The organism is Tepidibacillus sp. HK-1 (assembly GCF_001748485.2).
In the GTDB taxonomy this organism is placed as follows: Bacteria; Bacillota; Bacilli; order Tepidibacillales; family Tepidibacillaceae; genus Tepidibacillus_B; species Tepidibacillus_B infernus.
In genome coordinates this window covers 1-57535 of the sequence record NZ_BDGM02000011.1, presented here as the reverse complement: position 1 = coordinate 57535, position 57535 = coordinate 1, and the positions used below count along the sequence as shown (strand labels likewise).

Genomic DNA, 57535 nt, shown 5'->3' with positions numbered 1-57535 from the left:
TGTAGGTGGCGATCTGGAATATGCAGATGAGGTTACCTTAACAAAGGCGCTTGAGGGAAGAAGAGAGTTGTGAATCTTTTAAGTCAAAATTAAAATATAAAAAGGCAGGTTTTTCCTGTCTTTTCTTTTGTATGTAAAATAATCAGGAGGTGAGCGAGTGACAGAATTATCTATAAATCCTATGATTGACCATCGTAAAGGAAAATTAGACAAAATAGAAAACTTTATGGCCATTTTATTGCTTTTGGGTTTTATTTTAGGGATTATTTTGCAATATTCCACTTTAGAGTTTATCCCAACTAATGATGATAACTGGCGTATAGAGATTTTAGCAGAGCAATATTACCAATCATTTCATCATATCCTATTATTGTTGTCTCTGATATTAACTATTTTACCTTCATTTTTCTTTATTCCTACCTCTCTCCGTATGCAATCCCAGTTCATGGGAAGCAGAATCTATAGAGGTAGGGATTTTTTAAGGTTTATTGGTTGGTCGCAATCCCTTCTGGGTATCTTTTATTTCGTTTCATTTTTTATACCGAGCTACATGTTAGAAAATCAAATATATTTATTATTTGAGCCTTTTATTGCCCATATATTTATGTTATTCGCATTTCTTTTGACTGTATTTCATAAAAGACAAGGGATTGGGTTGCAAACAGGCTTTTCTTGGTTTAAGGCACTTATTTTTATTATTGTTATCTATCTTTCTATTGGATTATTTATTGATCTTTTAGTTACAGAACCGATAGCTAAACTATTTGATTTGGAATTGGTATCATGGCGGGAAGAGCAAATTTCTCAAGAAATTTTAGGCGCTAGTCAAAATGGTTGGTTAGGTTCTATTTTTGAAATTTTAATGATTGGTTTATTGGTGCCGATTGCAGAAGAAATTATGTTCAGAGGTCTTATACAAACCATTATTCATCGAAAGCTGGGAAAATGGGTTGGGATGATCCTAACCGCATTATTGTTTGCTCTCATTCATGTTGATCTTTCATTATTAGCACCTTTATTTGTGATTGGGATGGTATTAAGTTGGCTAAAAGTTTATTTTAATAGTTTATGGCCTCCTATTATGTTTCATATTTTAATGAATAGCATTTCTACATTTATCTATTTAATTCAATAGCATATTCATCCTCTTTCTCATCTATATATGTAATAGGAGAAGGAGGGGCCGATATGGACATAGCTAAAAAAAACAAGGAACTGTTGGATGAAATACAAGAAGCAAAAGATGAATGGAAACGAGCACTCATGCAATTTGAATACGCAGAACATCCAGATGCAATTGATTTTTCAGCATTTTATATCCAAGCAGCCGAAAGAAGATATATGTACCTTTTAAACAAATATAAACAATGGATGAGTGAAAATGGCTTATAGGTTAGAAAAAGGGAAGCAGAGGAGGGGTCAAATATGGTTGGCTTAGGTTTAGGCTGGTGGTTTTTAATCCTAATTGTTGGCCTTACGATTGTCGTATTTTTTGGACAAACTTTGTTAAGATTACTCAAATGGGGATGGTTTGCCCTTATTCGGGTTGCGATTGGCGCTTTATTAATTTTTATTTTTAATCTAATCGGACAACTTATAGCTTTTCAAATCCCATTAAATCCAATCACGGCGGTCATAAGTGGGGTGTTAGGAATACCAGGCGTATTAGCTTTGGCAATCATCAAATGGCTTATCATTCTCTGATAAACAAACTTAAGGAGCTAACCCTTTGGTTAGCTCCTCACTGCTCTTACTTCTTTTATTTCTGATTCAATTTTTTTTTGTTCAATTATGAGATAATTCCTTTCATTCGGCTTTATTGTATTCAATCTGTTTTATATACGGAGATCCCAAAAGGCTCATACTTGATAAGGATATTACTATTTTTAAGTAGAGTTACTTTAATGAAAAGAAATAAGCGAAATATAAATAAGGATAATACAAAAATAATTGAAAATAATATAGAAAAACTAGGAAACCAAAGAATAAACCATATGGAAGAAAAGCAACCTATAAAAAGATAACTTAATTCAAATTGATAGTATTCATGTAACGTTAACATCTTAGCAGGGGTTAAGCCAAACCAAGGAAGATAAGGGAACCTTAATTTGATCCCTTTTTTAAAAAAACGTAGATACCATATACCCCAAAAAAGGTAGAGAAGATAGTAGATCATCAGCAAAAGAAACATCTCTGCCCATGCGATGTAGGTTACCATCAGAATTGTTGCCAGTAATCCCTCAAATAACATGGTTAAGTACAAGGTTAACCATATGGGTTTTCTACGAAAACGAAAGAGGAGCTGATAATTGAAAACAAATCGATCGTCCATTAACAATCTCCTTATCCTTTTTACTCTTTTTTATATTTTATCTTAAATTGAGTGGTTCGTTCACTCATTTTTTTTAAAGACACGATACAATATTTTCTTGACATCATAGAAAGGAGAAAAGAAGTTTCACCATGAATCAAGTCAAAGTGCCGATCGCAAACATGAAAAACGGTAAGAAAAAGCTATCGATAGGTATATTAGCTGAAGATGAAGACCATATCAATTTAGATGAAATGCTAAAGAATGATATTTTATCTCATTTGCAAATCAACCTGTTTAATATGAAGTATCAAAATACAGAAATAGTCAATCAAGAACTCCTTACACTTTTTTTAAAAGAATCTTCCATTTTAATGCTACATCTAACGGAGAAACAACAGCTTCTTTCCTATATAAAGAAATGGAGTGATCATCATACAAATGGTTTGCTTATTTTAAGTTCTCCTATAGAGATTGGGATGGCAAACCATATTTATCATTGGTTACAGAGGAAGGGGAAAAAAATTGAAGTGGCTGTATTGCCAATGCTCTCTTTTTTTTTCCAAAGCAATCAGAAACAACTCAATTTTTTCCTATTAGGGGGAAAATCCAATGGTTCGATGACGAGAAAATTTAGAAGGGAAATAGCTAAATTAAACATCCCCTTTTTGTTTACAAGTTGCAAGGAGACGGAGCTTATTTCTATTGCTTTAGATTTTTATTATGCATTCAGAAAAGCGTTTATCTTAGATTTAGAGCAGATAGCCGTAGAGCAAAAGGTAGATGTTGAAGTACTTAAAAAAGGTTTAAAAATGATCCCTGAATATGATTACTTTCCACCTTATCATGAAGAACAGACAAAAAAGTTGATCCAAACTTTAATCTTATTACAAAGAATAGAAAAAAAACCAAACTTGTTTGTACGTTTAATATATAAAAAGATAAAAGAGGATTTCATGTGGCCTATTCAACAAATTGTAGAATTAAAAAGAGTACATTCTATCAATAGGGTTACTGTATATGGATACAATGAGGATATATTAGTTAGGTTAACTCACTTGCCTTTTCAGCAGATTATGGTCTTTACTCCCATCTCTCATAAAATTCATAAGAGAATTGTATCTCCTAAAATTGAATACATCAGTGACCTTTATCAAGCTGCTCAACAAACAGATTTGATCTTATTTTTAAGTAGCTTAAATGTAATCTCCACCATTTCATTGCAACGTTTGGGAAACTATGTTTCTAAAAAAATAATCATTGACCCTTTGAACCTTTTCGAGATCGATGAAATGAAGGCGTTAAAATGGACGTATATTTCAAAAGGAAGGGTGAAATATGTATAATCTAAGATTTCATGGAAATAATTGTGCAAAAGAGAGTAGAGGAGGCATGCACTATTGGATACAAAAGTTAAAACAAGTACTTATATATGTATCATGTGTGGGCGAAGAAAAAAGAAAGGAATTAAGATTCATAGTGGATTTATTTGTAGTCATTGTGAAGAAGAGATTGTTCATACAGATGTAAGTGATGAGAAATATCCCTTTTTTATCCAACAAATGAAAAAAGTCTGGATAAATAATGGGTGATAGGCGGAGACTTGGTAATCAGTTTCTGCCTTTTTTATGATAAAATAATGACAAGAATAGATATTCACATTGATATCAAAGGAGTTAATATGAGCAAAGTAAAGGCTCCATTATTTGAAAAGTTGTTATCTCACTATCAGAGTAATCCGGTATCTTTTCATGTACCAGGTCATAAAACGGGACAAGGATTTCCTTCTTTTGGGAAAAAAGTTTTCCAAGACCTGTTAAAAATCGATATGACTGAAATTTCAGGGTTAGACGATCTGCACCAACCTAATGGGGTCATTTTAGAAGCAGAGAAAAAAGCAGCCTCATTATTTAAAGCAGATCAAACGTTTTTTCTCGTCAACGGAAGTACAGCTGGAAATCTAGCCATGATCCTTGCGACTTGCCAGCCGGGGGACAAAATCATTGTTCAAAGAAATGTTCATAAATCTGTTATTCATGGAATGATATTAGCAAGAGCAGTACCTGTTTATATTGACAGCGAAATGATTCCCTCATTAGGTATACCAGGAAGCATCTCACTTCATACTTTGAAAGAAGTTCTTAAGAACCATTCAGATGCAAAAGCGATCTTTTTAATGAATCCAAATTATTATGGGATTGGTATTGATTTGACAGAAATTATTAATCTAGCTCATCTTTATCAGATACCTGTTTTAGTTGATGAAGCTCATGGGGCACATTTTGGTTTTCATCCTGATTTCCCCAAGTCTGCTATACAAATGGGGGCAGATGTTGTTGTACAATCGACACATAAGATGTTGTCTGCGATGACAATGGGTTCTATGCTCCATGTTAAAGGGACATTGATAGAGATTGACCGTTTAAAATTTTTCCTTTCCATGGTTCAAAGTTCTAGTCCATCTTATCCAATTATGGCCTCTTTAGATTTGGCAAGACAAGGGATAGAAGAACATGGAGAAACATTATGGAAAGAAATTTTACTAGGATTAGATTGGTTTTTAGAACAGACTCATTCCTTTCAATCTATTAGGTTACATCATCGAATCGCTAGTTACTACTATCAGGATCCATTGAAATTGATTATCCATGGCATAGTAGGGAATATATCAGGCTTTGTTATTCAAGAATTGCTAGAGGAAAAGGGGATTTATCCAGAACTATCTGACTTATTCAATACATTGTTAATTACTAGTTATGGAACAACAATAGATGATTTAAAACGTTTATTGATCGTATTAAAAGAGATTGAACAACAACTCCCATTATTATCCAAAAAATGCAACGAGAAGGATTTTACAAAGACTTTCACTGATTATCCCAAAAATAAGTTTAATGAAAGTAAGGTTTCTTTAGAACAAATATTATATGGTAGATCTACCACTGTACCTTTAGAACAAGCTGCTGGGAAAATTGCTGCGGAAATGGTTATCCCTTACCCTCCTGGAATTCCAGTGGTACAATTAGGTGAAGAAATGACTCAAGAAATGATAAATTACCTGATTGCATTAAAAAATCAAGGGGCAAAATTTCAAGGTGTTTTAGACCATCAATTGAAAAATATCAAAGTATTAGAAGGAAAATGATTTGGAGGAAACCAATTTGAAAGGTATTTTCGTAAGCTTTGAAGGTCCTGATGGAGCAGGAAAAACGACCCAACTTCATCTTTTAGCTGATTATCTAATAAGTAAGGGTTATGATGTGGTGACAACGAGAGAGCCTGGTGGGACTTTTATCAGTGATCAGATTAGACATATTATTCTTCATCCTGAACATAAAGAATTAAAAGATCAGACAGAAGTATTACTGTATGCTGCGTCAAGAGCGCAATTAGTACAAGAAAAGATCATTCCAGCTTTGAACGAGGGGAAGATCGTTCTATGTGATCGGTATATCGATGCTAGTATTGCATATCAAGCATATGGCTTAGGAATTGAGCGTCAAACCGTTCAACTTATCAATCTTTTTGCTACCTCACATTTGTGGCCTGACCGGACTTATCTTTTAGATATTAAACCAGAGGTTTCAAAAAGTAGGTTAATGAACAGAGGAGTAGGGGAATTTGGAAATGGCTTAGATCGAATTGAACAGAAGCAACTTGAATATCATAGGCGTGTCTATCATGGATTTTTAACATTGGCAGATGAAGATCCAAAACGTATATTAAAAGTAGAAGCAGATCAAGCAAAAGAAGGAATATTTCAGGTGATTAAAGAAGATTTTATAAAAATACTTAAAAAGAAGGAGGAATAGAAATGAAATTGGTTATTGCGATTGTGCAGGATAAGGATAGCCACCGATTATCTAATGCGTTAGTAAAAGAAAATTTTAGAGCGACCAAATTAGCCAGTACAGGAGGGTTTTTAAAGGCAGGTAATACAACTTTTTTTATCGGTGTAGAAAATGAAAAGGTTGACCATGTATTAAAAATTATCAAAGAAAATTGTAAATCAAGGGAACAATTGGTTTCTCCGGTATCTCCATTAGGAGGGAATGCTGATTCCTATGTACCTTATCCTGTAGAAGTGCAAGTAGGTGGAGCTACAGTATTCGTCTTACCAATTGAAACATTCCATCAGTTTTAAAGGGAAAAGTCTATGAAAATCGATAAGGGGATACAAAAATCGACCACCTATAGAGCAAGTAACCGTCTAAATGTAGATGCGCAAGCCATGCAACAGAGTTTTTCTGATTTGATGCACTCACAAAATAAGCAATATTCTAAAGAAATGTTAACCAAATTGCTAGCGGAAATTGATGAAACAGGGAAAAAGATTGCCTTATCAAGAAATTTAAAAGATATAAAAGCATACAAACAATTAATTAAACGGTTTATGGATGAAATCATACATTCAGCTATTCATTTAGATGAACAATTAAGTTATGATTACCACGGGAGAAGTAGAAGATATAAAATCATTAGAGAGATCGACAAAAAATTATTAGAACTTACCAAAATGGCATTAGATAAAGAGGAAAAACAAATTGATATCTTAGATAAAATTGGTGATATTAAAGGATTATTAATTAACTTGTATTATTAAGGTGAAAGATTAAAAAGTTAGGATGAAGGAAATGTCCTTGTATGATGTATTAGGTCAAAACAGGATTGCTGAATTACTAAGCAATAGTATTAAAAAACAACGAGTTTCTCATGCTTATATTTTTACAGGGATAAAAGGTGTAGGGAAAAAAAAGATGGCCATAGAATTTGCCAAAGCATTGAATTGTACAGTTAATTCTTCAGATGCTTGCGGCCATTGTTCAAATTGTATTCGTATCGAACATGATAATCATCCTGATGTTGTAAGGATTAGTCCAGAAGGCCAATCAATCAAAATAGAGCAAATTCGTCAATTACAAAAAGAATATCATTATAAATCAATGGAATCAAAAGTTAAAGTTTACATGATCGAACAAGCAGAACAAATGACACCTCAGGCTGCGAATCGTTTATTGAAATTCTTAGAAGAACCTAATTCGCCAACAGTAGCGATACTCATAACGGAAAATATCCACCAACTGTTATCAACGATTCGTTCAAGATGCCAGATCGTTCAGTTTGCACAACTTGATCCAAATAGCATTGTCAAAATTCTAGAGCAAGAGGGATTTAGAAAAAGTGAAATCATACTTTCTACCCACCTTACTCAAAATTTAGATGAGGTAAGAACTCTTTTAAGCACAGAAGAGTTTGCGCAAATGAGAAATCTAGTGATACAATGGAGCGAGGATATGACTTCTAGGAAATATCAAGTATTACTATCAATCAATGACAAAATCATGCAAAGTGACTATATAAAAGAACATTTACCACAATTTCTTGATTTACTAATACTATGGTATCGCGATATCCTAAATATAAGACTTAAACGCAAGGATTTAATTATATACAGAGATTATTATGACCAGCTTAGGATGCAGGCATTACATGGTTCAGAAGATCAAATCATAGAGCACATTGAATTGATCTTAGCAACAAAAAGAACTCTGTCTTCACATGTAAACCCGCAACTTGCTTTAGAAAAGATGGTCTTGTCTTTATAGGAGGGATTTATTTTTGTATTCTGTAGTAGGTGTTCGATTTAAAAAGGCGGGAAAAATCTATTACTTTGATCCTGAGGATTTGTCAGTAGAAAAAGACCAGTTTGTGATTGTAGAAACTGCGCGGGGAATTGAATATGGTCAGGTTGTAATAGGAAGAAAAACCGTTGGAGACGAGGATGTTGTTCTACCCCTTAAGAAAGTGATGCGAATTGCTAATACCGAGGACGCACTACAAGTAGAGCAAAATAAAATAGATGCCAAAGAGGCTTTTCAAGTCTGTTATGATAAAATTGTAAAACATGAACTAGAGATGAAATTAGTCGATGTAGAATATACATTTGATCGGAATAAAATCATTTTTTATTTTACAGCTGACGGAAGAATAGATTTCCGAGAATTGGTCAAAGATTTAGCCGCTGTTTTCAGAACCCGGATTGAGTTAAGACAAATTGGAGTTAGGGATGAGGCTAAAATGCTAGGGGGAATTGGCCCATGTGGTCGAATTCTCTGTTGCTCATCTTTTTTGGGAGACTTTGAACCAGTATCTATAAAAATGGCCAAGGATCAAAACCTATCATTAAATCCGACTAAAATATCTGGATTATGTGGTCGATTGATGTGTTGTCTTAAGTATGAGAATGATAACTATGAGAGTGGCAAAGAAGAACTTCCTGATATAGGAAGTAAAGTAATGACCCCGCTAGGGCTAGGTCGAGTAGTTGGGCTTAATATTTTAGAACGCAAAGTACAAGTAGAGATTAGTGCAACACAGAATGTAGAAGTAATGGCTTTAGACGATGTTGTAGTGGGGGAATTTGAATTTTAAATTATTTGGGGTTGATATTGTGGAAAAAAAAGAGATTTTTTCACAGGTAGCAGACATTGAAGAAAAAGTCGGGGAATTATACCAAGAATTGGGATTTTTAAAACAAAAAATTGTCACCCTTTTAGAAGAAAATCATCATTTACACATCGAGAATGAGCAATTACGTCAGAGGTTGGAGGAAAAATATCCATCATCTGATCCATCAGAAAAGACTGTGAAAGAAAAGACTAGGATTGGCGAGGGATATGACAATTTAGCTCGTTTATATCATGAGGGGTTTCATGTTTGTAACCTTCATTATGGAAGCCTGAGAACTGAAGGAGATTGCCTCTTTTGCTTATCATTTTTAAGTAAATCTTAACGACTCTCATTATTAGAGAGTCTTTTTTGTAGGTGAAGGAAATGGAAAGGCTAGATGATTTGTTAAATAACAATTTAAAGATTATCCAAAGTAAAGATATATTTGCTTTCTCAATGGATGCAGTCCTATTAGCTCATTTTGCAACGATCCCAAAGAAAGGGAAGATCATTGATCTTTGCACTGGGACAGGTGTTATTCCTTTATTGATGTCTACAAAAACCAAAACAGAGATATATGGAGTGGAAATTCAAGAAAAGTTAGTCGATATGGCCAATAGGAGCGTACAAATCAATCATTTAGAGGGACAGATAAGAATACACCATGGAGATTTAAAAGAAGCTCCTAGGTATTTTGGAAAAGAAACCTTTGATTTAGTAACAGTCAATCCTCCTTATATGCCTATAAGTGGACAGGATCATAATATAAATGAACATTATGCGATCGCACGTCATGAAATTGCTACGAATTTAAAAACAGTGATAAATACAAGTGCTCAGTTATTAAAAACAGGGGGAAGGCTTGCGATGGTTCATCGACCAGCAAGATTAGGAGATATTATCACAACATTGCGAGAAGAAAAATTAGAACCAAAAAGGATACGATTTGTTCACCCTTCTTTGCAGAAAGAGGCTAATATGGTATTAGTTGAAGCAACAAAGTTCGGGGGAAAAGAATTGCACATTTTACCACCACTGATTGTTTATGCTGAAGATGGAAAATATGAAAAAGAAATTCAGCAGATTTATTTCGGTGATGGGAAATGAATGTGAAAAAGGATCATTATGTTTATATTCTTCAGTGCGGCGATCATAGTTTTTATACTGGCTATACGACTGACATTAAACGGAGATTAGCGCAGCATCAAGAAGGAAAAGCATCAAAATATACAAGGAGTCGGCTTCCTGTGCGTTTGATATACTATGAAAAAGGAGATAGTAAATCTTGGGGTTTAAAACGCGAATTAGAAATAAAAAAATTAAATCGAAAGCAAAAAGAAATGTTAATTAAAGAAGGGTTAATCAATGAATATCCAGAAAAGTTATAAGGTTGAACCTCAAAAGGGATGTCTCTATTTAGTAGGAACACCGATAGGTAATCTGCAAGATATGACCTATCGTGCTATTCAGATCTTATCCGAGGTAGACTTAATCGCTGCAGAAGATACAAGGCAAACGATAAAACTATTAAATCACTTTCAGATTCAAAAAAAGCTGTATAGTTATCATGAACATAATAAGGAATCCAGTGGTGCTGAACTTCTTCAATTATTGGAAAAGGGAAGAAATATTGCTTTAGTTAGTGATGCAGGTATGCCAGCTATTTCAGATCCAGGCTATGAGTTAGTTAGATCTAGTGTAGAAAGAGGGATACCGGTGATCCCGATTCCAGGGGCTAATGCAGCATTAACGGGGCTAATCGCCTCTGGGTTACCTACGCAGCGATTTATTTTTTTAGGTTTCCTATCTAAAGAAAAAAAGGTTTTATCCCAGCAGCTTGAACAAATAAAATCTTACCAGGAAACTTTGATTATCTATGAAGCACCACACCGAATTGAGAAGACCTTAAAAATGATTCTTGAGGGTTTAGGTGATCGAAATCTAGTACTTATTCGAGAATTAACAAAAAAGCACGAAGAATTTATAAGAGGAACTGTTTTCGAAGTGATGCAATATGTAGAAGAACATCCTCCAAAAGGAGAATTGACCCTTATTATTCAAGGTTCTAGTGGAAAGGAAATAGAGAGGGAAACTAATCAATGGTGGCAATCCTTATCCATTCTTGAGCATGTGGAACATTACATAAAACAAGATAAACAACCAAAGGAGGCGATCAAATTAACCGCAAAAGATCGTAATCTTAACAAGAGGGAAGTATACCAACAATACCATAAACTATAAAACATAAGCTAAAAAAAACAAAAGCTTCTTTTATGGTCGAAGCTTTTGTTTTCGCCTTCATTTAATTTTGTGCGTTTGGCATTTCGCTTAAGCATTCACTACATACAATTTTGTTTTTAAAATGGAATACATTCTCTGCATTTCCACAGAAGATGCAAGCTGGTTCGTATTTTTTTAGAATAATGCGTTCGCCATCTACGTAGATTTCTAAAGCGTCCTTTTCACTAATTCCTAATGTTCTACGTAATTCAATTGGAATAACTACACGACCTAACTCGTCTACCTTGCGGACAATACCTGTAGATTTTAACATTTTGTTACCCTCCTTTATCAATTTTTTAAATTAAGGATAATATCGTCATATTTCGACAAAATTTCTATAAACATAGAATACCAAGGATTGCCAAAACAGTCAATACATTTTTGCATTTTTTGTAAAATTTTTTGTTATTTTCTTAATCATGAATAAAGAGGTGATGGATTTGAGGATGGATGAAGAAAAAGTATTTAAAGATCCAGTCCACCAGTACATCTATGTTCAAGATCGTTTAATATGGAATTTAATTGATACAAAGGAATTTCAAAGATTACGTCGGATTCGCCAACTAGGGACTACTTACTTTACTTTTCATGGAGCTGAACATAGCCGGTTTTCGCATTCGTTAGGTGTCTACGAAATCACTCGGAAAATTATTTCTCGTTTTGAACGAAACCAATATATAGAGTGGCCAAAAGAGGAGAGACTTATTTCTTTAGTAGCGGCACTACTCCATGATGTAGGCCACGGTCCTTTTTCCCATTCAATAGAAAAGGTATTAAACACGAATCATGAGGAATGGTCCAAAAGTTTAATTTTAGGTGAAACTGAAATTAATTCTTTTCTTCGCCAAATTGATTCAACATTTCCCTCTCGTGTAGTTGATGTCATTAACAAAAAATACGAGAAACCTATTGTGATGGATTTAATCTCGAGTCAATTGGATGCGGATCGAATGGATTATTTATTAAGGGATGCCTATTATACAGGAGTTAATTACGGGTTTTATGATTTGGAGAGAATCTTAAGGGTACTTAGGCCATATCAAGGAAGACTTGTAGTAAAAGAAAGCGGAATGCATAGTGTTGAAGATTATTTGATGTCTAGATATCAGATGTACTGGCAAGTTTATTTTCATCCGGTAACGAGAAGCGGGGAAATTCTACTAAGAAAAATTTTCCTTAGGGCAAAAAACCTTTTTGAAGAGGGATATACCTTTTCAACTCTCTTTCCTCCCATCGTACGATTATTCCAAGGACAGCTTCATGTTGATGATTATCTTATTCTAGATGAACCTATGTTTTTTACTCTGTTTTATTTTTGGAGTCAAGAAAAGGATCAGATTCTAGCGGACTTGACAGAACGGTTTTTACATCGAAGATTATTTCAATACATAGATTTTAACCCTAATGATCAATCTAAACTAGAAGCTATCCTTGAATTTTTTCATAAAAATAACATTGATCCTACCTACTATTTAGAACTTGATTCACCATCTGACTTATCATATGACATTTATCGACCTGGCGATAAAAAAGAAATGTCGCCAATATATCTTTTAAATCGACAAGGAGAGACCATTGAGATTTCGACAAAATCAGATATTATTGCCGTCATTACAGGGAAAAGGAAAACAGAACATAAAATTTTTTTCCCGGAAGATTTGTTAAAAGAGAAGTCGATTTTATCCCAATTTCAACTATTGACACGATGAATGGAATTATGTATATTTTGGGAAAGAAAATGATATAATGAGCGATAATAACAAAAAAATAAGGAAAATCAATGAAGGGATGAGTAATTCATCACCACTTTCACAGAGAGCTGGGAAGGCTGAGAACCAGTATGTTGGGATGAATGAAGATGGTCCTGGAGAAATGATACTATGTCGAATGACACTTAAAAGAGCCTATGCTTAATGCATAGGAATTTGGGTGGTACCGCGTGAGTATAAACTCCCGTCCCAAGCTGGATAGGAGTTTTTTTATTTAAAGCAGTTTTTTCAAAAAAGGGGTTGAAGGACTTTGAGTAAAAAAACATTTTATATTACGACACCGATTTATTATCCAAGTAATAAATTACACATCGGTAATGCTTATACAACGATTGCTGCTGATGCGATGGCTAGATATAAAAGGCTCCGTGGCTATGATGTGTATTATTTAACTGGAACAGATGAACATGGGCAAAAATTACAAAAAAGAGCCGAGGAAGAAGGCTTAAAGCCAATTGAGTTTATCAATCCAATTGTAGAATGGATTCAAGATTTATGGCAAAAACTTGATATCTCATATGATGATTTTATTAGGACAACGGAAGAACGTCATGAAAAAGTGGTACAAAGGATTTTCAAAAAGCTTTTAGAAAATGGAGACATCTATCTTGGAGAATATGAAGGATATTATTGTGTACCTGATGAGGCATATTGGACTGAAAGGCAACTAGTTAAAACAGACGAAGGCTATTTATGCCCTGATTGTCATCGACCTGTGCAACTAGTGAAGGAGAAAAGCTATTTCTTTAAAATGTCAAAATATCAAGATCGGCTATTGCAATATATTGAAGAGCATCCAGAGTTTATTCAACCGGAATCACGGAAAAACGAAATGATTAACAATTTCCTAAAACCGGGTTTAGAGGACTTGTCGATATCTAGGACAACGTTTGATTGGGGAATAAAGGTACCGGACAATCCGGAACATGTGATCTATGTTTGGATAGATGCCTTAACCAACTATATTACTGCTATCGGCTATTTATCCGATGATCCGGAAGAACGAAAGACATTTGAACGCTACTGGCCAGCAGATGTTCATTTAATTGGGAAAGACATTCTACGATTTCACACCATTTATTGGCCAATTATTTTAATGGCATTAGACTTACCATTACCTAAAAAAGTATTTGGACATGGATGGATTTTAATGCCAGATGGGAAAATGTCAAAGTCAAAAGGGAATGTGATCGATCCAAAATTCCTAATTGACCGTTATGGTTCAGATAGTATTCGTTATTTTCTTTTACGAGAAATTGCTTTCGGTAGTGATGGAGTATTTACGCCAGAAATTTTCATTCAGCGTTTAAATGTGGATTTAGCTAATGATTTAGGTAACTTAGTCAGTAGGACAGTAGCGATGATAGAGAAATACTTTGATGGGTTTGTCCCAACTCCAGAAGCATTAACCTCTCTGGATGAAGATCTAAAACAAGCTGCGATGGAAACCTCACAAAAGGTAGAGGAATCATTAGATCAGATGCTCTTTAGCCAGGCTTTACAGCAGATATGGCAACTCATCAATCGGACGAACAAATATATAGATGAAACTTTGCCTTGGTCACTTGCAAAGGATGAGGCTAATAAAGGGCGGCTAGGGACGGTTTTATATCAACTGGTAGAAAGTATTCGTATTACTTCTATCTTGATTCAGCCTTTTATGACGAAAACGCCTCAAAAAATATGGGAGCAACTAGGTTTGGATGCTGTGTCAACCAATTGGGATTTAACTAAATCTTGGGGTATCGTTCATCCAGGAGCAAAAGTAGAGAAAAAAGAAGCGTTATTTCCACGCCTTGATATGGAAGAAGAAATCAAAGCAATTGATGAAACAACGGCTGCGGCACGAAAGCAAGCAGAAGAGAATGCAAAAAAATTAAACCAATCAGCGACCACAAATGGAGGAGATACCAAGATGGAAAATACGATAATAGATCAAATTACAATTGATGATTTCTCTAAAGTTGAATTACAAGTAGCAGAAGTGATTGAAGCAGAAAAAATACCAAATGCAGATAAATTGCTTAAAATTCAATTAGATCTTGGTTATGAAAAACGTCAAGTGGTGTCTGGTATCGCTAAGTATTACCAACCTGAAGATTTGGTTGGAAAGAAAGTTATCTGTGTAACCAACTTAAAGCCAGTAAAATTAAGAGGTGAAGAATCCAAAGGAATGATTTTGGCAGCATCGCAAGGGGATCAGTTGGTGCTTGCTACTGTTTCCGATGATATTCCAAATGGAGCCAAAGTCAAATAACGGTTAGGTGATTCTTATGTTAGTGGATACACATGCACATTTAAATGATGAAAAATTTAATGAAGATCGAGCTGAAGTGATCAAACGAGCGAAAGAAGTAGGTGTTGAAACGATTATTAACATCGGTTATAACCGAGAAACGATTCTTTCAACGATTGAATTAGTTGAACAATATGATTTTATTTTTGGAGCTGTTGGTTGGCATCCTAACGATGCACATGAAATGAAAGAAGAAGATTTTGACTGGTTAAAGGAAATCACCCAACATCCAAAAATATTAGCGATTGGTGAAATTGGTCTAGATTATTATTGGGATTTTGCTCCTAAAGAAGTGCAACAAGAAATTTTTCGAAAACAGATTCAATTAGCAAAACAAGTGAACTTACCGATTATTATTCATGACCGTGATGCTCATCAAGACATTTGTTCAATCCTTAGAGAAGAAGGTGCTAAGGATGTGGGAGGGATCATACATTCTTTCTCTGGTAGTATGGAAATGGCAAAGGAATGCATTGATTTAGGCTTTTATATTTCCTTTAGCGGACCAGTCACTTTTAAAAACGCAAAAAAACCTAAGGAAGTAGCAACCCATATACCTATTGACCGGATACTGCTTGAAACCGATTCTCCCTATTTAACCCCTGAACCATATCGTGGGAAAAGAAATGAGTCGGCATATGTCAAATTTGTTGCAACAAAAATCGCCGAATTACGAGGAATGGATGTCGAAGAAATTGCACAAATTACGACAAGAAATGCTAAACGGATTTTGAAATTCTAATGGATTTAAGGGATGGAAAATATTGGTTTGACATTTTAGCTATCATTGAATAAAATGTTGAACTGCTAAAGGGGGAGATGTAATGGGAAAACTGTCTTTAAAAGCAGGCAACCATTCTTCTTCTGTCATTCCTTCTTTTCCTAATACAAAATATAAAAAGACACTCTTTATCATTGTTTTTTTGGCTATTTTAGCATTCAGTTTCGTAACTTTTTACCAGTTGATGCAAAAAGAAGTTATTCTCGTTGTAAATGGAAAAGAAAAAGAAGTTTCTACTTTCAAAGGAACAGTGAAAGAATTGTTAGATCAGCAGCAAATAAAAATAGGCGCTCATGATCAACTTTCTGTTCCTCTTCAGTCACCGTTAAAGGATGGGCAGAAGGTAATTGTAAATACTGCTAAATTAGTAATTGTACAGGTAGATGGTAAACAAATTGATCATTGGACTACTGCAAAAACGATTGATCAGGTGATAAATCAACTAGGCATTCAACTTGGTCCATTAGATAAAGTTTACCCAAGCCTTAGCACAATAGTTCAATCAGAAATGGATATTAAAATTTCAAGAATCACAAAGAAAATCGTAACAGAAGAAGAGAATATTAAATATGGATTAGTTAAAAAGGCTGACCTGTCTTTAGAAAAGAACCAAGAGAAAGTATTGGTTAAAGGCCAAGATGGAAAAATTGCTAAGGTTTATGAAATTACCTATGAAGATGGAAAAGAAGTAAAGAGAGAACTGCTAAAACAGGATATTGTCAAAGAAAAGAAAGATCAAATCATTGCTTATGGAACAGCTTCTGCTACTGTTTCTAGAGGTGGTTATATTCTCAGGCCAATTAAAGTTCTTAAAAACATAAAAATGACCCATTATGGTTCCGGAGTTTATACCTATACAGGAACAACAGCAACTGTTGGGAGAACGATTGCTGTTGATCCAAAGATTATTCCACTAGGTTGGTGGGTTTGGATTGATGGAGTTGGATTAAGAAAAGCAGAAGATATAGGCAGTGCGATTAAAGGAAATAAAATTGACCTTTATGTAGGTAATGATCAAAAAGCAAGTCAGCTTGGGGTAAAAACTGGTGTAACCGTGTATGTTTTAGGACCGGAAAAGCCAACAAAATAGTGACCAACTAACAGGGGGAGTTTTCCCCTGTTTGTTTGTATGAGGAGCTATAGGAGGGAACAATGAAGATTAAGGAAGTAATCGTAGTTGAAGGAAGAGACGATACGGTAGCGATACAAAGAGCGGTTCAGGCCGATACCATTGAAACAGGAGGATCTGCAATATCTCCTCAAATCATTGACCAAATCAAAAAAGCCCATCAGAAGAGGGGAGTTATTGTTCTGACAGATCCAGACTATCCTGGAGAAAGAATAAGGAAAATCATTAGTCGGCAAGTTCCGGGAGTAAAACATGCATTTATAATAAGGGAAGAGGCCACTAAAAAAGGAGATATTGGGGTCGAGAATGCCTCTCCAAATGTGATTCGCAAAGCATTAAATGATGTAAAATCTGAATGGATAGATGCAAAAGAAACAATCCCATGGAATCGATTAGTTACAGAAGGATTAGTGGGTAATGACCTAGCAAAACAGAAAAGAATCGAACTAGGAAAAGTATTAGGAATTGGTTATGCAAATGCAAAACAGCTTCACAAAAGACTAAATATGTTTCAAATCTCAGAAATTGAATTCTCTAACGCATTAAAAATGATAAAAATGAAGGAATGAATCAATGATGGCGGTCAATATATCTAACCCAGCAGAAACGATGAATATTTTAAAAAAGTATGGTTTTACCTTAAAAAAAAGTTTAGGGCAAAACTTCCTCATTGAACCTAACATCTTAACAAAAATTGTTGAAAAGGCAGAAATTGACCTAAACACCGGAGTGATCGAAATTGGTCCGGGAATCGGAGCTTTAACGCAAAAAATTGCAGAGAAGGCTGGAAAGGTAGTTGCAATTGAAATTGACCAACGATTAATTCCGATTTTAAAGGAGACTTTATCTCCCTATGATCATATAAAGCTCATTCATGCTGATGTATTAAAAACTAATTTAAATCAACTTATTATAGAGGAATTGAAAGAATACTCTTCGAAAAAAATAGTGGCCAATTTACCCTATTATGTCACAACACCCATTTTAATTAAATTGTTAGAGGATAGATTAGGAATCGATTCGATTACGGTAATGGTACAAAAGGAGGTTGCAGAAAGAATCAATGCAAAACCTGGGGGTAAAGAGTATGGTAGTTTAACATTATTAATTGAATACTATGCTCAAGCAAGTATTGCTTTTTATGTTCCAAGCTCAGTCTTTATTCCTAAACCCAACGTTGATTCAGCCATTTTACATTTAAAAATGAGAAAAGAACCGCCAATTAAAGTAAAGGACGAAGATTTTCTCTTTAAATTGATACGAGCTAGCTTTTCCCAAAGAAGGAAGACACTATTTAACAATCTAATCCATAATCTTTTTGGGAAAGAAAGGAAAGCAGAAGTAGAGGAAATCTTAAATTCAGTAGGGATCGACCCAGTAAGAAGGGCAGAAACGTTAACTTTATCCGAGTTTGCTAAATTAAGCGATGAAATATATTTTCGAGAAATATATTGACAACATATTTGTCCCACTGCTATAATAATTTGTTTATTTGACATACTATTCTATATGTGTTATAATTCACATATAGAGAGGTGGTAGAACAAATGGCGAATAATACCTTAAATGCCATCAAACGTAGTTTAGATGATTACGTTGGCGAAAAAATTATGCTAAAAGCTAATGGAGGACGTAGAAAGACCATTGAGCGAACTGGCATTTTAGAAGAGACCTACCCTTCAGTTTTTATTATAAAATTAGATGAAGAACAACATTCCTTTAAAAGGGTATCATACAGTTATGCGGATATTCTTACCGAATCTATTGAATTAACTGTATGTAAAGATGATGGAGAAGTAAAGATTACTTATAGTCAAAGATAACAAAGTAGGGCACGAAGGTGTTCCTACTTTTAATTTTGATTAATTTACATATACTAAAAGTGTCCACAAACTAAAGGAGGTTATATGATGGGCCGAAGAAATCGCGGTGTGATGTCTGAACAGTTTAAAGAGGAACTCGCAAAAGAGCTTGGTTTTTATGACACTGTGCAAAGAAATGGTTGGGGTGGAATCACGACTCGTGATGCAGGAAATATGGTGAAAAGAGCCATAGAAATTGCTGAGCGTAGTTTAGCGGAGCAAGGTCGATCATAAAATGTGGATAAGGCTAGGGAAAGTTTTCCCTAGCTTTTTCTTTATACTCTTCATTGTAAATGTTACAATGGATTGATGAACAGGCTTAGATAAAGTAGGTGATGGTATGAAGATATGGGAGAAAGCTCCTGCAAAAATAAATTTAACCCTTGATGTATTAGGAAAAAGAGATGATGGTTATCATGAAGTTGAAATGATTATGACTATGGTTGATTTATCCGATAGAATTCTATTAGAAGATCTTGAAGATGATCAGATTATCTTAGAGACTAACTCAGGAATTATACCTAATGATGAACGGAACCTAATATATAAAGCAGCCCATTTATTAAAAAGCACCTATCAAATAAAAAAAGGAGTGCGAGTCTTTCTAGAAAAGAATATTCCTGTTGCCGCAGGTTTGGCAGGTGGAAGTAGTGATGCTGCTGCCACATTAAGAGGTTTAAACCGCTTATGGAATTTACATTTAACTTCTAATGAATTGATGGAACTGGGTGGAAAGATCGGTTCAGATGTACCTTTTTGTGTTGTTGGTGGTACGGCTCTTGTAAAGGGGAGAGGGGAAAAAGTCACCCCTATTGTTTCGCCTCCTCCTGGTTGGGCTATTTTAGCAAAATTACCAATTAGTGTATCGACCGCCGATATTTATGGAGCTCTAAATTGGCAAGATATTAAAGAACATCCAAATACAGATCAGATGATTATAGCATTAAAAGACCATAATTTTGATGGAATCACAAAAAACCTTTTTAATGTATTAGAAGAGGTTACTTTTCGACTTTACCCTTCTGTAAAGTATTTAAAAGAACAAATAGAAGGATTTGGGGCGGATGGCGTTTTAATGTCTGGGAGTGGACCAACTGTTTTTGCTTTAGTTAATAAGGAATCAAGGTTAAATCGGATCTATAATGGATTGAGGGGTTTTTGTAAAGAAGTGTATGTCGTTCGTTTACTAAGGTAAAAATAACTTGATGAATACCGTACAATAATATTATAATCTTCCTAAATTATTCGTTTTTTGGAGGTCTTTATGAAAAAACTAAGGCGAAGCGCTAGAATTGTTGACCTAACTCAACAGTTTTTACATCAACCTAACACCCTTATTTCCTTATCATACTTTGCTGAAAGATATCATTCAGCTAAATCTTCAATCAGTGAGGATATTGATATTATTGACGAAATATTTCAAGAGGAAGGCATTGGTCAACTCCTTACTTTAGCAGGGGCAGCAGGTGGGGTAAAGTTTATTCCGTCTATACCTAAGGAAGAAGCAAAGACGGAAATGCTAAGAATCTGCCAAGCATTATCTAGTGTGGAAAGACTTCTTCCGGGTGGTTATTTATATATGTCAGATATTTTAGGAAATCCGAAATTATTAAAACAATTGGGGAGGATGTTTGCTTCTGCATTCTCTAATCAAGAAATTGATACGATCATTACTGTCGAAACAAAGGGAATCCCCTTGGCCCATGCAACAGCTAGTTATTTAAATGTTCCTGTGGTTATTGTACGCAGGGACAGCAGGGTAACAGAGGGGTCGGTTGTAACCATCAATTACGTGTCAGGCTCTACTAAAAGAATTCAAACCATGTCATTGGCTAGAAGGGCTTTAAAAGAAGGATCTAATGTCCTTGTAATCGACGATTTTATGAAAGCTGGCGGGACAATTAAAGGTATGATTGGACTTTTGCAAGAGTTTAATGCCCATTTAAAAGGAATTGGTGTTTTTGTAGAATCAGGAGAAACGGAAGAAAGATTAATTAAAGATTATATATCATTGGCTAGATTAACAGAAGTGAATGAAAGAGAGAAACTAGTAAATGTTGAGCTAGGCAATTTTTTCTAGAATAAATGATAAAAATTTTTCCTCTTTTTTGTCATTTTCTAGAAGGAATTTTGTAATAGATAGCGAAATAATTATCAAGCTCGTTATTTATGGAAAAAGGTGGTGAAAAGACATGGAGGTTACTGACGTAAGACTTCGCCGCGTCAACACGGAAGGGCGTATGAGAGCGATTGCATCAATTACGATTGACAATGAATTTGTTGTTCATGATATTCGAGTGATTGATGGGAATAATGGAATGTTTGTAGCCATGCCAAGCAAAAGAACCCCGGATGGTGAGTTTCGTGATATCGCTCATCCAATCTCTTCTGCTACTAGAGAAAAAATTCAATCCGCCGTACTTGCTGAGTATGAACGTATTGGTGAAGAACAGGAAATGGTTGCCGGGGCATAATTTAATAATGAATGAAAAGAGTTCTTTTTTAAGAGCTCTTTTTTTTGGTTAAAAATTCAATCTTGTATTTTCCTTGAATTCAATCATCAATTAAGATATAGTCATATTGGAATAATTGTGCGTAAATGGGGGATAACCATGTCTGATTTGTATGCAGTGGTATTGGCCGCAGGCCAAGGCACAAGAATGAAATCAAATCTACCTAAAGTATTACATCAAGTCAGTGGTAAACCAATGGTTGGTCATGTTGTTGACCAGTTAAAAGAAATGGGTATTAAAGAAATTGTTGTAGTAATTGGACACAAATCAGAACAAGTAAAAACTTACTTGGGAGATCAGGTTCAATATGCGATTCAAGAGCAACAACTTGGAACAGCTCATGCAATTATACAGGCAAGTTCTATACTCAATGGTAAAAAAGGAACAACCTTAGTTATTATGGGGGACACTCCTTTAATCACCCAAGATACCTTAAAGACGCTTTACTCAGAACACGAAACGACTAATGCTGCAGCAACCATTTTAACTACCGAAATTGATCCACCAACTGGATATGGTCGGATTATCCGAGATCATGAGGGTCATGTATTAAGAATTGTTGAAGAAAAAGATACCTCTATAGAAGAAAAGGCCATAAAAGAAATCAATACAGGAACTTATGTCTTTGATAATGTAAAATTATTTAATGCCCTCTTAAAAGTGAACAATGATAATAAACAGGGGGAATATTATTTAACGGATGTTATTGAAATTTTACAATCAGAAGGAATGATTGTTTCTGCCTATAAAACGGATAATTCAGATGAAACGATCGGTATTAATGATCGTATCGCATTAGCAAAAGCAGAAAAAATATTAAGAAATCGAATTATCGAACACCATATGCGTGAGGGTGTAACTGTTATTGATCCTGATCGAACCTATATTGAAAAAGATGTAATGATTGATCCAGACACAATCATTTATCCTGATACGTATCTAAAAGGTAAAACGACGATAAAGGGAAATTGTATCATCGGGCCTGGTGCAGATTTGACAGATGTCATGGTTAGCCAAGATGTTGTCATTACCCATTCCGTTATTTTCTCATCAACGATAGAGGAAAAAGCTAAAATTGGGCCTTTTGCTTATATTCGCCCTGGTTCCCATATTGGGATTGGGGTGAAAGTAGGCGATTTTGTGGAAATAAAGAACTCCAAACTAGGTAAAGGGACAAAGGTGTCTCACCTTTCTTATATTGGCGATGCAACTTTGGGAGAAGATGTAAATATTGGCTGTGGAACGATAACGGTTAACTATGATGGATTTAAAAAGCATCGCACTGAAATAGGGGATCATTCATTTATTGGTTGTAATACGAACCTTGTTGCTCCTGTTTCTGTAGGTCATGATGCTTATGTAGCAGCTGGATCTACAATTACTGATCATGTACCAGACTTTTCATTAGCGATAGCGAGGGAAAGACAAACGAATAAAGAAGGATATGTTAAAAAAATAAGAGAAAAAAATCAGCAGGATACGAAATAGAACATTCTTGGGGGTATAAAAATGCCATATAGTGATTCTACATTAAAAGTGTTTACGTGTAACGCAAATCCGGATTTAGCACGTGAGATTGTTGAACATATTGGAATTCCATTAGGGGATGCTGAAGTTTTACGTTTTAGTGATGGAGAGATACGCGTTAAATTAAATGAAAGTGTTCGAGGTGCTGATGTATTTGTGATCCAGTCTACATCCTCTCCAGTGAATGAACATCTTATGGAACTTTTAATTATGGTAGATGCTTTAAAAAGAGCATCAGCTAAAAGCATTAACGTGGTAATCCCTTATTATGGATATGCAAGACAAGATCGAAAGGCAAGAGCAAGGGATCCAATTACAGCTAAGTTAGTTGCTAATTTGATTGAAACAGCAGGGGCTCACCGAATGATTTCAATGGATTTACATGCTACTCAAATTCAAGGATTCTTTGATATTCCTGTAGATCATTTATTAGGGGTGCCTATTTTAGCTGATTTCTTTGCCAAGAAAAATTTAAAAGATATTGTTGTAGTCTCCCCAGATCATGGGGGAGTAACGCGTGCAAGAAAAATGGCTGAACGATTAGGGGCGCCGATTGCAATTATAGATAAGCGTAGACCAGAACCAAATGTAGCAGAAATTATGAATATTGTTGGTAATGTAGATGGAAAAGTAGCCATTTTAATTGATGATATTATTGATACGGCCGGGACTATTGCTCTTGCAGCAAATGCTTTAAAAGAAGCCGGTGCAAAAGAAGTTTATGCTTCCTGTACACACCCTGTCCTATCAGGTCCAGCAATTGAGAGGATTCAAAATTCCCAAATAAAAGAATTGGTGGTTACGAATACGATTCCTTTATCAACGGAGAAAAAGAACGATAAAATTAAAACATTATCTGTCGCCCCTTTAATTGGTGAAGCTATTGTTCGGGTCCATGAAGAGTTATCCGTAAGCAAATTATTTGACTAAAAATGGTTTAGTTCCCTCTTGATTAGGAAATAATAGAAATTAGTTTATAAAAGTTTAGGAGGGGGAACATGGAACCAATCAATTTAGAAGTGATTGTAAGGGAAATAGGGGCAGATTCAATCTTGCACCATTTAAGAGAAAATGGCTATATACCAGGTGTTTTATATGGTAATGGTTTTTCAAATCAACCCATTCAAATTGAGGAAAGTACACTTAAAATACAATTAAAAGAACATGGAAAAAGTGGCATTTTCCATATTTTAATGGGAAATGAGCAAATTCCTGTCAAAATCAATGAAATCCAAAGAGATCCTATTGACCAAAAAGTCATTCATGTTGATTTACAGCGTGTCCAAATGAATAAGCTGATTAGTACTTCTGTACCATTACATTTCTTCGGCAAATCAATGGGTGAAAAGAATGGTGGAATTGTCCAACAGCAGATAAGAGATATTGAGGTAAAAGCCTTACCTGCTTATATTCCAGAATTTATCCAAGTGAACATCTCTGACCTAGACATTGGTGATGCCTTATATGTTAGGGATTTAATGGTACCCGATGGTGTTGAAATTCAACATGATCCTGATTCGGTTCTTTTAACCATCATTCCACCAAAAATGATTGAAGAGGATTTATTGGAAGAAAGGCCTGTTCATGAACCAAAGATTGTAGATCCTAAGGATGGTCGAGGAATAGACGCCGCAAAATAGATGAGAATGTCTATGATTCTTATAAACGTAGCCTATAATGGGGTTACGTTTTTTCTTTATTGCAAATAAGTTTTCCAAGTAAATCTGTTTTGTTAAAATGGGCTTAGGTCTAAAAATAGGAGGACATAAAATGAAGTTAGTTGTTGGTTTGGGAAATCCAGGAAGACAATATGAAAATACTCGGCATAATATTGGATTTATGGTAATTGATGATTTGTTAGAAACTACTGATTTAATATCTACAACAACAAAATTTAATGCAAACATTACTGATGCTAGATTGGATGGAGAGAAAGTTCTTTTTGTAAAACCACTTACTTATATGAACCTTTCAGGAGAGGCTGTCCGCCCCATTCTAGATTGGTATAAGATTGATATAAAGGATATGGTTGTTATTTATGATGATTTAGATCTACCATTAGGTAAATTAAGGTTTAGAGAAAAGGGAAGTGCTGGAGGACACAATGGCATTAAGTCGATGATTCAGCACCTAGGGACAGAAGAATTTAAGAGAATTCGAATTGGAATTGATCGACCAGAGTATGCTTCAATTATTGATCATGTCTTGACTAAATTTTCAAGTGAGGAAAAAGAGGTCATAAATGAGAGTATTCAGAAAGCTGCACTTGCAATTAAAGACTGGATTAGTGGGATAGAATTTAAAATGTTAATGAATAAATACCATTAAATTTTGAATCATTGTATGGACTTTATCCTCTCAGGGGAATAATAGAATTAAAAATGACTAAATGATTAGGATTTGGAGGCCATACACTGATGATTCAATATGTATGTAAGCATTGTGGGCAACATCTTGGAAGTATAGATGATAGAATGTTTAGTGAAGAAGAATTAGGATTGCATTCCTTGACCCCTTCTGAGAGGGAAGGTATAATAACCTATGAACAAAATGGCGATAAGACCGTTCAGGTTATTTGTGAATATTGCCAAGAGGCACTAGAATTACATCCTGAATTATTGCTTATTTCAAATCCATTGCAATAACTAAAGTTAGTATAAAGCCTTCGCTTTCTAGCTAAGGCTTATTTTTCATGATAAAGAAGAGATCATATTATTTTATGAATTTAAGGAAAGGGGGAACAGTATGGAAATTATCTTACAAAAGTTTGCTAGAAGTAAGGAATTTCAGTCCATTCTTTCAGGTTTAAACGCTGACATGAAAGAGCAACTGATTACGGGGTTGAGTGGATCAACAAAACAAGCAATGATTGCTTCACTTTTTCAAGAAGTAAATAAGACGCTGATTGTAGTCACTCATAATTTACTTCAAGCTCAAAAAGTTTATGATGACTTATTAGAATTAGTAACAGAAAAACAACTGTATTTATACCCAGCAAATGAATTAACTTTAATTGATATTGATGCTCAGAGTCCAGAGACACTAGCCCAAAGAATTCATGTTTTACAGAGTTTATCTGAAGGAAAAAAGGGAATCTATATCATTCCTTATATTGGGCTAAGTAAGTTTCTTCCACCTAAAAGTAGCTTTGTTGACTCCATGATCTCAATAGAAATAGGAAAAATTATCGATTTAAACCGTCTATTAAATAACCTCATTTTTTTAGGTTATAAAAGAACTGACATTGTTGAAAAACAAGGAGAATTTAGCGTTAGAGGCGGAATCATAGATATTTATCCACTTACATTAGAAAACCCAGTACGAATTGAATTGTTTGATGTAGAGATTGATTCAATCCGTACTTTTGATATTGGAACTCAAAGGTCTATTGAAAAGTTGAAAAATGTTGACATTCCTCCGGCAAGGGAATGGATCGCAACGAAAGAAGAATTCATGAAGGCTGCAACTCGAGCAGAAGAATACCTTAGCGAGCAGTTGAATCGTATAAAAGATTCAGTGATAAAGGAAAAGTTAATTGCAAACGTATCTTGGGAGATAGAGCAATTAAAAGAAAATCAATATTTTAATGGCTTTTACAAATATGCTTCGGTTTTATATTCCCAAAAATATACTCTGTTAGATTATTTTGAAAAAGATAGTCTAATAGTTTTTGATGAAGCAAATCGAATGATAGAAGTTGCAAAACAGACTGAGAAAGAGGTAAATGAGTGGAAAACAGCCTTATTACAGCAAGGGGAATTTTTACCCCAATTAGAAGTATATCAATCCTATCTTGATATAATCGTTGGACATCGTAAACAGGCATTATACTTATCTTTATTTTTGAGACAGATTCCACATGCGAATCCTGAAAATATTATCAATTTTGTAAGTAGAAATATGCAAAACTTCCATGGACAGATGCATTTACTTAAAGGTGAACTTGAAAGATGGAGGAAATCTAATACTAGTGTCATCTTTTTAGCCTCAGATGCAGAAGGGGTTAAGCGCTTACAGCGTGTGCTGGATGACTATGGCATGGAAGTAGATATTGTTCCTAATACCATCCGTGAAATATCACTTAGGCCAATTATTTTACAAGGGAATTTACAGTCAGGTTTTGAAATGGCTGAAATTCGTTTGGCAGTGATTACAGAAGGAGAAATCTTTTCTCAAAAGCAAAGAAAAGCAAAGAAGGTCTCCCAAACGGCCAATGCTGAACGTATCAAGAATTATACTGACCTACGGGTAGGGGATTATGTTGTCCATGTGAATCACGGAATAGGGCGGTATATTGGAATTGAGACTTTAGATATTAACGGTATTCATAAGGATTACCTTCATATTAAATATGCCGGTAATGATAAACTTTATGTGCCGATTGATCAAATTGATTTGGTTCAAAAGTATGTAGGTGGGGAAGAAAAGGAGCCGAAAATTTATTCTTTAGGTGGAACAGAATGGACCAAAGTTAAAAATAAGGTGAAATCCTCTGTTCAGGATATTGCTGAGGACTTGATCAAATTATATGCAAAAAGACAAGCAACTAAAGGCTTTTCTTTTCCTAAAGATAATGAATTTCAACATGAATTTGAGGCTTTATTCCCATATGATGAAACACCTGACCAGCTAAGAAGCATCGAAGAAATTAAACAAGATATGGAAAACGAGAGACCGATGGATCGACTTCTTTGTGGTGATGTAGGATATGGTAAAACAGAAGTAGCGATTCGTGCTGCTTTTAAAGCAGCAATGGCTGGGAAGCAAGTTGCGGTATTAGTTCCTACAACGATCTTAGCACAACAGCATTTTGAGACATTTAAGGAACGCTTCTTGGAATATCCGATAAAGATTGAAGTGATAAGCCGATTTCGTACGAAAAAACAGCAAACAGAAGTAATTAAAGGAATTAAAGATGGAACTGTCGACATCGTTATAGGTACTCATCGGTTATTATCTAAAGATGTCCAATTTAAAGATCTTGGTCTGCTTATTGTAGACGAGGAACAACGGTTTGGAGTAAAGCATAAAGAAAAATTAAAGGAATTAAAAACAAATGTTGATGTACTTACCCTTACCGCAACCCCGATTCCTCGTACATTACACATGTCGATGTTAGGCGTAAGAGATCTATCAGTCATTGAAACACCTCCTGAAAATCGTTTCCCTGTTCAGACATATGTGGTAGAATATAGTGCAGCAATGGTCCGTGAAGCAATAGAAAGGGAACTTGCTCGTGGAGGACAAGTTTATTTTCTTTATAACCAAGTAAAATCCATTCAACAAATGGCAGATCAAATTAGTATGTTAGTTCCCGATGCAAAAGTGGCAGTGGCGCATGGGCAAATGTCTGAATCTGAATTGGAACGTGTGATGTTAGACTTTTTGGAAGAAGAATATGATGTTCTTGTTAGTACAACAATTATTGAGACGGGTGTAGATATTCCAAATGTAAATACCTTAATCATCTATGATGCGGATAAAATGGGGTTATCCCAACTATATCAGCTAAGAGGAAGAGTGGGTAGATCCAATAGGATTGCTTATGCCTATTTTACTTATCAAAGGGATAAGGTATTATCGGAAGTTGCAGAAAAAAGATTACAAGCGATTAAAGAATTTACTGAACTTGGTTCAGGGTTCAAAATAGCGATGAGGGATTTAGCGATAAGAGGGGCAGGGAACCTTTTAGGAGCAGAACAACATGGTTTTATTGCTTCAGTTGGTTTTGATCTATATAGTCAAATGTTGAAAGAAGCCATTGATGACTTGAAAGGGGAAGTTAAGAAAGAGGAGAAAATTGAGCCGCAAATTGAATTGGAAGTCGATGCATATCTACCGACTGATTATATAACAGACTCGATGCAAAAAATTGAGATGTATAAAAGGTTTGCAAATATCAGGAAATTAGAAGAGGCTCAAGATCTAGAAGATGAACTATTAGACCGTTTTGGTGATATCCCTCAACCTGTACAAAACTTATTAGCTGTTACTAGAATTAAGACTTATACTTATCTATACCGAATAGAAAATATCATCCAAAAGGGCAAAGAAGTCACGATGCAAGTACACCCTGACCAAAATCAAATCATAGATGGTTATAAATTATTCAAAATAGCAAACGAATTTGACCATCGCATTAAACTTTCTTCAGGACATCACATTGGCATTAAGGTTAACTTGAAAAATTTAACCTCTGAACAAGGAATTCAATTAATTGAACAATTCCTTGCTCGTTATCGAGAAGCGTTCAAACAGGAAGGAGTTCTTTATACACATGAATAAGAAAAAAGGTTTGATTCTCTTATTAGCGGTTGTTTTTATCTTCAGCATTGTAGGTTGTAGTAATCAAGCGCCTGATACAGGAAAGGTTAAACAAGATGTAGTGGCAGAATATGATGGAGGAACAGTAACAAAAGATGAATTTAATACTTTCCTTCAAGTAACTACCTTTTTTAATCCTCAATTAGAAGGGACGATTAACCAACCTGAATCGCAAAGACAAGCATTAGAACAATATATAGGTCAAAAATATCTTGCATCAAAAGCAAAGAATCAAAAAGCTGACGATAAGGAAATAGAAGATTTACTAAAGGCAATCAAAGGAACAATGGGTTCTGAAGAAAATTATAATAAAAAATTAGCGGAATTAAAGATCACTGAAAATGACCTTGTCGATTATGTAAATCGATACCAAGCGATTCAAAATTACATGGAAGAGAAGTCAGCGAAAACATTTAATGAGGAAAAGGAAAAATTAGAAAAACAATATAAAGAAAATAAAGAAGAATATACGATTGCAACAGTAAGCCATATTTTAATTGCCACTAAGGATCGATCGGAAGAAGAAGCAAAAAAAAGGGCAGAAGAAGTATTGGCTAAATTAAAAAAAGGAGAAGATTTCGCGAAATTAGCCAAGGAATATTCGGATGACCCTGGTAGTAAGGATAATGGGGGAGTGTATGAAAATGCCCCAGTATCTTCTTGGGTTCCTGAATTTAAAAAAGCAGCATTAACATTACCTGTTGGACAATTAAGCGACTTGGTAAAAACAGAATTTGGCTATCACATTATAAAAGTGATCAATCGCCAAGTACCAACTTTAGAACAACTTTCTGATCAACTAAAAGGGCAAGTTATTGCTCAAGAATATAATCAGTTTATGACGAACGAATTACAAAAGATCATTAAGAAAATCAACTTACCCGAAAAGTAAAAAAACTTTTATCGAAGTTTAACTTTCCAATGCGGTAGAAAGCTTAGAACCTTTACTTGTATAATAATTTGGTAACAGAAGAATACTATGGACAAGAACGGAAGAAAAATATTATAGATATTCAATAATTGTTCAACTTTGTTACTATATACAAGAAAGTGAGGCATCAAGAATGAAAGCAACAGGTATTGTTCGACGAATTGATGACTTAGGAAGGGTTGTTATCCCAAAGGAAATTAGAAGAACCCTAAGAATCCGAGAAGGGGATCCATTAGAAATTTTTGTTGATCGAGATGGAGAAGTGATATTAAAGAAATATTCGCCAATTGGCGAACTTGGGGACTTTGCAAAGGAACTTGCTGATTCCTTATACGAAAATTTAAACCACGTTGTCTTAATTTCAGATCGGGATACGATCATTGCAGTAGCCGGTGTTAGCAAAAAAGATTATATGGAGAAATCTATTGGGAAAATTGTGGAAGAAAGTATGGAGCAACGCAAAACTTTAGTGGAAACGAACTCTGGAGAAGTTAGTATAGTAAAGGATTCCCTCGAAAGCTATACTTCTTATGTCATAGCACCTATTGTCGCTAGTGGTGACCCGATAGGAGCAGTCATTTTGATTGCTAAAGATGACACTAAAATGGGTACATTGGAAATCAAAATGGTGGAAACAGCTGCATCATTTTTAGCAAAACAGATGGAACAATGATCAAATATGAAGTAGGAATTGAAGCAGGCATCGCCTGCTTCTTCAATTTTAATGGGTGAATAAAACAGCTTATGTTATAATAATTTAGACATTTTGTAATTTATGAGGAGAGAGAAAGATGCATTCTAAGGGGCAATCATTTATCAAAGGGGCTGCCATATTAGGCATAGCTGCACTTATATCCAAACTATTAGGTGCAGTTTATCGAATCCCTTATCAAAATATTACTGGAGATGTAGGATTAGCAGTTTATAATAAAGTTTATCCGATCTATAGTATGTTATTGATTATTGCAACGGCTGGTTTTCCTATTGCCATCTCAAAAATGGTTTCTGAACGTTTAGCGTTAGGGGACAAGCGAGGAGCAAAACGTATTTTTAAGATTTCAGCATATATTCTTAGTATGACTGGTATTCTCTTTTTTATTATTCTTTATTTCGGATCCGACTTATTAGCTGTCTTAATGGGAAATCAACAGCTTTCTATTGCGATAAAAAGTGTCTCCTTTGCCCTTTTAATTGTTCCTTTAATGGCAGCCATTAGAGGCTATTATCAGGGTCATCAATATATGGTACCTACTGCTTATTCACAAATTGTTGAACAAATCGTTCGAGTGATCACAATCTTAGTCTTATCCTATTGGTTTATAAAGAATGACTATGGGGTCTATTATGCAGGTGCAGGGGCTGTTTTTGGAGCATTTTCTGGAGCCATCTTTGCCTTTGCTGTTCTATTATTATTTTGGAAAAAGACGAATCGTATGACGGACGAGATCTTTTTATCTCATGGGCAAGTTGAAATCCAGCAATTTAGCCAACAACCAGTAGTTGGAATTATAAAAAAGATATTATATTATTCCATTCCTATCGCTTTAGGATCATTAATCTTGCCTTTATTTGGTGTCGTTGATTCCTTTTCTGTTTCTAACTTACTTCAAGCATTAGGATTTGAAAAAACCCAATCAGAATATTGGTTTGGGATCTATACAAGAGGTCAACCCTTGGTTCAGTTTACAGCGTTTTTTGCAACATCTTTATCTTTAGCATTGGTTCCTTCTATATCTGAAGCGTCAGCAAGAAAGAATCATCAATTGATTCAAGAACGTACCGATTTGGCTTTAAGACTAACCTTACTTATTGGTCTTCCAGCTTCTGTTGGACTTGCCGTGATTGCTGAACCGGCAAATATTTTACTTTATGAAAACAATGTAGGGACCAAAACATTAGCTATTTTAGCCTTCACATCCATGTTTTCAACCTTAGGAATTACTTCTTCAGGTATATTACAAGGAATTGGGCAAGTGATCTTACCAGCAAGAAATCTTTTTATTGGTGTAATCATTAAATTAGTGCTTAACCTCATTCTCATTCGTACCTTTGGTATCGACGGTGCAGCTTTGGCCACTGTTAGTGCATATGCGGTTGCGACGTTTTTAAATCTAATTGCTGTAAATCAATATACAGGTATCAAAATTGGTTTCTTGAATTTCTTTGTAAAACCAACCATAGCAACTTTGATGATGGGGGCAATCGTATGGATAGCAAAGGAATTTTTAGAGTTAGCGATATCTCCTTTTATCCCCAAAGAACGGTTGTTGATGGCGGTCGTTTCTATCGTTTCTGTAAGTTTAGGTATCATTGTCTTTGCCTTTAGCCTCTTTATTTTTGGAGCGATTACTAAAAAGGATTTAATCAACACTCCTAAGGTAGGAAAGAAACTAATTACTTTTACGGAGCGGTTGAGAATATTAAAAGATTAAAGGAGTCTCTTTTATGAATGAGAAAATAATCATTATAGGACTTGGTTCTGGGAATGAAGAACAGTTGTCTCTAGGAGCCTACAAATTATTAAAGAGTAGTGATCATCTTTACTTAAGGACGAAAATTCATCCAGTCGTTTCTTTTCTGGATCAAGAGGGAATTAATTATAAAACGTTTGACGATCTTTATGATACAAATCAGGAATATGACCAGGTTTATCAAAAAATAGCAACATATTTATTAGAAGAGGTAAAAAGGGTGGATTCGATTGTTTATGCTGTTCCTGGACATCCAATGGTTGCAGAGAAAAGTGTACAATATTTATTAGAATTAGGAAAGGCAAAGGGAATCGAAATTGAGGTAAAGGGGGGAGAAAGTTTTTTAGACACCCTATTTTCAAGTTTACATATTGACCCAATAGATGGTTTTATCTTTTTAAACGGCGAAACCATCACTAGAAATGATTTAGATCCCTCTAAAAATATTGTGATTGGCCAAGTTTATAACCAATTTGTTGCATCCGATGTAAAATTAACTTTATTGGAACTTTATCCTGAGGAGATGACAATCTGGATTGTTAGCAATCTAGGAATGGGTAGTAAAGAGATTATCAAACCAATTTCCCTCTACGAATTGGATCACAAACCAGAAGATTTTCATCATCTAAGTTCAGTTTTTGTTCCAATGACAGAGGATGAACAGGTTCAACAAAAAACATTTTCTAGGTTAGTTGAAATTGTCCAAACGTTAAGGGGGCCAAATGGCTGTCCTTGGGATAAAGAACAGACACATCAATCGATTAGGAAGTATCTCATTGAAGAGGCATATGAACTTTTAGAGACGATTGATGAATTAGATATGGATCATATGATTGAAGAATTAGGAGATGTTCTATTGCAGGTGATGCTTCACGCACAAATAGGGGATGATGAAGGATATTTTAATATCTATGATGTGATTATGCAATTAAATCAGAAGCTTGTAAGAAGACATCCTCACGTATTTGGAGATGAGAAAGCAGAAAAGGCAGAAGAGGTTCTTAAACGTTGGAATAAGATAAAGGAGCAGGAAAAGGAAAAACAGGGTGTGATCCATTCCTCTATCTTACAGGGTATTCCAAAAGATTTACCGGCGATCTTACGTGCCTACAAGTTACAAAAAAAGGCGGCTAGTGTTGGCTTCGATTGGCCAACGATTGAACAAGTTTATCAAAAAATTGCTGAAGAAATTGATGAACTTAAAGAGGCAAATGGTGAATCGGCAAAGGATGAATTAGGGGATGTAATGTTTGCGGTTGTTAATCTAGCTAGATTTATGAAGATAGATCCAGAAGAAGCGCTAGAAAAAACAAATCGAAAATTCATGAAAAGATTTTTCTATATCGAACAAAAATTAAAAGAAAAAGGAATTCCGATCGAACATGCTTCATTAGAAATCATGGATCAATATTGGGAAGAAGCTAAAAAGTATAGTTAGAGAGGTTGATTAAATGAGATTAGATAAATTTCTAAAAGTTTCAAGGTTGATTAAACGTAGGACAATCGCTAAGGAAGTCTCTGATCAAGGTCGTATTGAAATTAATGGACAGGTTGCTAAAGCTAGCTCAAATGTGAATGAGGGAGATCTGCTCTCTATTCGATTTGGCCAAAAGAAGTTAACAGTTCAGGTAAACAAATGTGTGGAGACCTCAAAGAAGGAAGAAGCTTTAGAGATGTATACAGTGATAAAAGAAGAAAAGATTACAGAACAAGAAGGTTTATAATCAGCCTTCTTTTTTTGTTCTAAAAATTTTGCCAAGCCATAAGATGTAGTAAAAGGGGGTTGATAAAATGGAGGATAGATCAAGAAAAGGGCTTAAACATGAAGTGATGGTTGTAGATAGAGAAGTCATGCAAGTTACAGGTGTAAAGGATGTAGAGAGCTTCGATAGTGAAGAGTTTTTATTAAATACGGAATTCGGATACTTGCATATTCGTGGGCAAAATTTACATATTAAAAATCTAAATTTAGAACAGGGATTTGTTGCAATTGAAGGTTTAGTCTATGAGATGGGATATTTAAACGATGGATACTCTTCGGAGAAGGCTAAAGGATTCTTTGGCAAGTTGTTTAAGTGACACTAAACGAGCAATTTATCACAACAATTTTAATGATAGGTAGTGGATTTTTTGTTGGAATGATCTTTGATAGCTATCGGGAGCTAAAAAAGGAAATAGATCTACCTCAGTGGATCGTCTTTATTTTTGATGTAAGTTTTGGTGTTTTTTCTGCTCTTTTCATCTTTCGTTTGTTATTATGGAGTAATGATGGACAACTTCGTTTATCAATATTATTAACATTTATAATCGGTTTATGGTTCTATTATATTACAATAAGTAAGATCATTTTAAAATTTTGGAGTAAGTTGTATCATCTAATCAAAACCATATGGGTCTTGGTGATTCATGCAATCAATATTCTTGTGATTAAACCAGTCATTTTAATTTATAAGTTGTTTATTTCAATACTTACCTTTCTTTTTGCAATGTTTATACCTATCTTGAAGTTTATACAAAAGTTTTCAACTAGAGTTAAGCAAAAAGCAGGATTTTCCTCCTTTTTGAAGAAACTATTTACGCGTAAGAAGAATTAGCCTAATTTTTAATGGAGGATAACTGTCATGTCAAAAAAAAATCAAATCAATCATGCGAGTAGAAAAAGAATACATGCAATTATTCTTCTTTTAATGACTTTTATAGTTTGGGCGGGGTTTACCGGCTACAATCAGTGGATAGATATTAAAGAAAAAAAAGCTAAACTAGTGGAATTGCAGAAACAAGAGCAACAAGTGGCTGAAACCAAAAGGGAATTAGAAAAGAAAGTAATGCTTTTGCAAAACAAGGAATACATAGCAGAGATGGCACGAAAATATTACTTTTTATCTAAGCCTGGAGAGTTTATTATTATTACCCCTGAGGAATAGATTGGTAAACGATCATTATTGACATGTTTTCTGAGCATCAGTTATAATCTCATTAGTCTATTCTTTATTCTTTAAGGAGGAAGTTTTAATACATGTCAATTGAAATAGGCAGCAAAGTTAAAGGGAAAGTAACAGGAATTACCCATTTCGGTGCGTTTATTGAGCTGCCAAGTGGTGAAACCGGTTTAATTCATATTTCCGAAATTGCTGATAGTTATGTAAAGGATGTAAATGAATTTTTAAAAGTAAATGACATGATTACGGTTAAGGTGATTAATGTCGAAAAGGATGGAAAGATCGGCCTTTCTTTAAAGAAAGCACAGGAAAAACCAGTAGAACATACACCGAAAGAAAGACCACAAAAATCTACACGTCGTCAATCAAATGAAAGTTTTGATGACAAGTTGAACAAGTTCTTAAAAGATAGTGAAGAACGACTTTCTACATTACGCAAAAGCACCGATTCTAAACGAGGGGGTCGTGGCGCCCGTCGCGGTTAAATCATATATGTGGTATTATACTTTGTGGCTATTTGGTCACAAAGTATAATTATTTCCTGCCAGTGATAATGATTCCCTTCATAAAAAAGTATGTTTTTGAAAAAGACAGTTGACTTCCTTTTCAAAGTTATTATATAATAAATATTGTGACTGACGCGGGGTGGAGCAGTTGGTAGCTCGTCGGGCTCATAACCCGAAGGTCGCAGGTTCAAGTCCTGTCCCCGCAACCAATTAAACCATTTGTACTACGTCGATTGGCATCCTTGATCAAATGAAATCGGAGTGCCTGTGGTACAACCAATTAAACCATTTGTACTACGTTGATCCATAATAGGATCATTTATTATATATGGCGGTGTAGCTCAGCTGGCTAGAGCGTACGGTTCATACCCGTGAGGTCGGGGGTTCGATTCCCTCCGCCGCTACCATACTGGCCCGTTGGTCAAGTGGTTAAGACACCGCCCTTTCACGGCGGTAACAGGGGTTCGAATCCCCTACGGGTCACCACAAGAAGAAGACAGAGGTAAGAGATCAGAGGTCAGAGAGAAAGAAAGGACTTCGAAGAAAAACATTCAATCTGACATCCGACTTCCGGCATCTGAAATCTGTATTTGGACGATTAGCTCAGCTGGGAGAGCACCTGCCTTACAAGCAGGGGGTCGGCGGTTCGATCCCGTCATCGTCCACCATTTTAATACTTACATAAAACACGCTTAGGCGTGTTTTTTTTTTTTAAAGATTAAGAAAGTATAACTTTCTTCCATTTCCATCTTATGCTTTTATGAAAAAATATTTTAGGAAGTTTTGTCGGAAATGGTACCTATTCTAAGTAAATCGACAGATATTTGCGGGAGCATTTGTTCTTAAACCCCTTAAGTTTGTATAAACCCTTGTCGGTTAGGTAGATTTTGTCGTAATTTTTTTAAAAGCTGTCTCCTTGTTTTGACAAATTTTGTTTACCTTTCTGTTTATAATAAATGACACAATAGGAAATCGGGTGGTGTCATTTATGTTTAAAAAATTTATTTTAAAGAATGGTTTATTGGTTCAATCAGGGACAGTTTCTACGTATTTAAATCAAATAGGCGATCTGTTGCACCAAAAAGTAATGGGTTTTTTTTATCTCCTTTTTAAAAGATGGGAATTCGGTTATTTGGTAATGGGTTTTTTATTAGGTAGAGCGGTTATTCTGAATGATATGTCTCCCTTTGCTATTCCTTTCTTCGCTTTAATGTATCATTTGAAAAAAGAGAAGTTATTATATATTAGTTTAGCCATCTTATTTGGTACAAATCTTACAGATAGCCGTCATTCAGCTATTATCTTTTCGGGTATGGTGATCTATTTCTTTGTTCAAAAATGGTTAGTTACAAAAAACAAAGCAGACTTATCCTATGCTCCATTTCTCGTTTCACTCTCTATGGCCATTCCCCAAGGGACAAACCTTTTTTATCAACAAGTTAATGAAATCTATCCTTGGGTAATGGCTGGGATCGAAACAGCCTTAGGGTTTATCTTAACCTTAATCTTCGCCCAATCTTTGCCTATTCTTATCTACCAAAAGGATCAAGTCTCTTTAAATCAAGAAGAGATTATTGGGTTAATTATTCTTTTAGCTTCGACGATGACTGGAACTGTAGGTTGGACTATTCAGGATTATTCCATTGAGCATATCATCTCTCGCTATCTGATTTTAATATTTGCTTTTGTTGGTGGTGGTGCGATTGGTTCATCTGTTGGTGTTGTTACCGGATTGATCTTAAGTTTGTCTAACACAAATGCTGTTTATCAAATTAGTTTGTTAGCTTTTTCAGGACTTTTAGCAGGTTTATTAAAACAAGCAAATAAATTAGGTGTTGCATTCGGTTTAGTGATCGGTACAACGATTTTATCCATTTATTTAGGAGACCAAAACGAGATTTGGATTTCTTTTGCTGAATCAATGATTGCTTTAGTTTTCTTTGTTTTAACCCCTAAGTCATTGATCAAGCAAATCGCCACATTTATTCCTGGTACAAGTGAATACCATCTTCATTATCAAGAGTATGTTTCAAAAATAAGATCAGTTACTTCAGGGAAGATCGATCAGTTTGCAAATATGTTTACCCAATTAGCAAATAGTTTTAAAGAAATCTCAGCCCCTACGAGGATTGATCAAAGTGAACAAATTGACCACTTTATGAGCCAGGTGGCGGAAAAACATTGTCAAACTTGTTGGAAAAGAAATAAATGTTGGAATGAGGAATTTTTTAAAACTTATCGAATCATGACGGAATTGATGACAATCATCGAAACGAAAGGAAAAATAACGAAAAAGAATATTCCCAGTGAGTGGGCCGACCATTGTGTAAAATCGGATCAAACCTCTTTTCATTTAATGGATGTTTATGACAGTTATAGTGACCATTTATATTGGAAAAATCAATTAGAAGAAAGTAGACAATTAGTCGCCCATCAATTATACGGTGTCTCTCAAGTGATGAAAGATTTAGCTCAAGAAATACAAAAAGACGGTAAAGATTTGGGTATACAGGAACAACAAATCCATCAAGCCTTAGAAAGGTTAGGTCTGTCTGTACGCCAAGTAAATATTATTCGACTAGAGGAGGGTAATGTCGAAATAGAAGTGACTCAACCAAATTGTAATGGAAGGGATGAGTGTATCAAGATTGTTGCTCCATTAATTTCAGAGGTGCTCAATGAAAATATCATCGTAAATAACAAGGAATGTCAATTCAAGAAAGACGGCTCATGTAAAATGTGTTTACGATCTGCAAAAACCTATGAAGTAGATACAGGATATGCAGGAGCAGCAAAAGGAGGAAAATGGTTATCTGGTGATAGTTTTAGTACAATCGAGGTTAGCAACGGGAAATATGCTGTTGCTTTAAGTGATGGCATGGGAAATGGTGAGCGTGCTCGAACAGAAAGTAAAGCGACTTTGGAGTTGTTAAAACAGTTATTACAATCAGGAATTGAAGAAACGATTGCAATAAAGACGATTAACTCTGTATTACTATTACGTTCTCAAGAGGAAATTTTCTCGACTGTTGACTTGGCAATTGTGGACTTATTTAATGCAAAAACCAAGTTTCTTAAGGTCGGATCGACGCCTAGTTTTATTAAACGCAGTGATGAGGTCATCATGATATCTGCTAATAATTTACCAGTAGGCATTATCCAAGACATTGACATTGAGAGTATCGAAGTAGCACTTCAACCTGGGGATTTATTGATTATGATGACAGACGGCATCTATGACTCACCAAAACGAACGGCAAATAAGGAGTTATGGATGAAAAGAATGATACAGGAAATTGAATCCGATCTTCCGCAGGAATTTGCCGACTTATTGTTAGAAAAGGTAGTTCGATATTTGCAAGGGGAAATTAGAGATGATATGACTGTGGTTGTCTCCAAAATTGACAAGTATCAACCAGAATGGGCAACAATAAAAATTCCTGGACTGTCCAAAATTGAAAGGGAAAGAATAGTTAATTAGAAAACATTGTGTTTTAAGCGATTACGTATAACTGCTCCCCTTTGTGGAAATGAATGGTATTAAACAGGGGGGAGCAAAATGAATGAAACTTTAGTTTTCAATCAAATTACTTTAATTACAGATGGTTGTTCGAACCAAGGCTATTCACCGATTGAAGCTGCCAGACAAGCTTATCAAAAGGGAATTATTATAAATGTGATAGGGATCACTGATGGAGGTCAAATTGGAAAACAAGGTATTCTTGAAATTGAAGGGATTGCAAAGGCCGGAGGCGGACTGAGCCAGATCGTTCCTGTAGAAAGGGTAAAGAAAACAGTTCAATTTGTTACTAGACAAGCAATGAACAAAACAATTACCCAAGTTGTTAACGCACAACTCGTACAAATTTTAGGGGAGAAAGATTTAGTTGAAATCTCCCCTAATCAAAGGTTAAAGGTTGCAAATATGATGGATGAAATGGCAGAACATAGTCATCTTAAGGTTTTATTATTAATTGACCAAAGTGCAAGTATGCTAAAAAAAATGGAAAAGGTACAAGAAGCAATCGTTGACTTCCAATTAAGTTTATTGTCTAGAGCTGGGGAGAGCTCAATTTCGATTGTTATCTTTCCAGGCAATCCTGATCTCCTTAATATTAAAATTCCTTGGACGAAAGATATTAAGAAGGTAGATACCATATTACATCAAATGGTACCACAGGGAAATACACCTACTGGATCAGCTATTTTAAAAAGCATTGATCTATTTTATCAATCAAAACATAAACAAGGGTTGCTTGATGAATATGTTGTTTAATCGTTCCCATAAAGAAACTTTTCGTTCAGGTAAGGTGATTAAGGGTAAATGGAATGGTAGACAGTATATTGTGAGGCGGTCACTTGGCTCAGGGGAAAATGGCACGGTTTATTTGGTTCAATCATCTGGAAAACTATATGCTTTAAAAATAAGTCCTATCTCAATTGATCTCGGTTATGAAATTACAGTGATACAGCGTCTTAGTGAAACCCAAGGTCCAAGCCTTGGGTTTTCCGTATTTGACATTGATGATTTTATTGATGATGATGAACATTATTCTTTTTATGTAATGCCTTATGTACAGGGTATCTCTATTAAATATTTCTTTTATGGAAAAAGTGAGAAGGATTATTTAAAAATATTTATAAAAATGCTTAAATTATTAGAAGTGATTCATAAAGAAGGGTGGGCATTTGGCGATTTAAAACCTGAGCATTTTTTAATTGATCCTGACTTAGGAAAACTCTCAATGATTGACTTTGGAGGTGTAACAAAGTTTGGTGAAGGAATTAGGCAGTACACAGAAATATATGATAGGGGAAGCTGGGGGGCAGGGACTAGAAAGGCTGACCCACATTACGATTTATTTTCTATCGTCATGATTTTATTACAACTTACTTTAGGTGAACAGAAATTTTATCAAATTTATCGATCACATCGTAGTTTTCATGAACTTTATGATATAATACCTAATATTCATGCTTTGAAAAATTTGTCACCTATTTTAATAAAAATTCTAAATGGAACTTATACATCAGCAGGTTTAGCAATTGAAGAATGTTTAAAATTCTTAGGAGGCTCTAAGAATACCACTACTAAGAAACCATGGAATTGGATTGAATGGCTATTTACTTCATCGATCATCTTTTTTATTCTTATGTTTGGACGATTGATTTACTTGTGGTAAGGGGGAAGCCCTTTTGTGAAAGAAAATGTAGCTGATATTATGGAAGTCTGTTTATTAGCTGGAAAAATCATGTTATCAAGTGGCGCGGAAACTTATCGTGTTGAGGATACGATGAATCGCATTGCAAAAGCCTACTCTGTTTATGAAACAAATAGTTATGTGACGCCTACGGGTATATTTCTAACCATTCAAGGTAGAAATAAAGAAGATGTCCAAACTAAATTTATGCGTATTTCTGAACGTTTAATTGATTTAAATAAAGTTGCTTTGGTCAATGATATTTCACGTAAGATCAGCTCAGGAATCATGTCGATTGACTTAGCATACGAAAAATTGTTAGAAGTTGAAAAGGAGGAGCCACTTTATCCATTTTGGCTTCAAATATTGGCCGCTTCAGTTGCGAGTGCTTTTTTTTCGTTAATGTTTGGAGGAGGTTGGCAAGATGTAACTCCAGCATTATTTGCAGGCGGTATTGGTTTCATCCTTTTTATTTATATTCATCGTATAGTACAAGTTAAATTTTTTGCAGAGATCTTAGCTGCTTTCATCATTGGAGCAATCGCTTATCTTTTTTATTATTTTGGGATGGATATTCATTTAGATAAAGTGATTATCGGATCGATTATGCCATTAGTACCAGGAGTGCTTATAACAAACGCAGTTAGAGATCTTATGGCTGGCGATTTAGTATCTGGTTTGGCGCGCGGGGCAGAGGCCTTTTTTACAGCCTTTGCGATCGGAGCTGGAATTGCAGTATTTATTGCAATGATTTAGTGGATTAGGGTATGGTGTGAACATGAATTTTGAAACATTTTATACAAGTTTTTTTGCAACGATGGCCTTTGGTATTATTTTTAACGTTCCTAAGAGGTCAATGATTAGTGGTGGAATCATTGGAATGTTAGGATGGGCTCTTTATATTTGGCTAACAGGACAATATCATTTTGATATGGTTTTTGCTACCTTGATCGCTGCATTTTTTGTTGCTACAGTAAGTCAATTATTGGCAAGGTATCACAAGATGCCAGTAACTGTGTTTAGTGTTTCGGGAATTATTCCTTTAGTACCAGGTGGATTAGCTTATGATACTATGCGCCATTTTGTAGAAAATGATTATTCAATCGCAATTAAATATGCAACAAAGACATTGTTGATATCGGGAGCAATTGCCTTTGGACTTATTTTTTCAGGGGTTATTTCTCAAATCTTAAGAAGGAATGACAATGCAAATGTTAAGGAAGATTAAACAAACAATTGAGGCTTATCAAATGATAGAAACTGAGAAACCTATCATTATCGGTTTATCTGGAGGACCAGATTCTATGGTTCTATTAGATGCCCTCTCTAAAATCACTTCTAATCCTTTGGTTGCAGTTCATCTTAATCATCAATTAAGGGGAAAGGAATCTGATGATGATGCTCAATTTGTTTTGGAACAGTGCAAGAAAAGAAACATTCCTATTGAAATAAGCACAGTGAATATCGCTGATTATATGAAAGAAACGGGTTTGGGAACTGAAGAAGCTGGTAGAGAAAAAAGATATCAATTCTATTATGAAGTAGCACAAAAACGGAACGCAGATATGATTGCCTTAGGGCATCACTTGAATGATCAAGCGGAAACAGTATTGATGAGAATCATTAGAGGGACAGGCGTTCACGGGCTTGGAGGAATTCCTTATGTTCGTGTATGGAAAGGCTTAAAGATTATACGGCCACTATTAGATATAACAAGGCAAGAAATTGAAAATTATAGTCATACTTTTGCTATTCCCTATAGAATAGATAAGAGTAATTTTTCTACAAATTATTTTCGGAATCAAATCAGACTAGAAATCATTCCTTACTTAAAAAAATATAATCAACAAATCAATAATCATTTACATCATTTAGGGAAAATTACTCAAGATGAAGATAAATATGTACAAAAGTTAGCAGAAGAAGTTTTGGAAAAATGTATCATTGAGAAGAATACTCATTCATATACTTTAAATACTATTTTATTACAAAAATTGGAGATTGCTTTACAAAGAAGATTGATTCATCTAATATTAAGTTATCTGATTTTATCAGAAGAATTTGGTTATAAGCATATTGAAGATATTCTTTATCTCATTAGACAGAAAGAACCTTCCAAGTCTTTAGATTTGCCTGGGATACGCGTTTATCGAAACTATGATCAGATCGTTTTCACCACCCAAATGGTAAAAACAGACACTCCATCTTTTTATATCGAGATGGAAGTTCCAGGGGAGGCTACATTATCTTTCATTGGAAAGCGTTTTAAAACGATTCTTTCTGATCGGTTTTTAGAGCTTGAAGGAATATGGGCAGTATTTGATTATGAAAAATTAAATAGCAAAGAACCTATCATCATTCGTTCTCGGATGCCTGGGGATCGAATGACGGTATTTGGAATGCAAGGAACAAAAAAAGTAAAGGATCTTTTTATTGATGAAAAGGTCCCAAAATCTAGTCGTGATTTACAACCAATTATAGAAATTGATCGCGAGATCATTTGGATTCCCGGTGTAAAACGTTCTAATATCGCTTTAATTTCTGAACAAACAAAGAAGTTTTTATATATCATCATGACAACATGACTGATTATATATACATAATATAAACAATGTTAAATACCATAAGGTATTATAAATGATCACCAAATTTTTATAGGAGGATGGATATGGAAAATGACATCAAAGAAATACTAATCACAAAAGAAGAAATTGAGCAAAAGGTCAGTGAATTAGGATCTATTTTAAGTAAAGAATATGAAGGAAAGACCCCATTGATGGTTTGTGTGCTCAAAGGGGCGACGCTATTTATGTCGGATCTAGTCAGACATATGAATATTCATGTAGAAATGGATTTTATGGCTGTCTCAAGTTATGGAGCTTCTACTGAATCTTCTGGTGTGGTACGTATTTTGAAGGATTTGGATACAACAATTGAAGGAAGAGATATTATTATCGTTGAAGATATCATTGATAGTGGTCTTACATTAAGTTATTTGGTTGATCTTTTTAACAGAAGAAACATCAACTCAATAAAAATCGTTACTTTATTAGATAAACCGCATAGAAGAAAGGTCTCATTAACCCCGGATTTAAGTGGGTTTGTTATCCCTGATGAATTTGTGGTAGGTTATGGTTTAGATTATAATGAAAGGTACCGTAATTTTCCATATATTGGCGTACTTAAACCAGAAGTGTACTCCCGTTAAGTATGTCTATTGTGGGGACTTTTTCTTTTATGATAAAATAATGAAAGTGTTCATGAGAGGAGGTAAGAGATGAACCGCTTTGTAAGAAATACCGGATTTTATTTACTAATTTTCTTACTGACAGTTGGAATTGTTAGTTTTTTTACAAAACCTGGTACAACAACAGAGCAAATCAGTTATACCCAATTTAAAACTGAATTAGCTGAAGGCAAATATAGCGAGATTACTGCTCGTCCAGATGGAATCACTTACCGAATAGAAGGTGTGTATAAAGCCGGTGCAGATAGTAAAAAGCAGTTTTATACAAATGCACCCTTTAGTGAAGGATTTTTAGCAGATCTTACCAATGCCCCTGTTGATAAATTGACCTTTTTAGAGCCTAAAAGAGATTCGATTTGGATTACTTTTCTAACATCGATTATTCCTTTAGTTCTTATCTTTCTTCTTTTCTTTTTCTTACTAAATCAGGTGCAAGGCGGCGGTAGCAAAGTTATGAACTTTGGTAAAAGCCGAGCCCGTTTATACAATGAAGAGAAGAAAAAAGTTACCTTTAAAGATGTAGCTGGCGCTGATGAGGAAAAACAAGAACTTGTTGAAGTGGTTGAGTTTTTGCAAGATCCGCGTAAATTTGCTTCATTAGGCGCAAGAATTCCAAAAGGAGTTTTACTTGTTGGGCCACCAGGAACAGGGAAGACGCTATTAGCCAGGGCTGTAGCAGGTGAAGCAGGTGTACCTTTCTTTAGTATTAGTGGTTCTGACTTTGTGGAAATGTTCGTCGGTGTAGGTGCATCTCGTGTACGTGACTTATTCGAGAATGCAAAGAAAAACTCTCCATGTATTATTTTTATTGACGAAATTGATGCCGTTGGTCGTCAACGTGGTGCTGGTTTAGGCGGTGGGCATGATGAAAGGGAACAAACATTAAACCAGTTGCTTGTAGAAATGGATGGATTTGGGGCTAATGAGGGAATTATAATCGTCGCGGCAACAAACCGACCAGATATATTGGATCCTGCCTTATTAAGACCAGGGCGTTTTGATAGACAAATTACTGTTGATCGACCTGATGTTAAAGGTCGCGAGGAAATATTAAAAGTTCATGCTAGGAATAAACCATTAGCTGATGATATTAAGTTAGATGTGATTGCTCGAAGAACTCCAGGGTTTACAGGTGCTGATTTAGAAAACCTTCTTAATGAAGCAGCTCTATTAGCAGCTAGGAAAAATCTTAAAGCAATTACAATGCTTGAAATAGATGAGGCCATTGACCGCGTAATCGCTGGTCCGGAGAAAAAGAGCAGATTGATTAGTGAAAAAGAGAAGAAAATCGTTGCTTACCACGAGGCTGGTCATACCATTGTTGGATATCATCTTGAGCACGCTGATCAGGTACACAAAGTAACTGTGGTACCAAGAGGAAGTGCTGGGGGATATACGGTGATGTTACCTAAAGAAGATCGTTATTTCATGACCAAACCTGAACTACTTGATAAAATTACCGGGTTGTTAGGGGGTCGAGTAGCTGAGGAGATTGTGCTTGGAGAAGTAAGTACCGGAGCTCATAATGACTTTGAACGGGCAACAAGTATTGCACGTAGAATGGTAACAGAATTTGGTATGAGTGAAAAGTTAGGCCCGATGCAGTTTGGGCATGGCCAAGGTCAAGTATTTCTAGGCAGAGATTTTAATCGCGAGCAGAATTATAGTGATAAAGTGGCATATGAAATCGATCTTGAAATTAGAAGATTTATTGAGGAAAGTTATCAACGTTGTAAACAAGTTCTTGAAGAGCATAGAGATGAACTTGAACTAGTTGCACAGACATTGATGGTGAAAGAAACCTTAGATGCTGATCAAATTAAACAATTAATTGAAAACGGAAAGCTTGATGATGAAGATATAGATCATCAAGTAAAGGTTCAAATTCAGCACAAAGAAAACCGTTCTGATCAAGAACTAAACTTTAAAGACGAAATGACGATCGATCAAGATAAAAAAGAAGAATAAAGCTTAACTATAAAAAGGAGCCATTTTGCTCCTTTTTTTGAAGATTAAGAAAGTATAACTTTCTTCCATTTGTTATTTAAGGGTTTGTATATACCATAAGCTGCGACCTTCAGAAGTGCCCTTCTCTCCGTAATCTTTATTCATAGAAGGGCACGGATGACGGAGCGCGATGGAATATACAAACCTTTTTTACCAAATGATTGAGCTTTTTAAAAATGTTATATATGATACAATTATGGAATGGTGTTTAATATTAAGGGAAACGAATAAATTTTGATCCAAGGGGGATTTTGTAAGTGAATGAAAAACCAATTCTAACAGATATTGAAATCGCCCAAAAGGCAGAAATGAAGCCTATTTTTGAAATAGCAAAAGAAATAGGTATCTTAGAAGATGAAATTGAATTATATGGGAAGTACAAAGCCAAAATTTCTCTAGATTTATTAAATCGCTTACATAACAAAAAAGATGGGAAATTAGTTTTAGTTACTGCCATAAGTCCTACACCTGCTGGAGAGGGAAAATCGACAGTAACGGTTGGCCTAGGGCAAGCTTTTAATAAAATTGGTAAAAAGGCTATTATTGCGTTAAGAGAGCCATCTTTAGGTCCAAGTATGGGGATTAAAGGCGGGGCTGCTGGAGGTGGTTACTCACAAGTCGTTCCGATGGAAGATATTAACCTTCACTTTACTGGGGATATACACGCAATTACAACGGCACATAATGCATTATCTGCGATCATCGATAATCATATTCAACAAGGGAATGAATTACAAATTGACCCAAGAAGAATCATTTGGAAACGGGTTCTTGATTTAAATGATCGTGCTTTAAGGCAGATAGTGATTGGATTAGGTGGTCCAATCCAAGGAATGCCAAGACAAGATGGATTTGATATTACTGTTGCCTCTGAGGTAATGGCAATCCTTTGTTTATCTAGTGGGTTAAAGGATCTCAAAGAAAGACTGAGCAAGATTGTGGTGGCCTATACCTTTGATAAAAAACCAGTTACTGTGGCAGACTTAGGGGCACAAGGGGCAATGGCACTACTATTAAAAGATGCAATTAAACCAAACCTCGTTCAAACATTGGAAAACACTCCTGCTTTTGTACATGGTGGTCCCTTTGCGAATATTGCTCATGGGACAAATAGTATATTGGCAACAAAAATGGCATTAAAACTTGCAGATTACACGATTACTGAAGCTGGATTTGGAGCAGACTTGGGCGCAGAGAAATTCTTTCATATTGCTTCAAGATATGGAGAATATAAACCAAGTGCTGTTGTGATTGTGGTAACAGTTAGAGCATTAAAAATGCATGGAGGAGTAGCAAAAAGTGATTTGAAAATAGAAAATGTTGAAGCTTTAAAAAGAGGTTTCGAAAATCTTCAAAAACATATGGAGACGATTCAAGCCTTCGATTTACCTTATGTCGTTGCCATTAATCAGTTTCCAACTGATACAGAAAATGAATTACAGGAATTAAAAAAACTGGTTGAAGGAGAAGGAGTTCTAGTTGCTATTTCAGAAGTATGGGCAAAAGGTGGAGAAGGTGGAATAGAATTAGCTGAAAAATTGATTGAGGTTATAGAAAAAAATGGGAAAGAGCATCAGGAATTGTATCATGTTGAAGATCCTATTGAGGTAAAAATCGAATCTATTGCTAAAAAAGTGTATGGAGCTGATGGTATCGAATTTACTAGCTCAGCCAGAAAACAAATTGAACAATTTAAAGAAAATGGTTGGGATAAATTGCCTATTTGTATGGCAAAAACCCAATATTCTTTATCAGATGATCCTTCAATGTTAGGTAGACCAACAGGATTTAAAATTACTATTAGGGAATTAAAGCCTTCTTTAGGGGCAGGTTTCATCGTTGCCTTAACAGGAGATATCATGACAATGCCTGGACTTCCTAAAAAACCGGCTGCTTTAAATATGGATATTGATGAAAATGGAAAAATTACAGGATTATTTTAAAGGCTAATTTTTGATGGATTATTCATAAAGTAATGTAGCTAAGGGGTTGTACTTTAAACAACCTCTATTTTTTTATTTTTAATTGATAATCATATGTACCGTTGGTAAGATTAAAAGATAGTAAATTTACATAGAAAAGGTGAACGTCAAATGATCCTAGTGGTCGACGTAGGGAATACAAATATAGTTTTGGGTGTTTATCAAGAGGAAAATTTATTACATCATTGGCGAGTAGCTACCGATCGTAGTAAAACAGAGGATGAATACGGAATGTTGATCAAACAATTATTTCAGCATGATCATCTTCTTTTTTCAGATATACATGGTGTTATTATTTCATCTGTAGTACCACCACTAATGTTTGCATTAGAAAAAATGGTAAAGAAGTATTTTAGACTAACACCTATTATTGTTGGCCCTGGAATTAAAACTGGGATTAAAATTCAAATAGAAAACCCAGCAGAGGTAGGTGCAGATCGTATCGTTAATTCGGTAGCTGCTATTGAAATTTATGGAACCCCTTTAGTGGTCATTGATTTTGGCACAGCAACAACCTTTGACTATATTGATGAAAATGGGGTTTACCAGGGAGGGGCAATTGCTCCAGGTATAGGAATCTCTACAGAAGCTCTTTATCAAAGAGCAGCAAAATTACCAAGAATTGAATTAGTCAAGCCTAAAGAGATTGTTGGGAAAAATACAATAACAGCGATGCAATCTGGAATTATTTATGGATTTGTTGGACAAGTTGATGCCATTGTAGAACGTATGATTAAACAAAGTCCTAAAAAACCAAGAATCGTAGCAACTGGCGGGTTGGCTGGCTTAATTGCTACGGAATCAAAGACGATAGAAATTGTAAATTCATTATTAACCTTAGAAGGATTAAGAATGATATATAACAGGAATATCTAAGGAGCGATATTATGAATGATTATTTAGTAAAGGCATTAGCCTTTGACGGGAAAGTAAGAGCTTATGCGATAAAATCAACTGAATTGGTTTCTAAACTACAACAAAGTCATGATACATGGCCAACAGCAAGCGCTGCCTTAGGAAGAGCAGCAACGATAGGGGCTATGATGGGAGCGATGTTAAAAGGAGATGAGAAGTTAACCATTTTGATAAAAGGGGATGGACCTATTGGGCAGATAGTTGTTGATGCGAACGCAAAAGGTGAAGTGCGTGGTTATGTGACAAATCCTGTTGTAGATCTACCCGCTAATGAATTAGGTAAATTAGATGTTGCAAGTGCAGTTGGTGAAGGGTATTTATATGTGATTAAAGACCTTGGATTAAAAGAACCTTATCGTGGAAGTGTTCCCCTTATTTCTGGAGAGTTGGGAGAGGATTTCACTTATTACTTTGCTTATTCAGAACAAACCCCCTCTTCTGTTGCTGCAGGGGTCTTAGTAAATCCTGATTACAGTATTCGTGCTGCAGGAGGGTTCATTGTTCAAATTATGCCAGGATTAGAGGAAAATGATATATCGATGATTGAAGCATCAATTCAAAATATATCATCCGTAACAAGCTTGATCGATCAAGGAATGTCACCAGAACAAATTTTACAAACAATCTTTGCAGAAAAAGTAGAGTTTCTTGAAAGCATGAATATTCAGTTTAAATGTTCATGTTCCCATAACAGAATAGAACAGATGCTTATTAGTTTAGGCAAAGAGGAAATTAAGGATATGATTGAAAAGGAAAATGGTGCAGAAGTTGTTTGCCAGTTTTGTAATACTAAATATTATTTTAATAAGGAAGATTTGTTGCAAATTATAAGTACTCTTTAAAGCTTATTTCACCCATAAAAATAAATGAGGAAGTGAAATTAGTGAAATATAATACTCATATGATTAAAATCAATAATAGAGAACAATTGCTTGAAGAAATGAGAAAACTTGGCGCTGATGAACCAGGTATACGTTTGATGGCTCCTAAAGCTGAAACAATCCTAATTAAAATTCAAAATCTATCCTTAAAGGCAGCAAATCTGATAAAACAAGAAATGTTGTCTAAAGGAGGAGATGCTGTTTTACATAAAGATGTATCGATGCTAACCAAAGAGACATCCGATGTGCTTCTAATAGGGACACGAAGACAATATTGGGAGATCATACGAAAATTAAAGGTTCAACCCTTTGGTTTAAAACAAGTAGGAAGAGAAATAGAATCTGTATTATATAGCGAAGATGTATCTAATAGGGAACGCACCCTTCACAGTAAAGGAATCGATTTAACTATAGGAAGGCATACTTTAGTCATGGGGATCCTTAATGTTACACCTGATTCCTTTTCTGATGGGGGGAAATACAATCAACTAGCTATTGCATTAAAACATGCAAAAAAAATGATAGCTGATGGAGCCGATATCATTGATGTTGGAGGTGAATCGACTCGTCCTGGTCATCAAGAAGTTTCCGTTGAAGAAGAACTGGAACGGGTTATTCCAGTGATTCGAGCATTAGCTAAAGAGATTAAAGTACCTATTTCTGTTGATACGTATAAAGCTGAAGTCGCACAACAAGCCATTGAAGCAGGTGCCCATATTATTAATGATGTCTGGGGGTTTAAGAAAGACCCAAATATGGCTAAGGTTGTAGCAGAATATCAGGTCCCAGTCATCTTAATGCACAACCGAATGAATATGGAGTATGATTCTTTAATGGATGATATCATTGCAGACTTACGAGAGAGTATTCAGATAGCAATCACTGCTGGTGTTAAGGCCGATCAAATCATTTTAGATCCTGGTATAGGATTTGCCAAAACGTACCAAGATAATTTACTAGTCATGAATCGATTAGATGAAATTGTAGCTTTGGGTTATCCTGTTTTGTTAGGAACTTCTAGAAAGTCAATCATAGGGAATACGCTTCATTTACCTGTTGATGAAAGATTAGAGGGAACCGCAGCTACAGTAGCCATGGGGATCGTAAAAGGATGTAAAATCATGAGAGTGCATGATGTAAAAGAAATGAAAAGGGTTTGCAAAATGATGGATGCGATGATTTATATGGAAGGCAATAGTAGGTGGAGAAATGGACAAAATTATATTTGATAAGATGCAATTTTATGCATATCATGGAGTGTTTGAAGAAGAAAAAAAACTGGGTCAAAAATTTGAAGTAGATTTAGAAATGTACCTTGATTTAAAAAAAGCTGGGGAAACTGATTGTATTGAGGATACTGTAAACTATGCACAGGTTTATGAGGTCGTAAAACAACTGATCATGGGGAAACAACGCAAACTTCTTGAAGCTCTTGCTGAACATACTGCCAAGGAACTACTTAATACTTTTCCATTACATGAAGTGGTGGTAAGAGTTCGAAAGATTCAACCGCCTATTCCCGGCCATCTGGAAAGTGTGACTGTTGAAATCAGAAGAGGGATTGAAAGATGAGGGGTGTTTATTTAGGTTTGGGCTCAAATATGGGAGATCGATATCAATACTTAAGGTATGCAATAGATCAATTAAACCAAAATCCTAATGTTAAGGTGATAGAAGAGTCCTCGATTTATGAGACAGAACCTTTTGGTTATAAAGAACAACCAGATTTTTTAAATATAGTTATAGAAGTTGAAACCAATCTGCAGCCAAAGGAGTTATTAGAATATATTCAAACAGTAGAACAGAATTTAGGTAGAACAAGGGAAATCCATTGGGGACCACGAACAATTGATATTGATATTCTATTATTTGGTGATAAGATAATTAACGATAAAGACCTAATTGTCCCACATCCTTATCTAACCAAGCGATTATTTGTTTTAATTCCTTTATCAGAAATCTATGATCAAGGTATACCCGGTTACCATATCACAATACAAGAAATGATCAAGAAGTTAGATCAAAAAGAAAGGTTGGAAAAGTATGAAAGGTATCAATAAACGAATTCGGGCCTTTCGTAAATTAAAAGGACTAACTCAACAAGATTTAGCAGATGAAATAGGGGTATCTGTAGCTGTGTTAGGATCAGTTGAAAGAGGGAACAGAGATCCTGATTTAATATTGCTTGAAAAAATTTGTTTAGCATTGCAAATAGATATGGATGAACTTCTTAAAGATGAAGTATGAAATTCAAAAATCATCTGGAGGTAGGCATGAAGATAGGGAATGTCCAGCTAGAAAACAACGTAGTATTGGCACCTATGGCAGGGGTAAGCAATTATGCCTTTCGCTTGATTGCAAGAGAATTTGGAACAGGACTTGTAACGGCAGAAATGGTAAGTGATAAAGCAATTTTACAGAAAAACGAAAGATCCTTAAAAATGTTAGAAGTAGGAGAAGATGAGAAACCACTAAGCCTTCAAATTTTTGGCGGGGATAAAAGTAGTCTTGTAGAAGCAGCAAAGATTGTTGATCAATATACAAATGCGGATATTATTGATATCAATATGGGATGCCCTGTACCTAAAATAACCAGAAACGATGCTGGAGCCAAATTGTTATTACACCCTCCTAAGATTGAGGATATGGTTGAAGCAGTTGTCAAAGAGGTAAAAAAACCTGTAACGGTAAAAATGAGAACAGGTTGGGACAGTGGGCATGTCTATGCGGTTGAAAATGCAAAGGCGATAGAAAGTGCAGGTGCAAGTGCGTTAGCCGTACATGGACGGACTAGAGAACAGATGTATAGCGGTAAAGCAGACTGGGATATCATCCGCCAGGTAAAAGAAGCTGTAAATATACCCGTAATCGGGAATGGGGATATATTTTCACCTGAAGATGCAAAAAGAATGATTGATCTAACGGGAGTAGATGGTGTAATGATTGGACGGGCAGCACTTGGGAACCCTTGGATCTTATACCGAACCGTTAAATACTTAACAGAAGGAAAGCTTTTACCTGAACCTTCTGCAAAGGAAAAGATAGATGTGGCTCTTTTGCATATGGATCGTTTAATACAGTTAAAGGGTGAAAATATAGGGGTAAAAGAAATGAGGAAGCATGCAGGATGGTATTTAAAAAACCTTCCTGGTGCAGCTAAAGTAAGAGAAATCATCAATGAAATAGATACAAAGGAAGAGATGAAGCGAGTATTGTTAGAATATGTAGAAAGTATCGAAGAGAATATGATTATTTCCTGAGTTCCACCTTTTTTCTGTAAATGGTTGACAATTGGTAACGATTGCAATATAATACCATTCAGACTAATTCAAAAACTTGAATGAACCTTGGTTCAAAAGCTTCTTAGTTCCGATTAAAGGAAGAAGCTTTTTGTTCTATATAAAATCAATCGCAAAGTAATTACATCTATTAGATTGTATATTTTATTGAAAAAAAACATATAATCGTATGGAAATCTTTCACAAAGGGGAATTATAAATGGCTGATAAAGAAGTAATATTAACGCCTTCCGGGTTGAAGAAATTAGAGGAAGAGCTAGAACACTTAAAAACGGTAAAACGCAGAGAAGTTGCAGAAAGAATTAAGATTGCAATTGGTTATGGTGACATTAGTGAAAACTCTGAATATGAAGATGCTAAAAATGAACAAGCTTTTATTGAAGGTAGAATTATTACATTAGAAAAAATGTTAAGAAACGCAAGGATTATCAATGATGATGATGTGAACACAGATGTGGTAAGCATAGGTTCAACTGTTAAGTTGAAGGACTTAGAGTTTAATGATATTGTTGAATATACGATTGTGGGATCAGCAGAATCTGACCCTACTGCAAATATGATTTCAAATGAATCTCCAGTTGGGAAAGCATTGCTAGGTAAGCAAAAAGGTGCTATTGTTGATGTAAATGTACCAGCAGGTGTCATTCAATATGAAATTCTAGATATAAAAAAATAATGAGTGAAGAAGTAGGAGTTGGTGAATATGAGCCAAGAGGTAGTTGAATTAAATGAACTGCTTCTTGTGCGTCGTCAAAAATTAGCCGAATTAAAGGAACTAGGTTTTGATCCTTTTGGCTATAAATTCGAAAGAACGCACACAGCACAAGAAATTTTAAATGAATTGAATCACTTAAGCAAAGAAGAAATTGAAATGAAGAATCTTCACGTTAAAATTGCTGGAAGAATTATGACAAAACGCCTACAAGGAAAGGCAGGCTTTGCTCATATTCAGGATTTAAGTGGTAAAATTCAAATTTATATCCGAATGGATCAAGTTACCGAACAGGAATTTAAAGCTTTTGAAATTTTAGATTTAGGCGATATCATTGGTATCGAAGGGAATGTTTTTAAAACAAATAAAGGAGAAACAAGTGTTAAAGTGCATCAATTACATATCCTTACAAAATCCCTATACCCTTTACCAGATAAATTTCACGGCTTAAAAGATGTAGAATTGAGATATCGCCAACGTTATGTTGATTTAATCATGAACCCTGAAGTAAAGCAAACTTTTGTAATAAGAAGTAAGGTTATCAAAGCATTAAGAAATTATTTGGATAAATTGGGCTATATTGAAGTAGAAACACCAACAATGCATGCCATTGCTGGAGGAGCTGCTGCCAGACCTTTTATCACCCATCATAATGCTTTAGATATGCAGTTATATATGAGGATTGCTATTGAGTTGCATTTAAAACGTCTTATCGTGGGTGGAATGGAGAAGGTTTACGAGATTGGACGTGTATTCCGTAATGAGGGTATCTCTACTAGGCACAATCCCGAGTTTACGATGCTTGAATTATATGAGGCTTATGGCGATTTTAAAACAATTATGGATTTAACTGAAAATGCGATTGCCTATGTTGCAAAGGAAGTATTAGGTACCACTAAAATTACTTATCAAGAACAAGAAATCAATCTAGATCCACCATGGGAAAGAATTTCAATGATTGATGCGATAAAGAAATATGTAGGTGTTGATCTTAGTCGGCATATGTCTGATGACGAGGCACGTGAACTAGCCAAACAATATCACGTTCAAGTTGAGCCCCATATGACTTATGGTCATATTGTTAATGAATTCTTTGAACAATTAGTAGAAGAAAAATTAGTCCAACCTACATTTGTATATGGTCATCCTGTAGAAATTTCTCCATTAGCAAAAAAAAATGAACAGGATCCTCGTTTTACAGACCGATTTGAATTGTTTATTGTGAGTCGTGAGCATGCAAATGCATTTACGGAATTAAATGATCCAATTGATCAAAGAGAACGTTTTGAGGCACAGTTAAAAGAACGGGAACAAGGAAATGAAGAGGCTCACGAAATGGATGAGGATTTTATTCATGCTTTAGAAATTGGAATGCCTCCTACAGGTGGCCTTGGGATTGGAATTGACCGATTAGTGATGCTACTAACTGATCAACCATCTATTCGTGATGTGCTTCTTTTCCCTCTCATGCGCGATAGAAGTCAAGAAGTTTAGAATGGTAAATAAAATAGATTGGCTTTTTTATCAATTCATGATATGATCTTCATAAATATTCAAATACACTTCTTTAAGGGGAGTAGCTTTTACAATAAAGTCGTCATTACAGGCTTAGCCTCGGCTTTATTGGCAAGTCTTTGTTAGCGAGACCTTTACCTAATTTTTTTGGGGTAAAGGTCTTTTGTATTTTTTAAGCCTAATTGATAAACGATAAAAAAAAGGAGGAAACAAAGAATGGATCTAGGAATATTAGCAGAATATGGGTGGACGTTGTTGGTATTGGTTGGACTTGAAGGATTACTAGCTGCTGACAATGCATTAGTGATGGCAGTCATGGTAAAACACTTACCAGAAAAAGAGAGAAAAAAGGCTTTATTTTATGGTTTGGCAGGTGCGTTTATCTTTCGCTTTGGTTCTTTGTTCATTATTTCGTATCTTATCGACGTTTGGCAGGTTCAGGCCATAGGAGCCATTTATTTAATTTATTTAGGTTTAAATCACGTCATCAAACAAAAACTTACGAAACATGAGAGTAGAAAAGACAACAAAGGAAATGGGGGCTCAAATTTTTGGATGACAGTCCTAAAAGTGGAGCTAGCCGATATCGCATTTGCAGTTGATTCTATACTTGCAGCTGTTGCGTTGGCGGTAACTTTACCACTGACAAATCTCCCTAATATAGGTGGGATGCATGGAGGGCACTTTATTGTTGTTCTATTAGGTGGTATTATTGGATTAATCTTGATCCGATTTGCAGCTAATAAATTTGTAGATTTGCTTCATAAAAGGCCTGGCCTAGAAACTGCAGCATATCTTGTTGTTGCTTGGGTAGGTGTGAAGTTAGCAGTCTATACCTTATCACATCCACAAGTAGCAATAATTGCTGAAGGATTTGCAGAAAGTAAAGCTTGGAAACTTACTTTTTGGATTGTACTTCTTACTATTTTGGTTAGTGGATGGTTTTTGTCCAAACCAAAAATACAAGAAAGTTTATCAGAGTAGTCTGGTTGAAAGCCCTCTAATAACATCATTATATTAGGGGGTTTCATAGGAATTGAACCAAATGCAATATATAGGGAAAATATAATTGACATAGTAACAAGGTATATATTATTATATTCTTTGCTGACTTATAATGATTTAGCAGTATTTAAAAATTAAAAAAGATATTGACTAATAGACAATATTTATGATAAAATAAATTTCGTTGTTGAAATTGCTCTTTGAAAACTGAACAGTGTAAAAGCCAAGCGTACCACAGAAATGTGGACCTAATCAATTTATTAGAGTTAAGGATAACTTTTTATGCCCTTGTGATGATGCTCATGTAGCTGAATCACAGGACTAGAAACTCTAAATGCTAAAACATTAAAAGTTTCTATGGAGAGTTTGATCCTGGCTCAGGACGAACGCTGGCGGCGTGCCTAATACATGCAAGTCGAATGACGGGTGTCAGATATCAGAGGCCAGAGGTCAGAGTGAATGACCTCTCGAGGAAGTAAAACGGATTTGAAAGTAAACATCGTAGTATTGCTTTCATCCGGCTTCCGGTTTCCGATATCTGACATCTGGAATGGCGGACGGGTGAGTAACACGTGGGCAACCTGCCTGTAAGACTGGGATAACCCCGGGAAACCGGAGCTAATACCAGATAAGAGAACATCTCGCATGAGATGAACTAGAAAGGTGGCGCAAGCTACCA

The 57535-nt window shown here is 35.2% G+C and carries 63 protein-coding genes, 4 tRNA genes, 1 rRNA gene and 1 other annotated feature (1 of these 69 cut by a window edge); of the genes, 66 read left to right on the top strand and 2 right to left on the bottom strand.

What is annotated here, in order from left to right:
- From recR to BEN26_RS07320, 4 genes are all read left to right on the top strand, one after another.
- A protein-coding gene (gene recR / locus BEN26_RS07335) for a recombination mediator RecR (protein ID WP_068726996.1) crosses the window boundary here: on the top strand, positions 1-73 show its final stretch. Its footprint begins 530 nt before the window's first position; only the last 73 of its 603 coding nucleotides appear in the window; its start codon lies beyond the left edge, outside the window; it ends in the stop codon at positions 71-73.
- Between the two features lie 84 nt (positions 74-157).
- Entirely contained in the window at positions 158-1135 is a 978-nt protein-coding gene (locus tag BEN26_RS07330; RefSeq protein ID WP_069797877.1) for a CPBP family intramembrane glutamic endopeptidase, read from the top strand.
- Between the two features lie 53 nt (positions 1136-1188).
- Positions 1189-1392, top strand: a complete 204-nt coding sequence (locus BEN26_RS07325) for a DUF2508 family protein (RefSeq protein WP_069797879.1) — start codon at positions 1189-1191, stop codon at positions 1390-1392.
- Positions 1393-1425: 33 nt separating this feature from the next.
- A complete protein-coding gene (locus BEN26_RS07320; RefSeq protein ID WP_069797881.1) occupies positions 1426-1704 on the top strand; it encodes a pro-sigmaK processing inhibitor BofA family protein in 279 nt (92 codons plus the stop codon).
- 121 nt (positions 1705-1825) lie between these two features.
- Here BEN26_RS07320 and BEN26_RS07315 read toward each other — a convergent pair whose 3' ends face one another.
- Positions 1826-2332 (bottom strand): hypothetical protein, encoded by a 507-nt coding sequence (locus BEN26_RS07315; protein ID WP_069797883.1) that lies wholly within the window; start codon positions 2330-2332, stop codon positions 1826-1828.
- Positions 2333-2463: 131 nt separating this feature from the next.
- On the opposite strand from BEN26_RS07315, the gene BEN26_RS07310 reads away from it, so the two are divergent.
- The 12 genes from BEN26_RS07310 (at position 2464) to rsmI (ending at position 11002) form a co-directional block, all read left to right on the top strand.
- Positions 2464-3657: a hypothetical protein gene (locus BEN26_RS07310; RefSeq protein ID WP_069797885.1), complete on the top strand. Its 1194-nt coding sequence runs from the start codon at positions 2464-2466 to the stop codon at positions 3655-3657.
- Between the two features lie 54 nt (positions 3658-3711).
- The gene (locus BEN26_RS07305; protein ID WP_308789529.1) at positions 3712-3903 is read left to right on the top strand and encodes a sigma factor G inhibitor Gin; all 192 of its coding nucleotides are present in this window, start codon (positions 3712-3714) and stop codon (positions 3901-3903) included.
- A gap of 89 nt (positions 3904-3992) precedes the next feature.
- Complete coding sequence (locus BEN26_RS07300) at positions 3993-5456, top strand: aminotransferase class I/II-fold pyridoxal phosphate-dependent enzyme (RefSeq protein ID WP_069797887.1); 1464 nt, start codon at positions 3993-3995, stop codon at positions 5454-5456.
- A gap of 16 nt (positions 5457-5472) precedes the next feature.
- Entirely contained in the window at positions 5473-6123 is a 651-nt protein-coding gene (tmk, locus tag BEN26_RS07295) for a dTMP kinase (RefSeq protein WP_068727702.1), read from the top strand.
- A gap of 2 nt (positions 6124-6125) precedes the next feature.
- Positions 6126-6455: a cyclic-di-AMP receptor gene (locus BEN26_RS07290; protein ID WP_068727013.1), complete on the top strand. Its 330-nt coding sequence runs from the start codon at positions 6126-6128 to the stop codon at positions 6453-6455.
- A 12-nt stretch (positions 6456-6467) separates the two neighbouring features.
- Positions 6468-6914 (top strand): YaaR family protein, encoded by a 447-nt coding sequence (locus tag BEN26_RS07285; RefSeq protein ID WP_068727015.1) that lies wholly within the window; start codon positions 6468-6470, stop codon positions 6912-6914.
- A gap of 31 nt (positions 6915-6945) precedes the next feature.
- A complete protein-coding gene (holB, locus tag BEN26_RS07280; RefSeq protein ID WP_068727017.1) occupies positions 6946-7917 on the top strand; it encodes a DNA polymerase III subunit delta' in 972 nt (323 codons plus the stop codon).
- 13 nt (positions 7918-7930) lie between these two features.
- Positions 7931-8743 (top strand): PSP1 domain-containing protein, encoded by an 813-nt coding sequence (locus BEN26_RS07275; protein WP_069797889.1) that lies wholly within the window; start codon positions 7931-7933, stop codon positions 8741-8743.
- A gap of 19 nt (positions 8744-8762) precedes the next feature.
- Positions 8763-9104 carry a DNA replication initiation control protein YabA gene (gene yabA / locus BEN26_RS07270; protein ID WP_069797954.1) on the top strand — a complete coding sequence of 114 codons (342 nt, stop codon included), beginning with the start codon at positions 8763-8765 and terminating at the stop codon, positions 9102-9104.
- Between the two features lie 41 nt (positions 9105-9145).
- Positions 9146-9868, top strand: coding sequence for a tRNA1(Val) (adenine(37)-N6)-methyltransferase (locus BEN26_RS07265; RefSeq protein ID WP_069797891.1), 723 nt, complete (start codon positions 9146-9148; stop codon positions 9866-9868).
- Positions 9865-10149, top strand: a complete 285-nt coding sequence (locus BEN26_RS07260; protein ID WP_069797893.1) for a GIY-YIG nuclease family protein — start codon at positions 9865-9867, stop codon at positions 10147-10149. The genes BEN26_RS07265 and BEN26_RS07260 overlap by 4 nt, the downstream gene beginning before the upstream one ends.
- Positions 10127-11002, top strand: a complete 876-nt coding sequence (rsmI, locus tag BEN26_RS07255) for a 16S rRNA (cytidine(1402)-2'-O)-methyltransferase (protein WP_069797896.1) — start codon at positions 10127-10129, stop codon at positions 11000-11002. Before BEN26_RS07260 ends, rsmI begins: the two co-directional genes overlap by 23 nt.
- Before the next feature lie 61 nt (positions 11003-11063).
- On the opposite strand, the gene BEN26_RS07250 is transcribed toward rsmI, so the two are convergent.
- Positions 11064-11315 carry an AbrB/MazE/SpoVT family DNA-binding domain-containing protein gene (locus tag BEN26_RS07250; RefSeq protein ID WP_068727028.1) on the bottom strand — a complete coding sequence of 84 codons (252 nt, stop codon included), beginning with the start codon at positions 11313-11315 and terminating at the stop codon, positions 11064-11066.
- Positions 11316-11478: 163 nt separating this feature from the next.
- Between BEN26_RS07250 and BEN26_RS07245 the strand changes: the two genes are divergently transcribed.
- From BEN26_RS07245 to BEN26_RS07000, 50 genes are all read left to right on the top strand, one after another.
- Positions 11479-12753, top strand: a complete 1275-nt coding sequence (locus BEN26_RS07245) for an HD domain-containing protein (RefSeq protein ID WP_082732543.1) — start codon at positions 11479-11481, stop codon at positions 12751-12753.
- A 62-nt stretch (positions 12754-12815) separates the two neighbouring features.
- Positions 12816-13008 (top strand) — a binding site (T-box leader).
- A gap of 55 nt (positions 13009-13063) precedes the next feature.
- Complete coding sequence (gene metG, locus BEN26_RS07240; protein ID WP_069797897.1) at positions 13064-15070, top strand: methionine--tRNA ligase; 2007 nt, start codon at positions 13064-13066, stop codon at positions 15068-15070.
- A gap of 16 nt (positions 15071-15086) precedes the next feature.
- Positions 15087-15851 (top strand): TatD family hydrolase, encoded by a 765-nt coding sequence (locus tag BEN26_RS07235; RefSeq protein WP_068727035.1) that lies wholly within the window; start codon positions 15087-15089, stop codon positions 15849-15851.
- Positions 15852-15933: 82 nt separating this feature from the next.
- Entirely contained in the window at positions 15934-16980 is a 1047-nt protein-coding gene (locus BEN26_RS07230) for a resuscitation-promoting factor (RefSeq protein WP_069797899.1), read from the top strand.
- A 62-nt stretch (positions 16981-17042) separates the two neighbouring features.
- Positions 17043-17588: a ribonuclease M5 gene (rnmV, locus tag BEN26_RS07225; protein WP_069797901.1), complete on the top strand. Its 546-nt coding sequence runs from the start codon at positions 17043-17045 to the stop codon at positions 17586-17588.
- Positions 17589-17595: 7 nt separating this feature from the next.
- A complete protein-coding gene (gene rsmA, locus BEN26_RS07220; RefSeq protein WP_069797956.1) occupies positions 17596-18474 on the top strand; it encodes a 16S rRNA (adenine(1518)-N(6)/adenine(1519)-N(6))-dimethyltransferase RsmA in 879 nt (292 codons plus the stop codon).
- A gap of 92 nt (positions 18475-18566) precedes the next feature.
- The gene (gene veg / locus BEN26_RS07215; RefSeq protein WP_068727041.1) at positions 18567-18842 is read left to right on the top strand and encodes a biofilm formation stimulator Veg; all 276 of its coding nucleotides are present in this window, start codon (positions 18567-18569) and stop codon (positions 18840-18842) included.
- A gap of 87 nt (positions 18843-18929) precedes the next feature.
- Positions 18930-19115, top strand: a complete 186-nt coding sequence (locus tag BEN26_RS07210) for a small, acid-soluble spore protein, alpha/beta type (protein ID WP_069797903.1) — start codon at positions 18930-18932, stop codon at positions 19113-19115.
- A 106-nt stretch (positions 19116-19221) separates the two neighbouring features.
- Positions 19222-20076: a 4-(cytidine 5'-diphospho)-2-C-methyl-D-erythritol kinase gene (gene ispE / locus BEN26_RS07205; protein ID WP_069797905.1), complete on the top strand. Its 855-nt coding sequence runs from the start codon at positions 19222-19224 to the stop codon at positions 20074-20076.
- Positions 20077-20145: 69 nt separating this feature from the next.
- Entirely contained in the window at positions 20146-20961 is an 816-nt protein-coding gene (gene purR / locus BEN26_RS07200) for a pur operon repressor (protein ID WP_068727048.1), read from the top strand.
- Positions 20962-21073: 112 nt separating this feature from the next.
- Positions 21074-21355, top strand: coding sequence for a septation regulator SpoVG (spoVG, locus tag BEN26_RS07195; protein ID WP_068727050.1), 282 nt, complete (start codon positions 21074-21076; stop codon positions 21353-21355).
- Positions 21356-21493: 138 nt separating this feature from the next.
- Positions 21494-22882, top strand: coding sequence for a bifunctional UDP-N-acetylglucosamine diphosphorylase/glucosamine-1-phosphate N-acetyltransferase GlmU (gene glmU / locus BEN26_RS07190; protein ID WP_069797907.1), 1389 nt, complete (start codon positions 21494-21496; stop codon positions 22880-22882).
- Positions 22883-22903: 21 nt separating this feature from the next.
- Positions 22904-23851 carry a ribose-phosphate diphosphokinase gene (locus BEN26_RS07185; protein ID WP_068727054.1) on the top strand — a complete coding sequence of 316 codons (948 nt, stop codon included), beginning with the start codon at positions 22904-22906 and terminating at the stop codon, positions 23849-23851.
- Positions 23852-23919: 68 nt separating this feature from the next.
- Positions 23920-24561 carry a 50S ribosomal protein L25 gene (locus BEN26_RS07180; RefSeq protein ID WP_068727057.1) on the top strand — a complete coding sequence of 214 codons (642 nt, stop codon included), beginning with the start codon at positions 23920-23922 and terminating at the stop codon, positions 24559-24561.
- Positions 24562-24691: 130 nt separating this feature from the next.
- Positions 24692-25249: an aminoacyl-tRNA hydrolase gene (pth, locus tag BEN26_RS07175; RefSeq protein WP_069797909.1), complete on the top strand. Its 558-nt coding sequence runs from the start codon at positions 24692-24694 to the stop codon at positions 25247-25249.
- A gap of 89 nt (positions 25250-25338) precedes the next feature.
- Positions 25339-25566, top strand: a complete 228-nt coding sequence (locus tag BEN26_RS07170; protein WP_399168139.1) for an anti-sigma-F factor Fin — start codon at positions 25339-25341, stop codon at positions 25564-25566.
- 100 nt (positions 25567-25666) lie between these two features.
- Complete coding sequence (mfd, locus tag BEN26_RS07165) at positions 25667-29206, top strand: transcription-repair coupling factor (protein WP_069797911.1); 3540 nt, start codon at positions 25667-25669, stop codon at positions 29204-29206.
- Positions 29199-30137: a peptidylprolyl isomerase gene (locus tag BEN26_RS07160; protein WP_069797913.1), complete on the top strand. Its 939-nt coding sequence runs from the start codon at positions 29199-29201 to the stop codon at positions 30135-30137. Before mfd ends, BEN26_RS07160 begins: the two co-directional genes overlap by 8 nt.
- Positions 30138-30309: 172 nt before the next feature.
- Positions 30310-30849, top strand: coding sequence for a stage V sporulation protein T (gene spoVT / locus BEN26_RS07155; protein WP_068727070.1), 540 nt, complete (start codon positions 30310-30312; stop codon positions 30847-30849).
- A 118-nt stretch (positions 30850-30967) separates the two neighbouring features.
- Entirely contained in the window at positions 30968-32608 is a 1641-nt protein-coding gene (locus BEN26_RS07150; RefSeq protein WP_069797915.1) for a putative polysaccharide biosynthesis protein, read from the top strand.
- Between the two features lie 13 nt (positions 32609-32621).
- Complete coding sequence (yabN, locus tag BEN26_RS07145) at positions 32622-34085, top strand: bifunctional methyltransferase/pyrophosphohydrolase YabN (protein ID WP_069797917.1); 1464 nt, start codon at positions 32622-32624, stop codon at positions 34083-34085.
- A gap of 13 nt (positions 34086-34098) precedes the next feature.
- Positions 34099-34371 (top strand): RNA-binding S4 domain-containing protein, encoded by a 273-nt coding sequence (locus BEN26_RS07140; protein WP_068727075.1) that lies wholly within the window; start codon positions 34099-34101, stop codon positions 34369-34371.
- A gap of 67 nt (positions 34372-34438) precedes the next feature.
- Complete coding sequence (gene yabP, locus BEN26_RS07135) at positions 34439-34726, top strand: sporulation protein YabP (RefSeq protein ID WP_068727079.1); 288 nt, start codon at positions 34439-34441, stop codon at positions 34724-34726.
- Positions 34723-35241, top strand: a complete 519-nt coding sequence (yabQ, locus tag BEN26_RS07130) for a spore cortex biosynthesis protein YabQ (RefSeq protein ID WP_069797919.1) — start codon at positions 34723-34725, stop codon at positions 35239-35241. The genes yabP and yabQ overlap by 4 nt, the downstream gene beginning before the upstream one ends.
- A gap of 27 nt (positions 35242-35268) precedes the next feature.
- Positions 35269-35571, top strand: a complete 303-nt coding sequence (locus BEN26_RS07125) for an FtsB family cell division protein (protein ID WP_069797921.1) — start codon at positions 35269-35271, stop codon at positions 35569-35571.
- Positions 35572-35663: 92 nt separating this feature from the next.
- Positions 35664-36071 (top strand): S1 domain-containing RNA-binding protein, encoded by a 408-nt coding sequence (locus BEN26_RS07120; RefSeq protein WP_068727085.1) that lies wholly within the window; start codon positions 35664-35666, stop codon positions 36069-36071.
- A 154-nt stretch (positions 36072-36225) separates the two neighbouring features.
- Positions 36226-36301, top strand: a tRNA-Met gene (locus BEN26_RS07115).
- A gap of 121 nt (positions 36302-36422) precedes the next feature.
- A tRNA-Met gene (locus BEN26_RS07110) sits at positions 36423-36499 on the top strand.
- A 4-nt stretch (positions 36500-36503) separates the two neighbouring features.
- Positions 36504-36578: transfer RNA gene (locus BEN26_RS07105), tRNA-Glu, on the top strand.
- A gap of 106 nt (positions 36579-36684) precedes the next feature.
- Positions 36685-36760, top strand: a tRNA-Val gene (locus BEN26_RS07100).
- A 320-nt stretch (positions 36761-37080) separates the two neighbouring features.
- Complete coding sequence (spoIIE, locus tag BEN26_RS07095; RefSeq protein ID WP_069797923.1) at positions 37081-39573, top strand: stage II sporulation protein E; 2493 nt, start codon at positions 37081-37083, stop codon at positions 39571-39573.
- 78 nt (positions 39574-39651) lie between these two features.
- On the top strand, positions 39652-40368 hold the full coding sequence (locus BEN26_RS07090) for a vWA domain-containing protein (RefSeq protein WP_069797925.1): 717 nt from the start codon (positions 39652-39654) through the stop codon (positions 40366-40368).
- Positions 40352-41275 (top strand): protein kinase domain-containing protein, encoded by a 924-nt coding sequence (locus BEN26_RS07085; protein WP_069797927.1) that lies wholly within the window; start codon positions 40352-40354, stop codon positions 41273-41275. Before BEN26_RS07090 ends, BEN26_RS07085 begins: the two co-directional genes overlap by 17 nt.
- A gap of 39 nt (positions 41276-41314) precedes the next feature.
- Positions 41315-42049 carry a threonine/serine exporter family protein gene (locus BEN26_RS07080; RefSeq protein ID WP_069797958.1) on the top strand — a complete coding sequence of 245 codons (735 nt, stop codon included), beginning with the start codon at positions 41315-41317 and terminating at the stop codon, positions 42047-42049.
- A 22-nt stretch (positions 42050-42071) separates the two neighbouring features.
- On the top strand, positions 42072-42521 hold the full coding sequence (locus BEN26_RS07075; protein ID WP_068727097.1) for a threonine/serine exporter family protein: 450 nt from the start codon (positions 42072-42074) through the stop codon (positions 42519-42521).
- Positions 42499-43878: a tRNA lysidine(34) synthetase TilS gene (gene tilS, locus BEN26_RS07070; RefSeq protein WP_069797929.1), complete on the top strand. Its 1380-nt coding sequence runs from the start codon at positions 42499-42501 to the stop codon at positions 43876-43878. Before BEN26_RS07075 ends, tilS begins: the two co-directional genes overlap by 23 nt.
- A gap of 83 nt (positions 43879-43961) precedes the next feature.
- Positions 43962-44501: a hypoxanthine phosphoribosyltransferase gene (gene hpt / locus BEN26_RS07065; RefSeq protein ID WP_068727102.1), complete on the top strand. Its 540-nt coding sequence runs from the start codon at positions 43962-43964 to the stop codon at positions 44499-44501.
- Positions 44502-44570: 69 nt separating this feature from the next.
- Entirely contained in the window at positions 44571-46508 is a 1938-nt protein-coding gene (ftsH, locus tag BEN26_RS07060) for an ATP-dependent zinc metalloprotease FtsH (RefSeq protein WP_069797931.1), read from the top strand.
- Positions 46509-46855: 347 nt separating this feature from the next.
- The gene (locus BEN26_RS07055) at positions 46856-48490 is read left to right on the top strand and encodes a formate--tetrahydrofolate ligase (RefSeq protein WP_069797960.1); all 1635 of its coding nucleotides are present in this window, start codon (positions 46856-46858) and stop codon (positions 48488-48490) included.
- A 150-nt stretch (positions 48491-48640) separates the two neighbouring features.
- Complete coding sequence (locus BEN26_RS07050) at positions 48641-49405, top strand: type III pantothenate kinase (RefSeq protein ID WP_069797933.1); 765 nt, start codon at positions 48641-48643, stop codon at positions 49403-49405.
- Positions 49406-49416: 11 nt separating this feature from the next.
- Complete coding sequence (gene hslO, locus BEN26_RS07045; protein ID WP_069797936.1) at positions 49417-50286, top strand: Hsp33 family molecular chaperone HslO; 870 nt, start codon at positions 49417-49419, stop codon at positions 50284-50286.
- 41 nt (positions 50287-50327) lie between these two features.
- On the top strand, positions 50328-51554 hold the full coding sequence (folP, locus tag BEN26_RS07040; protein ID WP_255421871.1) for a dihydropteroate synthase: 1227 nt from the start codon (positions 50328-50330) through the stop codon (positions 51552-51554).
- Entirely contained in the window at positions 51535-51897 is a 363-nt protein-coding gene (gene folB / locus BEN26_RS07035) for a dihydroneopterin aldolase (protein ID WP_069797938.1), read from the top strand. Before folP ends, folB begins: the two co-directional genes overlap by 20 nt.
- Positions 51894-52385 carry a 2-amino-4-hydroxy-6-hydroxymethyldihydropteridine diphosphokinase gene (folK, locus tag BEN26_RS07030; protein WP_069797939.1) on the top strand — a complete coding sequence of 164 codons (492 nt, stop codon included), beginning with the start codon at positions 51894-51896 and terminating at the stop codon, positions 52383-52385. The genes folB and folK overlap by 4 nt, the downstream gene beginning before the upstream one ends.
- Positions 52369-52572 carry a helix-turn-helix domain-containing protein gene (locus BEN26_RS07025; RefSeq protein WP_069797941.1) on the top strand — a complete coding sequence of 68 codons (204 nt, stop codon included), beginning with the start codon at positions 52369-52371 and terminating at the stop codon, positions 52570-52572. The genes folK and BEN26_RS07025 overlap by 17 nt, the downstream gene beginning before the upstream one ends.
- A gap of 26 nt (positions 52573-52598) precedes the next feature.
- Complete coding sequence (gene dusB, locus BEN26_RS07020) at positions 52599-53585, top strand: tRNA dihydrouridine synthase DusB (RefSeq protein WP_069797943.1); 987 nt, start codon at positions 52599-52601, stop codon at positions 53583-53585.
- A gap of 238 nt (positions 53586-53823) precedes the next feature.
- Positions 53824-54300 carry a transcription elongation factor GreA gene (greA, locus tag BEN26_RS07015; RefSeq protein WP_068727121.1) on the top strand — a complete coding sequence of 159 codons (477 nt, stop codon included), beginning with the start codon at positions 53824-53826 and terminating at the stop codon, positions 54298-54300.
- Between the two features lie 27 nt (positions 54301-54327).
- Positions 54328-55830, top strand: coding sequence for a lysine--tRNA ligase (gene lysS / locus BEN26_RS07010; RefSeq protein ID WP_068727124.1), 1503 nt, complete (start codon positions 54328-54330; stop codon positions 55828-55830).
- Positions 55831-56067: 237 nt separating this feature from the next.
- Complete coding sequence (locus BEN26_RS07005) at positions 56068-56835, top strand: TerC family protein (RefSeq protein ID WP_069797946.1); 768 nt, start codon at positions 56068-56070, stop codon at positions 56833-56835.
- A 375-nt stretch (positions 56836-57210) separates the two neighbouring features.
- Positions 57211-57535, top strand: a 16S ribosomal RNA gene (locus BEN26_RS07000); the annotation flags it as partial.

What these genes read in the sequence shown, in the direction of transcription:
- BEN26_RS07315 (WP_069797883.1), bottom strand. Translation starts at nt 2,332, where the DNA reads ATGGACGATCGATTTGTTTTCAATTATCAGCTCCTCTTTCGTTTTCGT.
- BEN26_RS07075 (WP_068727097.1), top strand. Translation starts at nt 42,072, where the DNA reads ATGAATTTTGAAACATTTTATACAAGTTTTTTTGCAACGATGGCCTTT.
- BEN26_RS07300 (WP_069797887.1), top strand. Translation starts at nt 3,993, where the DNA reads ATGAGCAAAGTAAAGGCTCCATTATTTGAAAAGTTGTTATCTCACTAT.
- BEN26_RS07180 (WP_068727057.1), top strand. Translation starts at nt 23,920, where the DNA reads ATGGAACCAATCAATTTAGAAGTGATTGTAAGGGAAATAGGGGCAGAT.
- rnmV (WP_069797901.1), top strand. Translation starts at nt 17,043, where the DNA reads ATGAAGATTAAGGAAGTAATCGTAGTTGAAGGAAGAGACGATACGGTA.
- BEN26_RS07320 (WP_069797881.1), top strand. Translation starts at nt 1,426, where the DNA reads ATGGTTGGCTTAGGTTTAGGCTGGTGGTTTTTAATCCTAATTGTTGGC.
- BEN26_RS07050 (WP_069797933.1), top strand. Translation starts at nt 48,641, where the DNA reads ATGATCCTAGTGGTCGACGTAGGGAATACAAATATAGTTTTGGGTGTT.
- BEN26_RS07265 (WP_069797891.1), top strand. Translation starts at nt 9,146, where the DNA reads ATGGAAAGGCTAGATGATTTGTTAAATAACAATTTAAAGATTATCCAA.
- purR (WP_068727048.1), top strand. Translation starts at nt 20,146, where the DNA reads ATGAAAAAACTAAGGCGAAGCGCTAGAATTGTTGACCTAACTCAACAG.
- ftsH (WP_069797931.1), top strand. Translation starts at nt 44,571, where the DNA reads ATGAACCGCTTTGTAAGAAATACCGGATTTTATTTACTAATTTTCTTA.
- BEN26_RS07185 (WP_068727054.1), top strand. Translation starts at nt 22,904, where the DNA reads ATGCCATATAGTGATTCTACATTAAAAGTGTTTACGTGTAACGCAAAT.
- BEN26_RS07090 (WP_069797925.1), top strand. Translation starts at nt 39,652, where the DNA reads ATGAATGAAACTTTAGTTTTCAATCAAATTACTTTAATTACAGATGGT.
- BEN26_RS07230 (WP_069797899.1), top strand. Translation starts at nt 15,934, where the DNA reads ATGGGAAAACTGTCTTTAAAAGCAGGCAACCATTCTTCTTCTGTCATT.
- spoVG (WP_068727050.1), top strand. Translation starts at nt 21,074, where the DNA reads ATGGAGGTTACTGACGTAAGACTTCGCCGCGTCAACACGGAAGGGCGT.
- rsmA (WP_069797956.1), top strand. Translation starts at nt 17,596, where the DNA reads ATGGCGGTCAATATATCTAACCCAGCAGAAACGATGAATATTTTAAAA.
- BEN26_RS07140 (WP_068727075.1), top strand. Translation starts at nt 34,099, where the DNA reads ATGAGATTAGATAAATTTCTAAAAGTTTCAAGGTTGATTAAACGTAGG.
- spoVT (WP_068727070.1), top strand. Translation starts at nt 30,310, where the DNA reads ATGAAAGCAACAGGTATTGTTCGACGAATTGATGACTTAGGAAGGGTT.
- folK (WP_069797939.1), top strand. Translation starts at nt 51,894, where the DNA reads ATGAGGGGTGTTTATTTAGGTTTGGGCTCAAATATGGGAGATCGATAT.
- glmU (WP_069797907.1), top strand. Translation starts at nt 21,494, where the DNA reads ATGTCTGATTTGTATGCAGTGGTATTGGCCGCAGGCCAAGGCACAAGA.
- BEN26_RS07085 (WP_069797927.1), top strand. Translation starts at nt 40,352, where the DNA reads ATGAATATGTTGTTTAATCGTTCCCATAAAGAAACTTTTCGTTCAGGT.
- yabP (WP_068727079.1), top strand. Translation starts at nt 34,439, where the DNA reads ATGGAGGATAGATCAAGAAAAGGGCTTAAACATGAAGTGATGGTTGTA.
- BEN26_RS07290 (WP_068727013.1), top strand. Translation starts at nt 6,126, where the DNA reads ATGAAATTGGTTATTGCGATTGTGCAGGATAAGGATAGCCACCGATTA.
- BEN26_RS07080 (WP_069797958.1), top strand. Translation starts at nt 41,315, where the DNA reads ATGGAAGTCTGTTTATTAGCTGGAAAAATCATGTTATCAAGTGGCGCG.
- BEN26_RS07285 (WP_068727015.1), top strand. Translation starts at nt 6,468, where the DNA reads ATGAAAATCGATAAGGGGATACAAAAATCGACCACCTATAGAGCAAGT.
- greA (WP_068727121.1), top strand. Translation starts at nt 53,824, where the DNA reads ATGGCTGATAAAGAAGTAATATTAACGCCTTCCGGGTTGAAGAAATTA.
- pth (WP_069797909.1), top strand. Translation starts at nt 24,692, where the DNA reads ATGAAGTTAGTTGTTGGTTTGGGAAATCCAGGAAGACAATATGAAAAT.
- BEN26_RS07025 (WP_069797941.1), top strand. Translation starts at nt 52,369, where the DNA reads ATGAAAGGTATCAATAAACGAATTCGGGCCTTTCGTAAATTAAAAGGA.
- BEN26_RS07250 (WP_068727028.1), bottom strand. Translation starts at nt 11,315, where the DNA reads ATGTTAAAATCTACAGGTATTGTCCGCAAGGTAGACGAGTTAGGTCGT.
- BEN26_RS07260 (WP_069797893.1), top strand. Translation starts at nt 9,865, where the DNA reads ATGAATGTGAAAAAGGATCATTATGTTTATATTCTTCAGTGCGGCGAT.
- BEN26_RS07170 (WP_399168139.1), top strand. Translation starts at nt 25,339, where the DNA reads ATGATTCAATATGTATGTAAGCATTGTGGGCAACATCTTGGAAGTATA.
- BEN26_RS07055 (WP_069797960.1), top strand. Translation starts at nt 46,856, where the DNA reads ATGAAGCCTATTTTTGAAATAGCAAAAGAAATAGGTATCTTAGAAGAT.
- BEN26_RS07325 (WP_069797879.1), top strand. Translation starts at nt 1,189, where the DNA reads ATGGACATAGCTAAAAAAAACAAGGAACTGTTGGATGAAATACAAGAA.
- lysS (WP_068727124.1), top strand. Translation starts at nt 54,328, where the DNA reads ATGAGCCAAGAGGTAGTTGAATTAAATGAACTGCTTCTTGTGCGTCGT.
- holB (WP_068727017.1), top strand. Translation starts at nt 6,946, where the DNA reads ATGTCCTTGTATGATGTATTAGGTCAAAACAGGATTGCTGAATTACTA.
- spoIIE (WP_069797923.1), top strand. Translation starts at nt 37,081, where the DNA reads ATGTTTAAAAAATTTATTTTAAAGAATGGTTTATTGGTTCAATCAGGG.
- folB (WP_069797938.1), top strand. Translation starts at nt 51,535, where the DNA reads ATGGACAAAATTATATTTGATAAGATGCAATTTTATGCATATCATGGA.
- BEN26_RS07125 (WP_069797921.1), top strand. Translation starts at nt 35,269, where the DNA reads ATGTCAAAAAAAAATCAAATCAATCATGCGAGTAGAAAAAGAATACAT.
- mfd (WP_069797911.1), top strand. Translation starts at nt 25,667, where the DNA reads ATGGAAATTATCTTACAAAAGTTTGCTAGAAGTAAGGAATTTCAGTCC.
- veg (WP_068727041.1), top strand. Translation starts at nt 18,567, where the DNA reads ATGGCGAATAATACCTTAAATGCCATCAAACGTAGTTTAGATGATTAC.
- yabN (WP_069797917.1), top strand. Translation starts at nt 32,622, where the DNA reads ATGAATGAGAAAATAATCATTATAGGACTTGGTTCTGGGAATGAAGAA.
- BEN26_RS07120 (WP_068727085.1), top strand. Translation starts at nt 35,664, where the DNA reads ATGTCAATTGAAATAGGCAGCAAAGTTAAAGGGAAAGTAACAGGAATT.
- hslO (WP_069797936.1), top strand. Translation starts at nt 49,417, where the DNA reads ATGAATGATTATTTAGTAAAGGCATTAGCCTTTGACGGGAAAGTAAGA.
- hpt (WP_068727102.1), top strand. Translation starts at nt 43,962, where the DNA reads ATGGAAAATGACATCAAAGAAATACTAATCACAAAAGAAGAAATTGAG.
- BEN26_RS07310 (WP_069797885.1), top strand. Translation starts at nt 2,464, where the DNA reads ATGAATCAAGTCAAAGTGCCGATCGCAAACATGAAAAACGGTAAGAAA.
- ispE (WP_069797905.1), top strand. Translation starts at nt 19,222, where the DNA reads ATGAAGATATGGGAGAAAGCTCCTGCAAAAATAAATTTAACCCTTGAT.
- BEN26_RS07160 (WP_069797913.1), top strand. Translation starts at nt 29,199, where the DNA reads ATGAATAAGAAAAAAGGTTTGATTCTCTTATTAGCGGTTGTTTTTATC.
- BEN26_RS07150 (WP_069797915.1), top strand. Translation starts at nt 30,968, where the DNA reads ATGCATTCTAAGGGGCAATCATTTATCAAAGGGGCTGCCATATTAGGC.
- BEN26_RS07245 (WP_082732543.1), top strand. Translation starts at nt 11,479, where the DNA reads ATGGATTTGAGGATGGATGAAGAAAAAGTATTTAAAGATCCAGTCCAC.
- BEN26_RS07005 (WP_069797946.1), top strand. Translation starts at nt 56,068, where the DNA reads ATGGATCTAGGAATATTAGCAGAATATGGGTGGACGTTGTTGGTATTG.
- dusB (WP_069797943.1), top strand. Translation starts at nt 52,599, where the DNA reads ATGAAGATAGGGAATGTCCAGCTAGAAAACAACGTAGTATTGGCACCT.
- BEN26_RS07235 (WP_068727035.1), top strand. Translation starts at nt 15,087, where the DNA reads ATGTTAGTGGATACACATGCACATTTAAATGATGAAAAATTTAATGAA.
- rsmI (WP_069797896.1), top strand. Translation starts at nt 10,127, where the DNA reads ATGAATATCCAGAAAAGTTATAAGGTTGAACCTCAAAAGGGATGTCTC.
- BEN26_RS07210 (WP_069797903.1), top strand. Translation starts at nt 18,930, where the DNA reads ATGGGCCGAAGAAATCGCGGTGTGATGTCTGAACAGTTTAAAGAGGAA.
- tilS (WP_069797929.1), top strand. Translation starts at nt 42,499, where the DNA reads ATGCAAATGTTAAGGAAGATTAAACAAACAATTGAGGCTTATCAAATG.